This is a genomic window from Stenotrophomonas sp. (assembly GCF_031995405.1).
Lineage (GTDB): Bacteria > Pseudomonadota > Gammaproteobacteria > Xanthomonadales > Xanthomonadaceae > Stenotrophomonas.
The window spans coordinates 1-44,688 of the sequence record NZ_DAMAGC010000013.1 but is presented as its reverse complement, the minus strand read 5'-3'; the positions used below and the strand labels follow the sequence as shown (position 1 = coordinate 44,688).

General features: G+C 68.1%; 40 protein-coding genes. 22 read left to right on the top strand and 18 right to left on the bottom strand.

From position 1 onward, the window contains the following. Positions 1–24: 24 nt before the first annotated feature. Both RTO53_RS03895 and RTO53_RS03890 read right to left on the bottom strand, forming a co-directional pair. Positions 25–249 carry a CstA-like transporter-associated (seleno)protein gene (locus RTO53_RS03895; protein ID WP_256775765.1) on the bottom strand — a complete coding sequence of 75 codons (225 nt, stop codon included), beginning with the start codon at positions 247–249 and terminating at the stop codon, positions 25–27. After that, positions 249–2,330, bottom strand: coding sequence for a carbon starvation CstA family protein (locus RTO53_RS03890; RefSeq protein WP_312236567.1), 2,082 nt, complete (start codon positions 2,328–2,330; stop codon positions 249–251). Before RTO53_RS03890 ends, RTO53_RS03895 begins: the two co-directional genes overlap by 1 nt. A gap of 262 nt (positions 2,331–2,592) precedes the next feature. On the opposite strand from RTO53_RS03890, the gene RTO53_RS03885 reads away from it, so the two are divergent. Beyond that, complete coding sequence (locus RTO53_RS03885; RefSeq protein WP_312236566.1) at positions 2,593–3,444, top strand: pirin family protein; 852 nt, start codon at positions 2,593–2,595, stop codon at positions 3,442–3,444. A gap of 185 nt (positions 3,445–3,629) precedes the next feature. On the opposite strand, the gene RTO53_RS03880 is transcribed toward RTO53_RS03885, so the two are convergent. From RTO53_RS03880 to RTO53_RS03865, 4 genes are all read right to left on the bottom strand, one after another. After that, positions 3,630–4,091 (bottom strand): hypothetical protein, encoded by a 462-nt coding sequence (locus tag RTO53_RS03880; protein ID WP_312236565.1) that lies wholly within the window; start codon positions 4,089–4,091, stop codon positions 3,630–3,632. 232 nt (positions 4,092–4,323) lie between these two features. After that, entirely contained in the window at positions 4,324–5,046 is a 723-nt protein-coding gene (aqpZ, locus tag RTO53_RS03875) for an aquaporin Z (protein ID WP_312236564.1), read from the bottom strand. A 103-nt stretch (positions 5,047–5,149) separates the two neighbouring features. Continuing rightward, positions 5,150–6,013 carry a pirin family protein gene (locus RTO53_RS03870; RefSeq protein ID WP_312236563.1) on the bottom strand — a complete coding sequence of 288 codons (864 nt, stop codon included), beginning with the start codon at positions 6,011–6,013 and terminating at the stop codon, positions 5,150–5,152. Between the two features lie 397 nt (positions 6,014–6,410). After that, positions 6,411–8,474 carry a 3-hydroxyacyl-CoA dehydrogenase NAD-binding domain-containing protein gene (locus RTO53_RS03865; protein ID WP_312236562.1) on the bottom strand — a complete coding sequence of 688 codons (2,064 nt, stop codon included), beginning with the start codon at positions 8,472–8,474 and terminating at the stop codon, positions 6,411–6,413. A gap of 238 nt (positions 8,475–8,712) precedes the next feature. On the opposite strand from RTO53_RS03865, the gene rpoE reads away from it, so the two are divergent. From rpoE to recO, 9 genes are all read left to right on the top strand, one after another. Beyond that, complete coding sequence (gene rpoE, locus RTO53_RS03860) at positions 8,713–9,333, top strand: RNA polymerase sigma factor RpoE (RefSeq protein ID WP_256775837.1); 621 nt, start codon at positions 8,713–8,715, stop codon at positions 9,331–9,333. Between the two features lie 8 nt (positions 9,334–9,341). After that, the gene (locus RTO53_RS03855; RefSeq protein ID WP_312236561.1) at positions 9,342–10,235 is read left to right on the top strand and encodes a sigma-E factor negative regulatory protein; all 894 of its coding nucleotides are present in this window, start codon (positions 9,342–9,344) and stop codon (positions 10,233–10,235) included. Between the two features lie 97 nt (positions 10,236–10,332). Continuing rightward, positions 10,333–11,859 (top strand): DegQ family serine endoprotease, encoded by a 1,527-nt coding sequence (locus tag RTO53_RS03850; RefSeq protein ID WP_312236560.1) that lies wholly within the window; start codon positions 10,333–10,335, stop codon positions 11,857–11,859. Positions 11,860–12,027: 168 nt separating this feature from the next. Continuing rightward, positions 12,028–13,818 (top strand): translation elongation factor 4, encoded by a 1,791-nt coding sequence (gene lepA / locus RTO53_RS03845; protein ID WP_312236575.1) that lies wholly within the window; start codon positions 12,028–12,030, stop codon positions 13,816–13,818. Positions 13,819–13,921: 103 nt separating this feature from the next. Then, a complete protein-coding gene (lepB, locus tag RTO53_RS03840; protein ID WP_256775840.1) occupies positions 13,922–14,716 on the top strand; it encodes a signal peptidase I in 795 nt (264 codons plus the stop codon). Positions 14,717–14,748: 32 nt separating this feature from the next. Next, positions 14,749–15,132, top strand: coding sequence for a DUF4845 domain-containing protein (locus tag RTO53_RS03835; RefSeq protein ID WP_312236559.1), 384 nt, complete (start codon positions 14,749–14,751; stop codon positions 15,130–15,132). Then, positions 15,122–15,802, top strand: coding sequence for a ribonuclease III (rnc, locus tag RTO53_RS03830; protein ID WP_312236558.1), 681 nt, complete (start codon positions 15,122–15,124; stop codon positions 15,800–15,802). Before RTO53_RS03835 ends, rnc begins: the two co-directional genes overlap by 11 nt. Continuing rightward, positions 15,799–16,695 (top strand): GTPase Era, encoded by an 897-nt coding sequence (gene era / locus RTO53_RS03825; protein ID WP_312236557.1) that lies wholly within the window; start codon positions 15,799–15,801, stop codon positions 16,693–16,695. Before rnc ends, era begins: the two co-directional genes overlap by 4 nt. Before the next feature lie 67 nt (positions 16,696–16,762). Continuing rightward, entirely contained in the window at positions 16,763–17,485 is a 723-nt protein-coding gene (gene recO / locus RTO53_RS03820; RefSeq protein WP_312236556.1) for a DNA repair protein RecO, read from the top strand. 165 nt (positions 17,486–17,650) lie between these two features. Here recO and RTO53_RS03815 read toward each other — a convergent pair whose 3' ends face one another. Continuing rightward, positions 17,651–18,376, bottom strand: coding sequence for a response regulator (locus RTO53_RS03815; protein ID WP_312236555.1), 726 nt, complete (start codon positions 18,374–18,376; stop codon positions 17,651–17,653). Between the two features lie 139 nt (positions 18,377–18,515). Here RTO53_RS03815 and rlmD point away from each other — a divergent pair, with 139 nt between their 5' ends. After that, positions 18,516–19,850, top strand: a complete 1,335-nt coding sequence (rlmD, locus tag RTO53_RS03810; RefSeq protein WP_312236554.1) for a 23S rRNA (uracil(1939)-C(5))-methyltransferase RlmD — start codon at positions 18,516–18,518, stop codon at positions 19,848–19,850. A gap of 47 nt (positions 19,851–19,897) precedes the next feature. Here rlmD and RTO53_RS03805 read toward each other — a convergent pair whose 3' ends face one another. Next, positions 19,898–20,509, bottom strand: a complete 612-nt coding sequence (locus RTO53_RS03805) for a hypothetical protein (RefSeq protein WP_312236553.1) — start codon at positions 20,507–20,509, stop codon at positions 19,898–19,900. A gap of 77 nt (positions 20,510–20,586) precedes the next feature. Here RTO53_RS03805 and RTO53_RS03800 point away from each other — a divergent pair, with 77 nt between their 5' ends. From RTO53_RS03800 to RTO53_RS03765, 8 genes are all read left to right on the top strand, one after another. Further along, complete coding sequence (locus RTO53_RS03800; protein ID WP_312236552.1) at positions 20,587–21,090, top strand: CYTH domain-containing protein; 504 nt, start codon at positions 20,587–20,589, stop codon at positions 21,088–21,090. A gap of 43 nt (positions 21,091–21,133) precedes the next feature. Continuing rightward, entirely contained in the window at positions 21,134–21,823 is a 690-nt protein-coding gene (locus RTO53_RS03795) for a DsbA family oxidoreductase (RefSeq protein WP_312236551.1), read from the top strand. A 97-nt stretch (positions 21,824–21,920) separates the two neighbouring features. Then, positions 21,921–22,928 carry a beta-N-acetylhexosaminidase gene (nagZ, locus tag RTO53_RS03790; RefSeq protein WP_312236550.1) on the top strand — a complete coding sequence of 336 codons (1,008 nt, stop codon included), beginning with the start codon at positions 21,921–21,923 and terminating at the stop codon, positions 22,926–22,928. Then, on the top strand, positions 22,928–23,482 hold the full coding sequence (locus RTO53_RS03785) for a hypoxanthine-guanine phosphoribosyltransferase (protein WP_312236549.1): 555 nt from the start codon (positions 22,928–22,930) through the stop codon (positions 23,480–23,482). Before nagZ ends, RTO53_RS03785 begins: the two co-directional genes overlap by 1 nt. Next, positions 23,482–24,228 carry an S-methyl-5'-thioinosine phosphorylase gene (locus tag RTO53_RS03780; RefSeq protein WP_312236548.1) on the top strand — a complete coding sequence of 249 codons (747 nt, stop codon included), beginning with the start codon at positions 23,482–23,484 and terminating at the stop codon, positions 24,226–24,228. The genes RTO53_RS03785 and RTO53_RS03780 overlap by 1 nt, the downstream gene beginning before the upstream one ends. Positions 24,229–24,316: 88 nt before the next feature. Then, positions 24,317–24,526: a cold-shock protein gene (locus tag RTO53_RS03775; protein WP_256775853.1), complete on the top strand. Its 210-nt coding sequence runs from the start codon at positions 24,317–24,319 to the stop codon at positions 24,524–24,526. Between the two features lie 118 nt (positions 24,527–24,644). Further along, entirely contained in the window at positions 24,645–25,889 is a 1,245-nt protein-coding gene (locus RTO53_RS03770) for an NAD(P)/FAD-dependent oxidoreductase (RefSeq protein ID WP_312236547.1), read from the top strand. Positions 25,890–26,054: 165 nt separating this feature from the next. After that, positions 26,055–26,324, top strand: coding sequence for a hypothetical protein (locus RTO53_RS03765; protein ID WP_312236546.1), 270 nt, complete (start codon positions 26,055–26,057; stop codon positions 26,322–26,324). 41 nt (positions 26,325–26,365) lie between these two features. Here RTO53_RS03765 and pdeM read toward each other — a convergent pair whose 3' ends face one another. The 4 genes from pdeM to RTO53_RS03745 are packed head-to-tail and all read right to left on the bottom strand — an operon-like array spanning position 26,366 to position 32,085. Beyond that, a complete protein-coding gene (pdeM, locus tag RTO53_RS03760) occupies positions 26,366–27,025 on the bottom strand; it encodes a ligase-associated DNA damage response endonuclease PdeM (protein ID WP_312236545.1) in 660 nt (219 codons plus the stop codon). After that, entirely contained in the window at positions 27,015–29,480 is a 2,466-nt protein-coding gene (locus tag RTO53_RS03755; RefSeq protein ID WP_312236544.1) for a ligase-associated DNA damage response DEXH box helicase, read from the bottom strand. The genes pdeM and RTO53_RS03755 overlap by 11 nt, the downstream gene beginning before the upstream one ends. After that, positions 29,477–31,081, bottom strand: a complete 1,605-nt coding sequence (locus tag RTO53_RS03750) for an ATP-dependent DNA ligase (RefSeq protein WP_312236543.1) — start codon at positions 31,079–31,081, stop codon at positions 29,477–29,479. The genes RTO53_RS03755 and RTO53_RS03750 overlap by 4 nt, the downstream gene beginning before the upstream one ends. After that, on the bottom strand, positions 31,078–32,085 hold the full coding sequence (locus RTO53_RS03745) for a ligase-associated DNA damage response exonuclease (protein WP_312236542.1): 1,008 nt from the start codon (positions 32,083–32,085) through the stop codon (positions 31,078–31,080). Before RTO53_RS03745 ends, RTO53_RS03750 begins: the two co-directional genes overlap by 4 nt. Positions 32,086–32,195: 110 nt before the next feature. Here RTO53_RS03745 and RTO53_RS03740 point away from each other — a divergent pair, with 110 nt between their 5' ends. Next, positions 32,196–33,827: an isovaleryl-CoA dehydrogenase gene (locus RTO53_RS03740; RefSeq protein WP_312236541.1), complete on the top strand. Its 1,632-nt coding sequence runs from the start codon at positions 32,196–32,198 to the stop codon at positions 33,825–33,827. A gap of 57 nt (positions 33,828–33,884) precedes the next feature. On the opposite strand, the gene RTO53_RS03735 is transcribed toward RTO53_RS03740, so the two are convergent. From RTO53_RS03735 to RTO53_RS03725, 3 genes are all read right to left on the bottom strand, one after another. After that, positions 33,885–34,289 (bottom strand): hypothetical protein, encoded by a 405-nt coding sequence (locus tag RTO53_RS03735; RefSeq protein ID WP_312236540.1) that lies wholly within the window; start codon positions 34,287–34,289, stop codon positions 33,885–33,887. Positions 34,290–34,426: 137 nt separating this feature from the next. Next, the gene (locus tag RTO53_RS03730) at positions 34,427–34,768 is read right to left on the bottom strand and encodes a hypothetical protein (protein ID WP_312236539.1); all 342 of its coding nucleotides are present in this window, start codon (positions 34,766–34,768) and stop codon (positions 34,427–34,429) included. 124 nt (positions 34,769–34,892) lie between these two features. Continuing rightward, positions 34,893–36,068 (bottom strand): thiolase family protein, encoded by a 1,176-nt coding sequence (locus RTO53_RS03725; protein ID WP_312236538.1) that lies wholly within the window; start codon positions 36,066–36,068, stop codon positions 34,893–34,895. Positions 36,069–36,367: 299 nt separating this feature from the next. Here RTO53_RS03725 and RTO53_RS03720 point away from each other — a divergent pair, with 299 nt between their 5' ends. Further along, positions 36,368–39,226 carry a S8 family serine peptidase gene (locus RTO53_RS03720; protein WP_312236537.1) on the top strand — a complete coding sequence of 953 codons (2,859 nt, stop codon included), beginning with the start codon at positions 36,368–36,370 and terminating at the stop codon, positions 39,224–39,226. 105 nt (positions 39,227–39,331) lie between these two features. On the opposite strand, the gene RTO53_RS03715 is transcribed toward RTO53_RS03720, so the two are convergent. Continuing rightward, complete coding sequence (locus RTO53_RS03715) at positions 39,332–40,429, bottom strand: Glu/Leu/Phe/Val dehydrogenase dimerization domain-containing protein (protein ID WP_312236536.1); 1,098 nt, start codon at positions 40,427–40,429, stop codon at positions 39,332–39,334. 325 nt (positions 40,430–40,754) lie between these two features. On the opposite strand from RTO53_RS03715, the gene RTO53_RS03710 reads away from it, so the two are divergent. Beyond that, positions 40,755–41,864 (top strand): HDOD domain-containing protein, encoded by a 1,110-nt coding sequence (locus tag RTO53_RS03710; RefSeq protein ID WP_312236535.1) that lies wholly within the window; start codon positions 40,755–40,757, stop codon positions 41,862–41,864. A gap of 257 nt (positions 41,865–42,121) precedes the next feature. Here RTO53_RS03710 and RTO53_RS03705 read toward each other — a convergent pair whose 3' ends face one another. Together RTO53_RS03705 and RTO53_RS03700 are read right to left on the bottom strand one after the other, a co-directional pair. Then, positions 42,122–43,699, bottom strand: a complete 1,578-nt coding sequence (locus RTO53_RS03705; RefSeq protein WP_312236534.1) for a phospholipase D family protein — start codon at positions 43,697–43,699, stop codon at positions 42,122–42,124. A 57-nt stretch (positions 43,700–43,756) separates the two neighbouring features. Beyond that, positions 43,757–44,467 carry an rRNA pseudouridine synthase gene (locus RTO53_RS03700; RefSeq protein WP_312236533.1) on the bottom strand — a complete coding sequence of 237 codons (711 nt, stop codon included), beginning with the start codon at positions 44,465–44,467 and terminating at the stop codon, positions 43,757–43,759. Between the last annotated feature and the right edge of the window lie 221 nt (positions 44,468–44,688).

Here is a 44,688-nt window from a genome sequence, read left to right as displayed (position 1 = left end):
CCTTGCCTTCACCGCGCATCGCCCTCAACAGCAGCGGCCACCGTTCCTGCCCCCGTAACGCGCCTCCTGGCGCTCGCGGAAGAAGGTCTTGTAGTCCATCGGCACGCGGTCGGGATGATTCTCCAGGACGTGGCGCACGTAGTTGTCGTAGTCGGGGATGCCGCAGCACAGACGTGCGGTCTGCACCAGGCGCCGCCACAGCCGGCGGTGCGCCTGGTACTGACCAACGGGAACCAGTTCGGTACTCATCACAGGTCCGCCATCTGGTGCGGCTGCAGCGCCACGTACGGGGTTTCCTTGTCACTGCGCTGCGGAGTGCGTCGCGCCTGCACGATGGTCTTGATCGCATAGAACAGGATCGAGAACACCACGAACAGGAACAGCACGGTCAGGCTGGTGTTGACGTAGGCGTTGACCACGATCTGGTGCATCTGGTCCAGGCTCTTGGCCGGCGCGGTGATCGTGCCGGTGGCGATCGCGTCCTGGAACTTGTGCGCCTGGGCCAGGAAGCCCTGGGCCGGGTTCTTGTCGAAGATCTTGATCAGGCCCGCGTAGGTGGTGCAGATCAGCAGCCACACCGCCGGCACGCCGGTCACCCAGGCAAAGCGATCACGCTTCATCTTGAACAGCACCACGGTTCCGAGCATCAGCGCGATGCCGGCCAGCATCTGGTTGGAGATGCCGAACAGCGGCCACAAGGTCTGGATGCCGCCGAAGGGATCCTTGACGCCGGTGTACAGCAGGTAGCCCCACAGCGCCACGCAGCCGGCGGTGGCGATGATGTTCGCCGTCCACGACTCGGTCTTCTTCAGCGCCGGCACGAAGTTGCCCAGCAGGTCCTGCAGCATGAAGCGACCGGCACGGGTACCGGCATCGACCGCGGTCAGGATGAACAGTGCTTCGAACAGGATCGCGAAGTGGTACCAGAACGCCATCATCGCGTTGCTGCCGCTGGGAATGGCTTGGTGCAGGATCTGGGCGATACCCACCGCCAGCGTCGGTGCGCCACCGGCACGGTGCAGGATGGTCGGCTCGCCGATCGCCAGCGCGGTGGCTTCCAGCTGCTCGGGCGTGATCGCAAAGCCCCAGGTGGTGGAGATGTAGTGCGCGGCCGATACCGCGTCCGGACCGATCACCGCCGCCGGGCTGTTCATGGCGAAGTAGATGCCCGGATCGATGATCGAGGCGGCCACCAGTGCCATCACCGCGACGAAGGATTCCATCAGCATGCCGCCGTAGCCGATGTAGCGCATGTGGCGCTCATTGGCCAGCAGCTTGGGCGTGGTGCCCGAGGCGATCAGTGCATGGAAGCCGGACACGGCGCCGCAGGCGATGGTGATGAACAGGAACGGGAACATGCCGCCCTTCCACACCGGGCCGTCGCCGCTGGCCGCGAACTGGGTCAGCGCCGGCATCTTCAGTTCCGGCATCACGATCAGGATGCCGATCGCCAGCGCCACGATGGTGCCGATCTTGAGGAAGGTGGACAGATAGTCGCGCGGTGCCAGCAGCAGCCACACCGGCAGCACCGAGGCGACGAAGCCGTAGCCGATCAGCATCCAGGTGATCTGGATGCCGGTGAAGGTGAAGGCCGGGCCCCACACCGGATCGGCGGCGACCTTGCCGCCGAACCAGATCGCGGCCAGCAGCAGGATCAGCCCGACCACCGAGATCTCGCCGATCTTGCCGGGCCGGATGTAGCGCATGTACACGCCCATCATGATCGCGATGGGCATCGTCGCAATCACCGTGAACATGCCCCACGGACTCTCGGCCAGCGCCTTGACCACCACCATCGCCAGCACCGCCAGGATGATGATCATGATCAGGAACGCGCCGAACAGCGCGATGGTGCCGGGCACCTGGCCCATTTCCTCGCGCACCAGGTCACCCAGCGAGCGCCCGTTGCGGCGGCTGGAGATGAACAGGACCATGAAGTCCTGCACCGCCCCCGCCAGCACCACGCCGACCACCAGCCACAGCAGACCGGGCAGGTAGCCCATCTGTGCGGCGAGCACCGGACCGACCAGCGGACCGGCACCGGCGATGGCGGCGAAGTGGTGGCCGAACAGCACGTGCTTGTTGGTCGGGACATAGTCCAGGCCATCGTTGTTGAGCACCGCCGGGGTGGCCCGGGTCGGGTCGAGCTGCATCACCTTGTCGGCGATGAACAGGCTGTAGAAGCGGTAGGCGATCAGGTAGATCGACACCGCGGCGACCACGATCCACAACGCGTTGATCTGTTCGCCACGGCGCAGTGCGACCACGCCCAGACAGAACGCACCGAGCAGCGCGAGCGCTGCCCAGCCGAGCTTGGAAAAACCTTTCATGAGATTGCGTCTCCCTGGAGATCGTCGTAAGAGTCTGCCCTGGCACCGGCGGGGTCAATGCAAAGGCGGTGGCTTGCTGCTAGTACTTTGGTCGTAGGTCGCAACGTGATCGACGCACCGGCACGGCCATGCACCGGTGCCGCGGCCGGTCTGCACGGCGTGCGAACGCTGCCGCTGGAACAATCGGTTGCGGCCGTGGCGGTTGGCCCCCGGGCCGTGCGCGCCCATCTTGTGGGCTGGAGACCTTCTTGCTGGAGTTCAGATGAGCAGCCCGACCCCCGTGCGCGTGCAGCGCACCATCCGTGGCATGGCCACCTCCGACGGTGCCGGCGTACGCCTGACGCGCGTGATCGGCGGCCCGTCGCTGCCCGACCTGGACCCGTTCCTGCTGCTCGACGAATTCGGCACCGACCGTGCCGAGGATTACATCGCCGGCTTCCCCAGCCACCCGCACCGCGGCTTCGAGACCGTCACCTACATGCTCGACGGACGCATGCGGCACAAGGACAACCACGGCAACGAAGGCCTGCTTACTCCGGGCAGCGTGCAGTGGATGACCGCCGGACGCGGGCTGGTGCATTCGGAGATGCCCGAGCAGGAATCCGGGCAGATGCGCGGCTTCCAGCTGTGGGTGAACCTGCCTGCGCGCGACAAGATGACCGAGCCGAAGTACCAGGAATTCGCGCCCGAGCGCATTCCGGTCGCCACCCCGGCCGCGGGCGTGCAGGTGAAGGTGATTGCCGGGCAGGTCGGCGAGGTGACCGGGCCGATCGTGCAGCCGGCGACCGATCCGGTCTACCTGGACATCACCCTGGCCGCAGACGCGCGCTGGGACTACACGCTGCCCGAAGGGCACAACGCGTTCGCCTACGTTTTCGAGGGTGGGTTGACGGTGGGGCAGGGCGAGGATGCGCGTCCCGTGGCGCGTCAGGAACTGGCGGTGCTGGGCGGCGGCGAGCGGCTCCAGCTGCAGGCCGGTGCCGAGGGGGCGCGTTTGATCCTGGTGGCCGGGCGCCCATTGCGTGAACCGGTGGTGCGCCATGGTCCGTTCGTGATGAACACCCGGCAGGAACTGATGCAGGCCTTCGTCGATTTCCAGGAAGGCCGCTTCTGACGGCACCGACACAAGGGTAGAGCCGAGCGATGCTCGGCTGCTTCCCGTTCCGGTGTAGCCATCGCGTGCAGCGGCAGGGCCGCAGCAGGGCAGGATGACACCACGCGCCGAGCCCGCCTCGGCGCTACGGGTGAAGCTGGAATCGTGGGTGAAGCGCGGGGATGGCGACGTCATCCCCATCCTGCTCAGCGCCCTGCGGCAACCGCGGTCGGCGTCAGGTTCATTCCCTGGGTCAGCGTCTGCAGCGACCCCAGCTCCTGCGCATCTCCGGCATACAGGGAAATCTGCGCGTAGCGGTTCTTGTCGAACTTGACCACCGTGATCCGGCGGTTTTCGTAGCCCGGCGGTTGCTGGCCGCCCAGGTCGGGCTGGTACCAGTACAGCGATTCCCCGGCAAACAGACCCTTTTCCTGGCGCAGCGGACGGCTCAGCGGCAGGTCCGGATTGCGCGCACTGAGTATCAGGCTGAGGACTTCACGACCGTCGCCGGTAATGGCCTTGCACAGCAGGAAATCGGTCTGTGCCTGCTGCTGCCATTTCAGGCCGCTGCTGGCGGGAAGGGACGGACATTCGGTCGGCGACTGGGCCGACGCGGCCGCAGCGGACAACGACAGGCTCAGGCACAGGGCAGCGCGCAGGATGTTCATTGGTTCCCCCAAGGTCGGAATGGCCGCACGTTCGCCTGGCGGACGATTCCGGTGGCCGCAGACATCCCTGGCCGACGTTGCGCATTTCCCCATGCGCGCCCCGGAAGCGTCCATCGCCAGGTGACGGCGTGGTGATCTCGACCTTAACGGAATGTGACTGGATCTACAAATAACCGTGTCAAGTGATACAAAACGGCCGGGGGCCGTACAACCGGTCCCCGGCCGTTGCCGGTCAGCGCGGCTCGGCACCGATCCATTTGTAGGCGATGCCCCCGATCAGACCGCCCAGCAGCGGGGCCACCCAGAACAGCCACAGCTGGCCGAGCGCGCCACTGCCGGCAAACACCGCCACGGCGGTGGAACGCGCCGGATTCACCGAGGTGTTGGTCACCGGGATGCTGATCAGGTGGATCAGGGTCAGCGCCAGCCCGATCGCGATGGGGGCGAAGCCGGCCGGGGCGCGGCCGTGGGTGGCGCCCATGATGACCACCAGGAAGAAGGCGGTGAGCACCACTTCGCACAGGAACGCGGCGGCGACGCTGTAGCCGCCGGGCGACAGGGCGGCGTAGCCGTTGCTGGCGAACGCGCCGGCCTGGCTGCCATCGATGGCGAAGCCGGGCGCGCCGGAGGCGATCTGCAGCAGGATGAAGCCGGCCAGCACGCCGCCCAGGACCTGGGCGACGATGTAGGGCAGCAGGTCGCGGCCGGGGAAGCGGCCGCCGGCCCAGAGGCCGACGCTGACCGCCGGATTGAAGTGCGCGCCGGACACGTGGCCGAACGCGTAGGCACCGGTGAGGACGGTCAGGCCGAAGGCCAGGGCGACACCGAGGAAGCCGATGCCGAGAGGATTGCCATCACCGCCGAATTTGGCCGCCAGCACAGCGCTGCCGCAGCCACCCAAGACCAACCAGAATGTGCCGAGGAACTCCGCGGCCAGACGTTTGCCCATGCTCATCGATCGTTCTCCACCAGATGCCCGGGTCGGGCAGGCAGACCGTAGCTGAATCGCGATTCATCGGGGTGAGCGTGGCGTCAAGGTGCCGACGAACGGTGGGCGGTCAATACGTTGGCAGGGGAATGAATTCCTTGTCGTCGCCGGGAATGCTGCCGAAACGGCCGGCTTCCCAGTCGTGTTTGGCCTGTTCGATGCGTTCCTGCGAGCTGGAGACGAAATTCCACCACAGGTGACGGGGGGCATCGAGCGGTTCGCCGCCCATGAGCATCGCCTTGACCGGGGTCTTGGCACGCAGGCGGCCGCGCGCGTTGTGTTCGGGAATGATCAGGTGCTGGGCGGGCACGTCGATGCCGTCCAGTTGCGCCTCGCCTTCGAGGATGTAAAGCGAGCGTTCGACATGTCCGGTGTCCAGGTCGATCTCCGCGTCCGGGTCCAGGTCGATGGCCACGTTGAGGGTGTCGGCGAAGACCTTCACCGGGGATTCTTCGCCATAGGCGCGGCCGGCGATGATGCGCAGCCAGGCGCCGTCACGGCGCTGCTGGGGCAGGGTGGCGGCGGCATGGTGGTAGAAGGCCGGGTCGGTTTCTTCGGCGCTTCTGGGCAGGGCCAGCCAGGTCTGCATGCCGTGGATGGGGTGGTCGTGTTCGCGTTCCGGCGGCGGGGTGCGTTCGGAATGGGCGATGCCGCGGCCGGCGGTCATCCAGTTGACGTCGCCGGGGCGGATGACCTGGTCCGAGCCGAGGGTGTCGCGGTGGCCGATGGCACCAGACCAGAGGAAGGTGACGGTGGCCAGGCCGATGTGCGGGTGCGGGCGGACGTCGATGCCGGTGCCGGGGGCGAGGATGGCCGGGCCCATCTGGTCGACGAAGACGAACGGGCCGACGCTGCGCGCCTGCAGGGTCGGCACGGCGCGGCGCACCTGCAGGCCGCCGATGTCGTGGACGCGGGGAGCAATGATCGTCGTCATGCGGGCTTTCTCGCTGGCGTGGGCAGGGGTGCAGGATGGCATGCAGGCGGGTGGGCTGTACGCCTCATCAGGGCAACAGGTTGTTGCGATGAAACGCGGGTAGTGCCCAGTGCTGGCGGAAGGCGGAAGCGCCACCTGCCCGTTGGCTGGGCGGGGGCGTGTGGGTGCGCGGGACACGCCGTAAACCCATCCCTGGGGGCTCGCACACGCCATCCATGGCGTGTGACGGTCCCGCGCCCCCACACGCCCCCGCCCTCGACAGTTGGCGGGTCGCCATGGAAAAGCATGGTGCACGGAGCACCTTGGCTGCGAACGTTAAATCCGTTTTGGGGAGAAACCACAAACAACAACGCCACCTTTCGGTGGCGTCGTCATTGCATTTCTATCGGCGGGAAACTCAGATCACCGGCTCGCGCAACACGGCATCGTCCCAGCCCGGGCGCGGTGCGAAGCGATCGCCGTGGCGCTGCTGCAGCACCTTCAGGCGTTCCACCAGCGCGTCGGCACCGGTGGCGCGGATGTACTGGATCGGGCCGCCGCGGAAGGGCGCGAAACCGGTGCCGAAGATCACGCCGGCATCGAGCAGGTCGGCATCGGCGACGACGCCCTCGTGCAGGCACGCCACCGCTTCGTTGAGCAGCGGCAGGATCAGGCGGTCTTCGAGGTCGGCCGGGGCGTCGTAGCCGGACGGCACGTCCGGTTTCTGCGCGCGGCCGTTCTCCCACTTGTAGATGCCCTGGCCATCCTTCTTGCCGCGCTTGCCCTGCTCGACGGTCTGCAACGCGGCCGGAATCTGCAGGCCCAGGAACGGGGCCAGTTCCTTGCCCACGCCGGCGGCGACGTCCAGGCCAACGGTGTCGAGCAGTTCGATCGGGCCCATCGGCATGCCGAACTTCACCGCGGCCTTGTCGATCACCGGGCCGGGAATGCCTTCGGCATACGCGGTGGCGGCTTCGAGCATGTACGGGAACAGCACGCGGTTGACCAGGAAGCCGGGGGTGCCGGCCACCGGCACCGGGAACTTGCCCAGCGCCTTGCAGAACGCGGCCAGGCGGCGCTCGGTTTCCGGCGCCATGCCGTCGTGATGGATGATTTCCACTAGCGGCATCTGCGCGACCGGATTGAAGTAGTGCAGGCCGGCGAACTGCGCCGGACGTTCGATGTGGTCGCGCAGTTCGATCAGCGGGATCGAGGAGGTGTTGGTGGTCAGCAGCGCATCGGCCTTCATCTTCGGCTCCAGCGTCTGGTACAGCGAACGCTTGGCCTGCGGGTCTTCGATGATCGCCTCGATCACCAGGTCGGCCAGCGCGACACCTTCGCCGGCAAGGTCGGCCTTGAGGCGGGCGGCCACGGCCGGGCGCTTGCTGTCGTCCTTCACCTTCTTGGCGAACAGCGCCTGGGCGCGTTCCATCGCCGGATCGATGAAGCGCTGCTCGCGATCCTGCAGGGTCACGTTGAAGCCCTTGAAGGCCGACCACGCGGCGATGTCGCCGCCCATCACGCCGGCACCGACCACGTGTACGTGGCGGATGCCGTGGTCCTTGCCACCGAGTGCCTTGAGGCGTTCGGTGAGGAAGAAGATGCGGATCAGGTTGCGCGCGGTCGGGGTGCTGGCCAGCTTCACCACCGCGCGACGCTCGGCATCCAGGCGGGTCTGGATCGGGCTGCCACCGGTGCGCGCCCAGGTGTTGATCAGCGCGTACGGGGCCGGGTAGTGCTCCTTGCGTGCCTTGCGGGCGACCTGCTTGGCCATCTGCGGGGCCAGCAGCTTGCGCGCCAGCCAGGTATTGGTGGCCCAGGCGGTGGCGCGCTGCTTGAACGGGCGGGTGGTACCGGTCAGTGCGAGTGCCACGGCCGTATCCAGCAGCACCGCCGGGGCCACGACCTTGTCGACCAGGCCGATTCCGCGCGCCGCCGAGGCCGACAGGGTGCGCCCGGTCAACATCATGTCCATCGCCGCGGGTGCGCCCACCAGCTGCGGCAGGCGCGAGCTGCCGCCCCAGCCCGGGAAAATGCCCAGCTGGGTCTCCGGCAGGCCGATGCGGGTGGAGGCATCGTTGGACGCCACGCGGTAACGACAGGCCAGCGCCAGCTCGGTGCCGCCGCCCAGGCAATGGCCGTGGATCGCCGCGACGGTCGGACAGGGCAGCTCGGCCAATTTCTGGTAGGTGCTCTGGCCGCGGCGGATGGCGTCGTTGACGGTGCCGCGTCGGTCGAACTCCTGGAACTCCTTCAGGTCGGCACCGGCGATGAACCCGGCCGGCTTGATCGACTGGATCACCACCGCCTTGGGCGGGTCCATCGCGATGCGTTCGATCAGGTCGCCCAGTTCCAGCAACACGTCCTGGGACATCGCGTTGACGCTGCTGTCCTGGCGGTCGAGGCTGAGCACCACGACACCATCATCACGGATCTGCGGGTGCCAATGTGAGAAGCGAAGCCCATCGAAGCCTGAAAGCATGGGGACGTTCCATCCGGTTGTGTATGGAGAAGGGGGCTATGATCCAGAGGTTGTTTCCTCCCCGTCAAATCCCTATAGCTGGAGGAGGGGAAGGCCCGGATCATTGCCGTGAACGGGAACCTTAACGGAACGGTGGTTAAAAGCTGGTGCGGCGTCGTGTGATCGGTCGCTGAACTTTTCCCGGGATTGGCAGTCTCATTGCTCGACGTTGGTCGGGCTGACAGGAGTGCGGCCCCACATGGCCGAGGTTGAAACACCACAGGAGCTGGACCTGGAGCTGGTCCGGCGCGTGCAGCGCGGCGAGAGTGCGGCCTTCGATGTCCTGGTGCGCAAGTACCAGCATCGGATCATTGCACTGATCGGGCGCTACATCGCCGACTGGAGTGAGTGTCAGGACGTCGCCCAGGACACGTTCGTCCGCGCGTATCGCGCGATCGGCAGTTTCCGTGGCGACGCCCAGTTCTATACCTGGTTGCACCGGATTGCCGTGAACACTGCCAAAAACCACCTTGCTGCCCACAACCGCCGCCCACCCACCGATGACATCGACATTGGCGATGCCGAACAGTTCGACAGCGGCACCCGGCTGCGCGACACCGACACGCCCGAACGGGAGTTGATGCGCCAGGAGCTGGAGCAGACAGTGATGAAGGCGGTATCGGCGCTGCCGGAGGAACTGCGATCGGCCATCACCCTGCGCGAGGTGGACGGGCTGAGCTACGAAGACATCGCGCAGAAGATGGGGTGCCCGATCGGCACCGTGCGCTCGCGGATTTTCCGCGCCCGCGAAGCGATCGACACTGAACTTCGGCCACTGCTGGATGTCGGCAGTGCCACCCGCGAGAAGAGCCGCGTATGAGCCACCACATGAACAACCCTGGATCCACCGGCGCTGCGCCGGACAAACTCGATGACCACAATCGCCAGCAGCTGTCGGCGCTGATCGATGGCGCGCTGTCCGCTGACGAAGCGCGCTTCATGCTGCGCCGGCTCGAGCACGACGACGCCCTGGCCGGCTGCCACGAGCGTTGGCAGTTGCTGGGCGACGTGCTGCGTGGCCAGGCCTGCGCGCCGGCACCGCTGGATTTCGCCGAGCGCGTGCGTGGCGCGGTTGCCGCTGAACCGGCGCCGCTGGCGCCCGCAGCCACCGCGCGTTCCCGTGAAACCCGCCGTGGCTGGCGCCGCTGGGGCGGTGGCGCGGCCTTGGCCGCCTCGGTGGCGGCCGTGGCGATGTTCATGACCCGCGAACAACTGCCCAGCCAGGCCCCGCTGGATCCGCCGACCACCACCATCATTGCCAGCCAGGCCGAACTCCCCAAGGCTGCTCCGGCGACCCCCGCAGCACCGGTGGAAGCGGCCGTGGCGATGGCCGCGGCCCCGGCCGCTGCGGTTGCTGCCGCCAGTCGCCGCCAGGACGTGGCCGCAGCACGCCGGGCCAGCGCCACCCGCACCCAGCAGGTTGCCCGCAGCGCCGCCGCGCGCAGCGCCGAGCCGCAGCGCGCGCTGGCCAGCCAGGCGCCGCTGGCCCCGACCCTGCCGCCCGCTGCCGCCCATGCTACGGCGACGCCCCGCCAGCTGCCGTTCGGTGACGTCGCCAGCCTGCAGGCCAAACCGTGGCCGCGCTCCACCCTGGCCCCGGCCGGCGGTGCACTCAATGCCAGTTTCTCCACGCAGGAGCCGCAGGCCGCGTTCTATCCCTTCGAGCCGCGCCTGCAGGAATCCGAACCGAGCGTGCCGACCCCGCGCAGGCACCGCGACTGAGCGCCACCGCGTTTCCCTCCCCGATCTCCCCTGCGCCCGGCCGTTCGGCCGGAACGCTGTCCTTTTCCCTGCTTACTGACCCGGAGGCTCGAGTCTGATGACCCCACGCATGCGTACCCAGGCCATGACCCTGTTGGCCCTGACCCTGCCGCTGATGGCCTGCGCCCAGGCACCGGCCCCGACCGCATCCGCTGTTGCCACCCCTGCCGCAGCACCGCGCGCGCCTGCTCCGCAACTGGTCAGCGGCCTGCCGGACTTCACCAACCTGGTGGAACAGGTGGGTCCTGGCGTGGTCAACGTCGAAACCACCATCGTGCGCAGCAACCGCCAGGCCCGCGGCATGGGCCCGGGGGGCGACGATGAGATGCCCGAGTTCTTCCGCCGCTTCTTCGGCCCCGATTTCCAGATGCCGGGGCAGGGCCCCGGTGGCCAGGACGACAGTCCGCGCATCCAGGGCCGCGGCATGGGCTCGGGCTTCATCATCTCCGCCGACGGCTACGTGCTGACCAACTACCACGTGGTCGCCGATGCCAGCGAAGTGAAGGTCAAGCTTGGCGACCGCCGCGAGTTCACCGCCAAAGTGATCGGCAGCGACCAGCAGTACGACGTGGCGCTGCTCAAGATCGACGGCAGGAACCTGCCGACCGTGCGCGTGGGCGACTCCAACACGCTCAAGCCGGGCCAGTGGGTGGTGGCGATCGGTTCGCCGTTCGGCCTGGACCACTCGGTCACCGCCGGCGTGGTCAGCGCGGTGGGGCGCAGCACCGGCGGCGCGGACCAGCGCTACGTGCCGTTCATCCAGACCGACGTGGCCATCAACCAGGGCAATTCGGGCGGTCCGCTGCTCAATACCCGCGGCGAAGTGGTCGGCATCAACTCGCAGATCTTCTCCGCCTCCGGTGGCTACATGGGCATCAGCTTCGCGATCCCGATCGACCTGGCCATGGGCGCGGTCGAGCAGATCAAGAAGAGCGGCCGGGTCACCCGTGGCCAGCTGGGCGCGATGGTCGGGGCGGTCACCGCCGATGTGGCGCAGGGCTTCAAGCTGCCCGACAGCCGCGGTGCCCTGGTCAACCAGCTTGTCCCCGGCAGTGCTGCCGCCAAGTCCGGGCTGGAAGTGGGCGATGTCATCCGCTCGGTCAATGGCACGCCGATCAATGTTTCCAGCGATCTGCCCCCGTTGATCGGTGCGCTGCCGCCGGGTACCAAGGTGCGCATCAACGTGCTGCGCGATGGCAAGGAGCGCGAGATCACCGCGACCCTGACCGAACTGGCCGAGGATGCCGAGCGCGGCCCGGACCGTCCGGCGGCCGAAGTGGCCAAGCCGGAGACCGGCGCCAACGCCTTGTTGGGGCTGGAGGTAGTCGACCTGACCGCGCCGCAGCGCCAGCAGCTGGGGTTGTCCTCGGGCGAAGGCGTGCGGGTCACCCGGGTAAATGGCCAGTCGGCGCGCGATGCCGGCCTTTCGCCGGGCATGGTGGTGCTGCAGGTCGGGCGTACCCCGGTCGGGAGCGTGGCCGCGCTGAACAAGGCGCTGGCCGGTTACAGCAAGGGCGATGTGGTCATGCTGCTGATCCGCGCCAATGGCAACAGCGCCTTCGTTCCGGTCAAGGCCGGGCAGTAAATCCCCGCCAACGTTACGTCTCCGGGCCCGCTTCGGCGGGCCCGGTCGTTTTCGGGCGCCATTCACGTCATTCGCGCAATGGCCCACGCGGGACCGGGCCGGCCATGCGATAATCCGCAGTCATCCTGACGACGCGACGCGCCGCCGCCACCTATGTCTTCTGATTCGATGCGGTTCATCCGCAACTTCTCCATCATCGCCCACGTCGACCACGGCAAGTCCACGCTGGCCGATCGCATCATCCAGCTTTGCGGCGGCCTCCAGGCCCGCGAAATGGAGGCGCAGGTGCTCGACTCCAACCCGATCGAGCGCGAGCGTGGCATCACCATCAAGGCCCAGTCGGTCTCGCTGCCGTATGTCGCCAAAGACGGCCAGACCTACCACCTGAACTTCATCGACACCCCCGGGCACGTCGACTTCTCCTATGAAGTCAGCCGCTCGCTAGCCGCCTGCGAAGGCGCGCTGCTGGTGGTCGATGCGGCCCAGGGCGTGGAAGCGCAGTCGGTCGCCAACTGCTACACGGCGGTGGAACAGGGTCTGGAAGTGGTGCCGGTGATCAACAAGATCGACCTGCCCACCGCCGACATCGAACGGGCCAAGGCCGAGATCGAGGCGGTGATCGGCATCGATGCCACCGACGCGGTGGCGGTCAGTGCCAAGACCGGCCTGAACGTGGTGGATGTGCTGGAGGCGATCGTGCATCGCATTCCGCCGCCGGTGCCGCGCGATACCGACAAACTGCAGGCGCTGATCATCGACTCGTGGTTCGACAACTACCTGGGCGTGGTCTCGCTGGTGCGCGTGATGCAGGGCCAGATCAAGGCCGGCGACAAGCTGCAGGTGATGTCCACGGGACGCAACCACCAGGTCGACAACGTCGGCGTGTTCACCCCCAAGCGCAAGGTGCTGCCGACGCTGGGTGCCGGTGAAGTGGGCTGGGTGACGGCCAGCATCAAGGACGTGCATGGCGCGCCGGTCGGCGACACGCTGACCCTGGCCGCCGATCCGGCGTCCACCCCGCTGCCGGGCTTCCAGGAAATGCAGCCGCGCGTGTTCGCCGGCCTGTTCCCGGTCGATGCCGAAGACTACCCGGACCTGCGCGAAGCGCTGGACAAGCTGCGCCTGAACGATGCCGCGCTGCGTTTCGAGCCGGAAAGCTCCGAGGCGATGGGCTTCGGCTTCCGCTGCGGCTTCCTCGGCATGCTGCACATGGAAATCGTGCAGGAACGCCTGGAGCGCGAGTACAACCTGGACCTGATCAGCACCGCGCCGACCGTGGTCTATGAGGTGCTCAAGACCGACGGCAGCATCATCAACATGGACAACCCGGCCAAGCTGCCGCCGGTGAACCATGTGCAGGAGATCCGCGAGCCGATCATCCGCGCCAACGTGCTCACCCCCGAGGAGTACATCGGCAACATCATCAAGCTGTGCGAAGAAAAGCGCGGCAGCCAGATCGGCATCAACTACCTGGGCAGCCAGGTGCAGATCAGCTACGAGCTGCCGATGGCCGAAGTGGTGCTGGACTTCTTCGACAAGCTGAAGTCGGTCAGCCGTGGCTACGCCTCGCTGGACTACCACTTCGTGCGCTTCGATGCCGGCCCGTTCGTCCGCGTGGACGTGCTGATCAACGGCGACAAGGTCGACGCGCTGTCGCTGATCGTGCACCGCAGCCACGCCGACCGCCGCGGCCGCGAGCTGTGCGAAAAGATGAAGGAGCTGATCCCCCGGCAGCAGTTCGACGTGGCCATCCAGGCCGCCGTCGGCTCGCAGATCATCTCCCGCACCACGGTCAAGGCCATGCGCAAGAACGTGCTGGCCAAGTGCTATGGTGGCGACGTTTCGCGCAAGAAGAAGTTGCTCGAGAAGCAGAAGGAAGGCAAGAAGCGCATGAAGCAGGTCGGCCGCGTGGAAATCCCGCAGGAAGCCTTCCTGGCCGTGCTGCAGATGGACAAGTAAGGCCGGATGGCGTTCCCGGCGGCGGCAGGCGGCACCGGACGGTGTCGCCGGGCGCGCAGGGATCCACCCCCCGCACCGCTGCAATCGTTCCCAAGGACACTGCATGAAATTGTTTGAGATCCTCCTGGTCGTATTGACGTTGGCCTCGGGCCTGATCCTGCTCGGCGAGAAGCTCTACTTCGCCAAGCGCCGCGCCCAGCGCGCCGGCCTGCTGGACACCGAGCCGGTGATGGTCGACTACGCCCGGGCGTTCTTCCCGGTGCTGGCGATCGTGCTGGTGGTGCGCAGCTTCATCGCCGAGCCGTACAAGATCCCGTCCAGCTCGATGATGCCCAACCTGCTGATCGGCGATTTCATCCTGGTCAACAAGTTCTCCTATGGCCTGCGCCTGCCGTTGAACAACGCCAAGATCGTGCCGCTGGGCGAGCCCAAGCGCGGCGACGTGGTGGTGTTCCACTTCCCGGGCCATTCGGACACCGATCCGGCCAAGGGCGAGAATTTCATCAAGCGGGTGATCGGCATCCCGGGCGACCAGATCGTGTTCCAGGGCAACGGCCTGATCCTCAACGGCGAGCCGCTCAAGTACGACAACAAGGGCCTGTACGCCGGCCATCGCGGCCAGGGCGAGGGCAGCTCGCTGCTGGTCGAGCACCTGCCGGGCCGTACCCACACCGTGCTGGAGACCGACTATCCGCGTGGCGAAGGCCAGTGGACCGTGCCGGCTGGCAAGTACCTGGTGATGGGCGACAATCGCGACAACAGCGATGACGGCCGCTTCTGGGGCCTGCTGCCGGAGGAGAACCTGCGCGGCAAGGCGTTCCTGATCTGGCTGAACTGCTCGGGCTGGTTCTGCAAGGACGGTTTCGAGCCCTCGCGGATCGGCTCGAGCATCAATTGATCCATCACACAAGCGTATCTGGGGAGAACGCAATGAAGACGATGAACACGCAGCGTGGCATGACCCTGACCTCGTTCCTGGTGGTCCTGATCGTGGTGGGTTTCGGCCTGTACGTGGGCATGAAGCTGTTCCCGATGTACCAGGAGTACTACGCGGTCCGCTCGGCGCTCAAGAGCCTGGCCAAGGAGCCGGGCGTGGGCAACATGGAGCCGGCCCGCGTGCAGGACATGTTCTTCAAGCGGCTGTACATCAGCTACTCGGAAAACGTGAAGCCGGCCAACGTGAAATTCGACCGCGTCAGCGGTGGCTGGAACATGAAGGTCAACTATGAGGTCCGCCGCGAACTGATCGGCAACCTCGATGTGGTTGGCAAATTTGATACGAACCAGGAATTGACCCTCAACGGTGTCGACTAAGACTTTCCAACGCGGTGACCCTGTCGGCCACCCCTTCCAGGATCCGGGCCTGCTCCAGCAGGCCCTGACGCATCGCAGTGCCGGCACGCCCAACAATGAGCGGCTGGAGTTCCTCGGCGACAGCATCGTCAACATGATGGTGGCCCAGGCACTGTACCAGCGCTGGCCCAAGGCCGACGAGGGCGCGCTGACCCGTGCCCGCGCCGAGCTGGTACGCGAAGGCGCGCTGGCGGTGATCGCCCGCTCCCTGGCGCTGGGCGACCGGCTCATCCTGGGGCCGGGTGAGATGAAGACCGGCGGGCACCGCCGCGACTCGATCCTGGCCGATGCGCTTGAGGCGGTCGTGGCCGCGATCTACCTGGACGCCGGCTTCCACGCCTGCCAGAGCGTCGTGCTGCCCTGGTTCGGCCCCTCGATGGATGCGCTGCCGGCCACCGGCAAGCCCGAAAAAGACCCCAAGACCCGCCTGCAGGAATGGTTGCAGGCCCGGCAGAAGACATTGCCGCTCTATGAGCTGCTGTCAGAGTCGGGTGATGATCATGCCAAGACCTTCCGGGTACGCTGCGGCGTAGCCGATCCCGCTGTCAGCACCGAAGGCGAAGGTGCCTCGCGACGGCTGGCCGAACAACAGGCGGCTGCGGCCGCCCTCGAGCAACTGGATTCCAAGTGAGCGAAGCAATTCCCCATCATTGTGGCAGCGTGGCGGTCATCGGCCGCCCCAATGTCGGCAAATCCACCCTGACCAACGCCCTGGTGGGCGCCAAGGTCAGCATCGTCTCCAACCGCCCGCAGACCACGCGGCACCGGCTGCTCGGCATCGCCAGCTACCCGGAAGGGCAGCTGGTGCTGGTGGACACGCCCGGCCTGCACCGCGTGCAGAAGCGCGCCATGAACCGGGTGATGAACCGCGCCGCGCGCGGCTCGCTGGAAGGCGTGGACGCGGGCATGCTGGTGATCGAAGCCGGCCGCTGGGACGAGGAGGACACCCTGGCCTTCAACGTGCTCAGCGACTCCGGCATCCCGGTGGTGCTGGTGGTCAACAAGGTCGACCGGCTGAAGGACAAGGCCGCGCTGCTGCCGTTCCTGCAGCAGGTCACCGAAGGCCGCAGCTTCGCTGCCGTGCACCCGATTTCGGCGCAGAAGCGCAACGGCCTGGACGCGCTGGTGCGCGACCTGCTCAAGCTGCTGCCCGAAGCCCCGCCGATGTTCGGCGAGGATGAGATCACCGACCGCAGCCAGCGTTTCCTGGCCGGCGAGCTGGTCCGTGAGCAGCTGATGCGCCAGCTCGGCGAAGAGCTGCCGTACGCCACCACGGTGGAGATCGAGCGCTTCGTCGAAGACGGCAACCTGCTGCGCATCGGCGCGGTGATCTGGGTCGAACGCGAAGGCCAGAAGGCCATCGTGATCGGCAAGGGCGGCACCCGCCTGAAGGACATCGGCGCCAAGTCGCGCATGCAGATGGAACGGCTGTTCGGCGCCAAGGTGTTCCTGGAAACCTGGGTGCGCGTGCGTGAAGGCTGGTCCGACGACGAAGCCGCGCTGAAGGCCTTCGGCTACGAATAAGCCGGGCAGGCGTGCCGTCCACCGACGGCCGCCGGCCTGTCCCCCGCCTGCCGTTGACGGCTGAGCCATGCGCATCGACGACGAACCTGCTTTCGTGCTGCATGCCCGGGCTTGGCGGGAAACCAGCCTGCTGGTGGAAGTGCTGACCGAACAGCATGGTCGGCTCGGCCTGCTCGCGCGTGGCGTCAGCAGCCCGCGCAGCCAGGCGCTGCGCGCGGCCCTGCAGCCGCTGCAATGGATCCGTTTCAGCGCGGTGCAGCGGGGCGAACTGGCCCAGCTGCGGGGCGCCGAGGCACTCGATGCGGCGCCACGACTCGGCGGCGAGACGATGCTGGCCGGCTTCTACATCAACGAACTGATCATGCGGCTGGCGCCCCGCCAGGACCCGCTGCCCGAGCTGTACGACCATTACGGCCTGGTGCGCCAACGGCTGCGCGACGCCGAACCGCTGGCCTGGACGCTGCGACGGTTCGAGCGTGACCTGCTCGAAGCGCTCGGGTTCGGGTTCGATCTGGCCCATGGCAGCGAGGGCGAACCGATCGACCCGGCGGCCCGCTACGAACTGGACCCGCAGGAGGGACCGCGCCGGCTGCTCAGCGAGCGCGGCACCGACCCTCGCCGGGGCACCGCGACCGGCAGCGCACTGCTAGCGCTGGCCGACGACCGCCAGCCAGGAGCCGACGACCTGGCCAGCCTGCGCCGCGGCATGCGCGCGGTGCTGCTGCACCATCTGGGCGGCCGTGGGCTCAAATCCTGGGAAATGCTCGAAGACCTGGCGCGCCGCCGCTGACCGAGCGCCCAGAACCACGCCCGACCGCCCCCGCCCCGGTAGAGCCAGACCATGCCCAGCTACGCGCGGCTCGGTAGAGCCGGGCCATGCCCGGCTGCCTCTGCCTTTGTCCCGGGTAGAGCCGGACCATGCCCGGCTGCCTCTGCCTCTGCCTCGGCCTCGGTCTCAATGCAATAACGATTCCACCGCCGCCTGGAACCGCGTATGCGCGCCACTGGACTGCGGCGCCTGGTGCAGCTGCCGCACTGCGCGGGCCAGCCGCGCCGCGCCGACAAAACCACAGCTGGCCTGGAGCCGGTGCAGCTGCCCGTGCAGCGCGCGCACATCCTGCTGCAGCAGGGCCTGGGCGACCGCATCGCGGACCCCGGGCAGCTCGGCCAGGAACAGCTCGCGCAACGCGATCAGGTGGTGGCGTTGCCCATTCAGCGCGGCCAGGGCGGTGATTTCGTCCCAGTCCTCGCGCTCGGCCTCCGCACCGCCGCCCAGTGTCGACGGCGCGCTGCCGGGGCTGTTGACCAGTGCGCGGCGCACCGCCTTGAGCAGCTGCTCGCCCGTGAGCGGCTTGACCAGCGTTTCGCTGAAGCCGGCATCGCGCAGCCGCGCGTGGATGCTGGTATCGCCGTCGGCGGTATGCGCCAGCGCCGGCGTATCCGGGCGCGAACGGCGCAGTTGCTGAAGCAGTTCGGTGCCGTTGCCATCGGGCAGGTTGACGTCGATCAGCCACAGGTCGTGCTGGCCGCTGCGTGCGCGATCCATGGCCGTGGCCAGCGAATCGGCGGTGTCCACCTCGGCGGGCAGGGTTTCCAGCGCGGCCTTGAAGAAGCCGCGGCTGATGGTGTCGTCCTCGACGAGCAGGAATCGGGGCATCGGATCCCGCGGGGTCATCTGCATTTGGGGCTGCCTCCATGTCAGCTATGCGCCATATTAAACATGCGCGCGCGCGCTGCAAGCGGTTCCAGCGCTGCATTTGGCAGTCCACGCTGCGTATCTGCGACAATACGCACCCTTTTTGCCCGCAGCCTGTTGCCACGTGGCCCGAACCCGCTCCCGCCTCGACCGTACGCCGTTCCAGACCGACATTCTCGACCTCAGCCACGATGGCCGTGGCGTGGCCCGCCGCGAAGGCGAGGGCAGCAAGGTCACCTTCATCACCGGCGCGCTGCCGGGCGAAGTGGTCAGCGCTGAACCGACGGCCCGCAACCGCCATTTCGACGAGGCCCGCACCCTGGAGGTGCTGCAGCCCTCGCCGCAGCGGGTGACGCCGCGCTGCCCGCATTTCGGCGTATGCGCCGGCTGCGTACTGCAGCATCTGGAGGAGTCGCAGCAGATCGTGGCCAAGCAGCGGGTGCTGATGGACAACCTGACCCGGATCGGCCATGTCACCCCCGGCACGGTATTGCCGCCGCTGGTGGGCGACAGTTGGGGCTACCGTCGCAAGGGCCGGTTCTCGGTGCGCCGGGTGGAGAAGAAGGACAAGACCCTGGTTGGCTTCCGCGAGCAGGATCCGCGCTTCGTCGCCGACCTGTCGCAGTGCCTGACCGTGATCCCGGAGATCGGCAGCAAGGTCGGGGTGATGGCCGCGTTCATCGAAACCCTGGACGGCAAGCGCGATATCCCGCAGATCGAATTCATCGCCGGCGATGACGCGATCATGCTCACCATCCGCCACATGCAGCCACTCAGCGATGCCGACCGTGCGGCGTGGACCGCCTTCGGGCAGGAGCACGGCTTCGCCATTTCGCTGCAGCCCGGTGGCGTGGAATCGGTGCACCCGCTGTGGCCGGCGGAGGTGCCGCTGTCGTTCAAGCTGGCGCCGTGGGATGTCGAGCTGGCGTTCCGCCCGTTGGACTTCATCCAGGTCAATGCCAAGCTCAACGTGAAGATGATCGCGCTGGCCCTGGAACTGCTTGATGCCGGCCCAGACGAGCGCGTGCTCGATCTGTTCTGCGGGCTGGGCAACTTCACCCTGCCGCTGGCACGCACCGTACGCGAAGTGGTCGGCGTGGAAGGGGAGGCCGGGCTGGTGGCGCGCGCGAAGGAAAACGCGGCACGCAATGGGTTGGACAATGCACAGTTCTTTGCTGCCGACCTGACCCAGGACCAGCGCCAGACGCCGTGGATGCGTCAGGGCTTCGACAAGCTGCTGCTGGACCCGCCGCGTTCGGGTGCCATTGAAGTGCTGCAGCAGCTGCCGTTGAAACAGTTCAAGCGCATCGTCTATGTAAGCTGCCATCCCGGTTCGCTGGCCCGCGATGCCGGCTACCTGGTCAACGAGCAGGGCTTCACCCTGGTCAGCGCCGGTGCGATGGACATGTTCCCGCACACCGCGCACGTGGAAAGCATCGCGGTATTCGAGAAGCGGTAAGCGCTGGCGCCGGCCGCGGATCGGCGGCCGGTCAGACCAGAGGTGGCCTACCGATCGGCATCGGGAGCAGCGTTCTGCCACTGCCCCTGTGCATCGAACACATAGGTCTGCGGCTCGGTGCCGCGCTCGGTGTCATCGCCTGCGGTGACATCGCAGGTGATCTCGGCCGCACCCATGTCGCGCAGCTCGCAGTCCTCGATCGCAATCACCTGCAGCCGCTGCTGGAAGGCCCGCATCTGCCCGCGCGCCGTCGCGTCCGCGAGGGTGGCCACGCGCGCGTCGAGGCGTTCGCTGAGCAGCTCACGGGCGCGTTCGCGCGGGGGAACCGGCGCCGGCACATCCGCTTTTTCCAGCACCCAGCCCATGCCCTGCGGAAGGAAGCGCAGCATGCGGTAGCGGTTGCGGATGCCCATCTCCATGCCGACCAGGCACTCGAACGCGCCGCTCACCGCAGCGCTGGCAAAACACGGTCCGTGTTCGAACCCGCGCGGGGTGAACATGGCGTGCAGCAGCAGGTCCTGGGTGGATGCGGCGGGCGTCTTCTCCGCCTCGATCATCGCCAGGATCGACGCCTCGATCTGCGCGTGGGTCGGCGCTGTGGCGGCCACTGCGGTCAGCGGCAGCAGCGACAACAACAGGGGAGCGAGCAGCTGATTCATCGAGGGTCCTTCCAGGGCAGCGCGCCAGTATAGAAGCACGGCTCGGCCGCTTCCCCACGATCGCGCATACTGTGCGCATGGGCATTGAAATCGAACGCAAATACCTCGTCACCGGCGATGGCTGGCGCACCGCCGCACACACGGTGATCCCGATGGCGCAGGGCTATCTCAACGACACCGCCTCGCTGGAGAGCGGCGCACAGAAGGCCTCGGTGCGCGTGCGCATCCAGGGCGAGCAGGCCTTCCTCAACATGAAATCGCGGGAGATCGGGCACACCCGCCAGGAGTTCGACTACCCGATCCCCGTGGAGGATGCGCGCGCGTTGCTGGCGCTCTGCGTGGGCGGGCTGATCGACAAGCGGCGGCACCTGGTGCATCACGCCGGCCTGGTCTGGGAAGTGGACGAATTCCTCGGCGAGAACGCCGGGCTGGTAGTGGCCGAAGTCGAGCTGGATCACGCCGACCAGGCCATCGACCTGCCCGAGTGGGCCGGCACCGAGGTCACCGACCAGGTCCGCTACTACAACCTGGCACTGGCCGCGCATCCCTTCGCGCGCTGGTCGGCCGCTGAACGGGGCTGAGCCCCGCCTTGCAAACGCCCCGGGCGGCCCAAAGTCTGGTCGGATGAAAATCGATATCTGGTCCGACGTGGTATGCCCCTGGTGCTGGATCGGCAAGCACCGTTTCCAGCAGGGCCTGGCCCTGCTGGGCGACGACGCCCCGCAGGTGGAGGTGCACTGGTACCCGTTCCTGCTCGACCCCGATGCGGGCACCACGCCGGTGCCGCTGCGGCAGGCCTATGCCGCCAAATTCGGCAGTGCCGAGCGCACCGAACAGATCCTGTCCCAGACCCAGACCGCCGCGCGTGCCGAGGGCCTGCCGATGGACTTCGACCAGGGCCAGGTGCGGGTGACCACGCTGCCGGCGCACCGCGTGCTGTGGCTGGCCGGGCGTGAAGGCGTGCAGGGCCCGGTGGGCGAGGCGCTGTTCCGTGCCCACTTCGTCGAAGGCCGCAACCTCGCCGACGCGCAGACCCTGATCGACGCCGCCGCCGCGGGCGGGATCCCGGCCGAGCGGGTCACCGCGCTGCTGGCCGGCGACGAGGGCCTGGAGGAGATCCAGGCCCAGCTGGCCCAGGCCCAGGCCATGGGCATCCAGTCGGTGCCGACCTTCGTGGTCGATGACCGCTACGCCATCCAGGGCGCCCAGCCGCCGGAGGGCTTCGCGCAGGCATTGCGCGAGATCGCCGCGGCGACGCCCGATGCCGCCGCTGCGGCCGACGGGGCCCACTGCGGCCCGGACGGCTGCGCCTAGGTGAATCCGCGGCGACCGGCAGTCGTGGCCTAGCGCGCGCGGGTTCTGCGACAATGCGGCGGTGCGCCATCATGGCGCCCCGTATTGGAGATCGACCATGCTCGTGATCGGCGTTGCCGGGACCGAACTCACCGCCCAGGAGCGCGATTGGCTGCAGCACGACGCCGTGGCCGGCGTCATCCTGTTCAAGCGCAACTTCGGCTCGCGCCAGCAGGTCGCCGAGCTGTCCGCGGCGATCCGCGCCGCCGCACCACGCCCGCAGCTGATCTGCGTGGACCAGGAAGGCGGCCGCGTGCAGCGCTTCCGCGAGGGTTACAGCGCGCTGCCGCCGCTGCAGGGCTTCGATGCCCTGTACCGGCAGGACCCGCAGGCCGCCCTGGCGCTGGCCACCCAGCACGCCTGGCTGATGGCCAGCGAGGTACGCGCCAGTGGCGTGGACCTGAGCTTCGCCCCGGTGGTCGACCTGGGGCGTGGCAACCTCGCCATCGGCGACCGCGCCTTCAGCGCCGATCCGCAGGTGGTGGCCGCCTTTACCCGCGCCTACATCGACGGCATGCACAGCGTCGGCATGGCCGCCACCCTGAAACACTTCCCCGGCCATGGCACGGTGCGCGAAGACACCCATGTGGACGATGCCTCCGACCCGCGCACGCTGGACGCGCTGCGTGCGCTGGACCTGGTGCCGTTCGCGGCCGGCATCGACGCCGGCGCCGATGCGGTGATGATGGCCCATGTGGTCTACCCGCAGGTCGCGCCGGAACCGGCCGGCTATTCGCCGCGCTGGATCCAGCAGATTCTGCGCGAAGAAATGGGCTTCCGCGGCGTGGTGTTCTCCGATGACATCGGCATGGCCGCCTCGTTCTCGGCCGGCGGGGTCAAGGCGCGCGTGGATGCGCACCTGGATGCCGGCTGCGACGTGGTGCTGGTCTGCCACCCCGAGCTGGTCGAAGAATCGCTGCGCGCGGTCCAGCCGCGCACCCTCAACACCGCTGCGCTGATCGGTCTGATCGGTCGCGGCGCGCTTGGCTGGGACGGCCTGCTGGCCGACACCCGCCATGGCACCACCCAATCCCGTTTGCTTGACACCCTTGGAAGAACCGTCTGATGCCCAACCTCACCATTTCCCAGGCCCTGGCCCAGGCCGACCTGCTGGTCGACCGTCCCACCATCGACACGGCCATCGCCGCCATCGCCGACGCCATCGCGCGCGATTACAAGGGCGAAGTGCCGCTGTTCCTGTCGATCATGCACGGCGCGCTGCCGTTCGCCGGCCAGCTTGCGCTGGAGCTTGGCGCGCGCGGCCAGGACGTGCAGTTCGATTACCTGCATGCCACCCGTTACCGCGGCGAAACCACCGGCGGCGACCTGGTGTGGAAGCACAAGCCGGCCACCGCGCTGTTTGGCCGCCGGGTGCTGCTGGTCGATGACATCCTCGACGAGGGCTACACCCTGCAGGGCGTGCGCACCTGGTGCCTGGAGCAGGGCGCCACCGACGTGCGCATCGCCGCGCTGACGGTCAAGCAGCACGACCGCGCGCTGCCGGACGTCAAGGCCGACTACGCCGGCATCGACCTGCCGGACCGCTACGTGTTCGGGTTCGGCATGGACGTCAACGAAACGCTGCGCTGCGTGCCGGCCATCTACGCGATGAAGGAATGATGGAAGCGATTTCACTGGCCGTCATCGGCGGCACCGGCGTCTACAAACTGGCCCAGCTGGATGATGTCAGCAGCCACCAGGTCGAAACGCGCTACGGCACCCCGTCCGGTCCGATCCGGGTCGGGACGCTGCTGGGCCAACGCGTGGCGTTCCTGGCCCGGCATGGCGAAGGCCATTCGCTGCCGCCGCACAAGATCAACTACCGCGCCAACCTTGCCGCACTGCAACAGATCGGTGCCACCCGCGTGCTCGCCCTCAACACCGTGGGCGGCATCACCGAGCACTGCGGTCCGCGCGTGCTGGCCTGCCCGGACCAGCTGATCGACTACACCTGGGGCCGTATCTCGACGCTGAGTGAAGAGCCCGGCAGCGAGGTCCTGCACGTGGACTTCGGTCATCCGTACACGCCGATGCTGCGCAGCAAGGTATTGGCCGCGGCGAAAGTCACCGGCGTGCGCCTGCACGATGGCGGCTGCTACGGCGCCACGCAGGGCCCGCGACTGGAAACCAATGCGGAAATTGGGCGGATGCGGCGTGACGGCTGTGATCTGGTCGGCATGACCGGCATGCCCGAGGCCAGCCTCGCACGCGAGCTCAGATTGGACTACGCGTGCCTGGCGATCGTGGCCAACTGGGCCGCCGGCTGTGGCGATGGCGATGAAATCACGATGGCCGAGGTACTGGCCAATGTGGACGCGGCGTCGGCCGGATTGCCGGAACTGATTGGCGAATTGGCACGGGGGTGATTGTCATTGCGGAGCAAGCTTTGCATACTCCGCCAGTGCGCTGGTTGAGCGTACACCACCCATTCATTGAAGAAGGTCTCGCATCACCATGCCGAACGGTACCGTCAAGTGGTTCAACGACGCCAAGGGATTTGGCTTTATTTCGCCGGAGGACGGCAGCGCCGACGTCTTCGCGCACTTCTCCGCGATCAACTCCAAGGGCTTCCGCAGTCTGCAGGAAGGCCAGAAGGTCACCTATGACGTGACCCAGGGCCCGAAGGGCGCCCAAGCCTCGAACATCGTGCCGGCGGCCGAGTAATTCATCGCCCTGCGCATTGAAAACCCCGCTTCGGCGGGGTTTTTTTTAGCTGTCGGCGGACGCACCGCTGCGCAACGAGCGGCATCGCGCGTGATGCCGATCACGAACAAGGATAGCCATGTCACCACGACGGACCATCGCGATTGTCGGTTACGGCACAGCGGGACAAGCGCTCGCGGTCCTGCTTTCACGCGACCATCACGACGTGCACGTTTTCGAGCGCGCCGTCGCGCCCGGTCCGGTCGGTGCCGGTTTCCTGCTGCAGCCCACCGGACTGGAGGTGCTGTGGCGGATGGAGCTGCTGCCGCAGGTGCTGCACCACGGCGCGGCCGTGCGTCGCCTGTACGGCGACACCCCGTGCGGGCGAACGGTGATGGAGATGGGTTACGCCACGCTGGACGCGCGCCTGCATGGCGTGGGCATGCAGCGCGGTGCCTTGTTTTCGTTGTTGGCGCAGGCCTGGGAGCATCCGGGCAACCTGCAGGCCGACACCACCATTGTCGAGGTGGATGCCGTGCAGGGAAGGCTGCGCGACGCGCGTGGCCGGTGGCACGGGCCTTACGATCTGGTGATCGCCGCCGACGGTGCCGGCTCCACGCTGCGTACTCACGTGCAGGGCACGCAGCTGGACCGCGAGTACCCGTGGGGCGCGCTGTGGTGCCTGCTGCCGCGTGGCGACTGGGCGCATTACGAGGAACTGCGGCAGCGCTACGTGGCGGCGCGCAAGATGATCGGGCTGTTGCCGGTAGGCACGCGTCCGGGTGATGACGAACAGCGGCTGAGCTTCTTCTGGAGCCTGCCACGTGATCAGTTCGCGCAGTGGGAACGCGACGGCCTGCAGCGCTGGCTGGAAGAGATCGCCACGCTGTGGCCGCAGGCGCATGCGCGGCTGGACGGCGTGCGCGACAGCGCGCAGCTGGCGCGTGCGGGCTACCGCGATGCGGTGATGTCGCGCTGGAGCCGCGAGCGGCTGGTGCTGGCCGGCGATGCCGCGCACGCGATGAGCCCGCAGCTGGGGCAGGGCGTGAACATGGCGCTGATGGACGCGCTGGCGCTGCGCGATGCGCTGCGTGCGCACCGCGACCGCGATGCCGCGCTGCAGGCCTACGTGGCGCAGCGCCGCGCGCACGTAGCGATCTACCACTTCTGGAGCCGCTGGCTGACCCCGTTGTTCCAATCCGATCGCGACACGCTGGCGCGCGCGCGTGATGTGTTGTTCAAGCCGATGGGCAACCTGCCGGTCGGTCGTGGCCACATGCTGCGCGTGCTCAGCGGTACCCAGCGTGGCTGGCTGGGCACGCTGGGGCTGTCGAGCGGTTTCATCGACGCCCTGGCGGCACCGGACGCTGCGCGCCTCTGCTGATCACCCGTGACAGCGGCGCGCAGCGCGTCGATGAAGATGCATTTAACCTCCATTGACGGCGAACTCACCCCGTGTGTGCGACAAGTGACGGGCAGACGCGGCCTGCGTGCGGCGCCTGCGTCTACGGTCCTTGATGGACCGATCGCACCCCCGAAGGAGAGTGACATGCTGTTCGCGGCCGAAGTCCTGGATGCCGAAATCTGCAAGCTGCGTGGATTGTTGCAGATGCTGCACGAGGATCAGCCTGACGTGATGGACGATGTATTCGAGTTCCACGTCACCAGCCTCATCACCCACGCCGCGCCGGAGCAGCACCAACGCATCCGTGCCGCCGCACACGACATGATGGCCGAGATCCTGCGCCAACCGGTGCGGCCCCGGCCGCATACCGCCGACATTCGATTGATGCCGGACGTGCTCGTCCCCGCAATGTAATGCAGCAGCAGGCCACCACCGGCGGTGGTGGCTTCAGTGCGCTAAGCGGTGGGTGCGCGACGGGCGGGCAATGCGATCGCCTCGTCTTCCACGCAGGCCACCAGGTGTTCGCCCGCGGCCAGCACCGGGGCGATACCGGCGGTGAAGCGCGACCATGCCGGCAATACGGTCAGGCGCTCGCGCAGCCAGAATGCGGGCCAACGCCGTTGCATCCCCGGTAGACGCGCGAGCGGATGGATGTGACCGCACAGCACATGCAGTGACGGATGCGGTTGCGGATCATGGCGCAGCAGGAAGGGACCTGCCTGCAGGCGCTCGCCGAGCAGTTCGATGCCCAGGTCGGCCTTGGGCAGCGCGCGGTCGTGATTGCCGGCCAGTGCACCGATCTGCAGCGCGGCATGCTGTTCGCGCCAGCCCTGCCACTGCCGGTACCACGAGGTGCGATGGGCCACGCCATGCAGCACGTCGCCGAGGATCCACAGCGTGTCCACCTCGTGGCGCTGCAGCAGGGTCGACAGCCGCTGCAGGTCTTCGGCGGTGCCGCCGCTGGGCAGGCCGATGCCCGCACGCCGGAACACATCGGCTTTGCCAAGGTGCAGGTCGGCGATCAGCAGGGCCTTGCGCGCCGGCCAGTACAGCGCGCGCGCGCCGAGCAGCAGCAGCGACTCACCGGCAAGGGTGGTCGGCAGTTCAGGTGCCATGACGTGTCTCCAGTTGCTGTGCAGCGCGCTGCACGCGGGTTTTCCAGTCTTCGTTGCTGAGCTGGCCGCGCAGGCGCTCGGCCCACAGCGGGAACGACAGGGGCCCGAGGCTGGACGGTGACTGCAGGCTCAGTGTGCGCGTCTGGCAGCGTTGCAGCGTGCTGGCCAGGCTCTCCAGGTCCAGCTGTGCATGCAGCACTTCGCGTTCGGCCAGGCCCAGCAGGATGTGATCGGGATCGTGCTGGCGCAGCACGTCGTACAGCAGCCCACTGGACGCCTGCAGTTGGCGCAGGCTGCGCGGCGTGCGCCCGGGCAGCGCCGGCACCAGCATGCCCGAGACCCGCGCGATGTCGCGGAACTGTCGGCGTGCCAGCTCGGCGAGGTTGAGGCTGTCGCGCAGGTCCTCGAACAGGTGCGCCGGCTGCAGCAGTTCGCGCACGCGCTGGGCATCCAGTTCGATCGCGCGTGCTGGCGACAGCACGAAGCCGTAATCGTTGGCGGCGTAACCGAAGGTATTGGGCTGTTGCCGGGCCAGGCGCATCGCCATCAGCGCGGCCAGTCCTTCATTGGTCTGGCGGCCGGCGAAGGGGTACACGAACACGAACTGGCCTTCGCGCCGGCGCACCGTTTCCACCAGCAACCGCGACGGTGCAGGCAGCACCGACAAGCGCGACTGCAACGCCAGCAGCGGCGCCAACCACTGCATCTCCGGCGATTGCGCCGGGGCGTCGAACACGGCCTCCATTTCATGCCCCAACGCATCGGACAGCGGCAAGCGGCCGCCCTGCCAGCGTGGCACCAGGCCGTCGCCGCCCTTGGCCAGGCGTACATACGCGGTGAGGTTTTCCAGCCGCACCAGTTCCAGCAGGCGCCCGGCGAACTGGAAGCGATCGCCCGGCCGCAGCCTTCCCAGGAACTGTTCTTCCACCGCGCCCAGCCGGCCGCCGCGCAGGAACTGCACCATGACGCTGCCATCGCTGGTGATGGTGCCGATGGACAGGCGATGGCGCAGCGCGACGCGACGGTCGTGCACGCGGTACACGCCATCGTCGTCGCGCACCACTTTGTGGAAGTCCGGATATTGCGCCAGCGCGCGACCGCCCTGCACGATGAAGTCGAGCACGCCCTGCCAGTGCGCGTCATCCAGCGCGGCGAACGCGTGCGTCCGCCGGACCTGTTCGAACAGCGCATCGGCCTGGAAACCACCGCCGAGCGCGCAGCTCACGCAGTGCTGGGCCAATACGTCCAGCGACAGCCGCGGGGGGCGCCGTGCTTCGATCACCCCGGCGGCGAGCGCGCGTCGTGCCGCCGCATACTCCACCAGCTCCAGCGCATGCGAGGGAACGCAGACGATATGGCCCGATTCGCCGGGACGGTGGCGGGCGCGGCCGGCGCGCTGCAGCAGCCGCGCGATGCCTTTCGGGCTGCCGATCTGCAGCACCTGGTCCACCGCTGGAAAGTCCACGCCCAGGTCCAGGCTGGAGGTGGCCACCACGCAGCGCAAGCGCCCGTCACGCAGGCCCTGTTCGACTTCACGACGCAACGCCGGGTCCAGCGAGCCGTGGTGCAGCGCGAGCGTGGCTGGATCTTCCGGCCACACCGCCGACAGCGCCTGGTGCCACAACTCGGCCTGCGCGCGGGTGTTGGTAAACAGCAGGCTGGTGCCCACCGACAGCAGTTTTTCCAGTACCCGTTGCAGCTGCGACAGCCCGAGGTGGCCGGCCCAGGGGAAGCGTTCCCCGTGCGCGGGCAGCAATGTCTCAAGGCTGACCGGACGCGGTCGTGCGCCGGCCACCAGCGGTGCATCGGGTACATCGGGCAGCAGCACCTCGCGGGCCTCGTCCAGGTTGCCCAGCGTTGCCGACAGCCCCCACAGCTGCAGGGCGGGCAACGCATCGCGCAGCCGCCGCAGGTTCAACTGCAGCAACACGCCGCGCTTGTTGCCCAGCAGTTCGTGCCATTCATCGACCACCACGCAGCGCAGCTGGCGCATCTTCGCCATGCCATCGGGATAACTGAGCAGCAGGGCCAGCGATTCGGGCGTGGTGACCAACACATCCACGCGCCCCTCGCGCGCCAGCCGTTTGTCCCGCGCGCTGGCGTCACCGGTGCGCAGGCCTACCTGCCAGTCCAGGCCGAGGCCCGCCAGCGGCTCGCGCAATGCGCGTGCGGTATCGCTGGCGAGCGCGCGCAGCGGGGTGATCCACAGCACCTGCAGCACCGGCACCGGCTTGCGTGCGCGCCCGGCAACGGTGACAGGCAGTGGATCGGCCAGCGCCTGCAGCAGCGGCCCGCCGAACATCGCCAGGGTCTTGCCGCTGCCGGTGGGCGTGTGCAGCAGGCCCGAGGCGCCGGAGAGGTAGTGGCGCCACATCGCCTTCTGGAACGGCAACGGCGCCCAGCCGCGGCTGGCGAACCACGCGGCCAGTTTCGCCGTCGCCTCGCGTCGGGTCACCGCGCCAGGGCCTGCAGCTGCGCCAGGGTATCGGCCTCGCTGGCCGGCTTGTCCTGCCTCCAGCGCAGGATGCGCGGGAAGCGTACCGCGATGCCGGACTTGTGCCGGCTGCTGCGGTTGACCGCTTCGAAACCCAGTTCGAACACCTGCTCGCCGCGCACGCTGCGCACCGGGCCGAAGCGTTCGACGGTGTTGGCGCGGATCCAGCGGTCCAGCGCCAGGATTTCCTTGTCATCCAGGCCCGAATAGGCCTTGGCCACCGGCACCAGCCTGTCGCCGTCCCACACCCCGAAGGTGTAGTCGGTGTACAGCGTGCTGCGCCGGCCGTGGCCGGCCTGCGCGTAGATCATCACCGCGTCGATGGTCAACGGATCGATCTTCCACTTCCACCAATCGCCGCGCCGTCTACCGCTCTGGTAGATCGAGTCGTGGCGTTTGAGCATCAATCCTTCCACGCCGCGCTCGCGGGCCAGCGCGCGCTGTGCGGCCGCGGCCGGCCAGTCGGCGACGGATACCGACGGCGAAAGCACGATGCGCGGGTCGTCCAGCGCGATGAGCAGCGCGGCAAGCCGCGCGCGGCGCGCGTGCAGCGGTTGCGTGCGCAGGTCCTGTCCGTCGGCTTCGAGCAGGTCGTAGGCCAGCACCCGCACTGGCGTGTCGCGCAGGGTCTTCGGCCCCGGCTTGCGGCGCTGGATGCGCGTCTGCAGCGCGGTGAACGGCAACGGCTGATCGTCGCCCTCGCGCCAGGCGAGCAGTTCGCCATCGATCACGCAGCCATCGGGCAGCGCCATCGCCGCCGCTTCAATCTCCGGGAAGCGGCCATCCAGGCGCTCTTCGCCGCGCGACCACAGGGCGGCCTCGCCCTTGCGTCGCAGCAGCTGCAGGCGGATGCCGTCCCATTTCCATTCCAGGGTCCAGTCCTCGATCGGGCCAAGGCTGTCGGCCTCGGCCTCCAGCGGCGAGGCGAGGAAGAACGGATACGGTTGCTGGCGATCCTCCGGACGTTCTTCGGGCGACAGCAGGGCCGCCAGCAGGCCGGGCGAGGGCACCCATTCGCCGAGCATGCGCTGGGCGATGCGGGCGATGTCGATGCCCGACAATTCGGCCAGTGCCTGCTGCACCACGCGCTGTGACACGCCCACCCGCAGCGCGCCGGTCAGCAGTTTGTTGAACACCAGTCGTTCGCCCGCGGGCAGTTGCCGCCAGCCCGCCACCACTGCCGCGCGTCGCACCGCTTCGTCCTGGTTGGCCACGGTGAGCAGGTGCGCTTCGATCCATTCGGCCAGGGGCCGGTCGCTGCCGGATTCGGTCGGATCATCCAGCAGCAGCGTGAGGGTCTCGGCGAGGTCGCCGACCTGGTCGTAGCTGTCGTCCACCAGCCACGCCGGCAACCCGGACTCCTCGCCGATCCAGGCGCGCAGTTCGCCGCTGGCCGCGATCTTCCGCCGAGCGCCGCCGACCTTGCCGCCACTGAGCAGGTACAGCGCCCAGGCCGCATCGTGCGGGCGCGCGTCGCGGAAATACGCAACCAGCGCGGCGCGCTTGTCCAGCGTGGCGGTGCTGCGGTCCAGGCGCTGGTAAAGCGCGGCGAATGCCTTCATTCCTCGCTCCCGAAATCGGTCCGGAACGCTTCGGCGGCCACCCCACGCTCGCGCAGGAATGGGATCAGCGCATCGGTGTTGCCGTGGGTGGCGATCACCCGACGCGCGCCGGTCTGTTCGATGGTCTGCAACAGCGCGGGCCAGTCGGCATGGTCGGACACCACGAAGCCGCGATCGTAGTTGCGCCGCCGCCGGTTGCCGCGCAACCGCATCCAGCCTGAGGCGAAGCCCAGCTGATGCTTGCCGAAGCGGCGCAGCCACGGCGTACCCGCCGCGGACGGCGGCGCCAGGATGAGCTTGCCGGCCGCGTCGGGTTCGCGGCCCTGTTCGGCCACGGTATGCGTCTCCAGCATGGCGATGCCGGCCTGCCGGTAGACCGCCACGCCGTTGGCGATGGCCCCGTGCAGCCACGCGGGCTGGTCGTCCAGCGGCAGCAGTTCGGCCAGCACCCGCTGCGCCTTGCCCAGCGCGTAGCAGAGCAGGATCGCCGCCTCGCCGCGCGTGGCGCATTCGCGCCGCCACGCCACGATCTCCGCCGCCACCTCGGCGGTGTCCTGCCAGCGGTAGATCGGCAGGGCGAACGTGGCCTCGGTGATGAACACATCGCACGGCACCACCTCGAACGGCGCGCAGGTGGGATCGGGCTGGCGCTTGTAGTCGCCCGAGGCGACCCAGACCTGCGTGCCATCGTCGATGCGCACCTGCGCCGACCCCAGCACATGCCCGGCCGAGTGCAGCGACACCTCGACATCGCCCAGCCGGAACGCACGGCCGTAGTCGTAGGCCTGCAGCGGTACGTCGCCCAGCCGCCAGCGCAGGATCGGCACGCTGTCGGTGCTGCAGTAGTACTGGCCCATGCCGCTGCGCGCGTGGTCGCCGTGGCCATGGGTGATCACCGCGCGCGGGACCGGCCGCCACGGATCGATGTGGAAATCCCCGGCCGGGCAGTACAGGCCTTCCGGTCGCAGCACCACCAGATCGTTGTTCGTCGTCGTCAGGCTCATGCATCGCACTGTGCCGCCGCACTCGTGCAGGAGGTGAGAATCCGCCTGAACGGCGGCCTGCACCCCGATGCGGCAGAATCGGGGCAACCCCAGGCCAGGAGGCCGCTGCGATGACGTCCGTATTGCCCGCGTTCGAAACCCACGAGGTGTTCAACCAGCCACCGCCGTTCAGTGGCCGCAATCTGTGGGCCGACGACGTGGCCCTGGTGGCGGCGGTGGAGCGCGAAGGTGGCGGTGCGTTCAGTGCGCGGCTGGCCCAGTACGGCGTGCTGGCTGGCGACCTGCTGTACCAGCTGGGTTTCGATGCCAACCGTGATCGTCCACGGCTGCGCACCCACGACGCGCAGGGTCATCGCATCGATACGGTCGAATTCCATCCTGCGTACCATCGGCTGATGGACGCGGCCAAGAGCCACGGCGTGGCCGGGCTGTCCTGGTATGACGGCAGCGCCGGTGCGCACGTTGCGCGTGCGGCACTGAGTTACCTGCACCACCAGGCCGAAGCCGGCACCAGCTGCCCGCTGACCATGACCCACGCCGCGGTCGCGGTGCTGCGCCAGGACCCCGCGTTGGCCGAGTGGGCCGACAAGGCGGCCGCCCCGCACTACGATCCGCGCGACGTGCCGATCGCCGACAAACACGGCATCACCCTGGGCATGGGCATGACCGAGAAACAGGGTGGGTCGGACGTGCGCGGCAATACGACGCGCGCCGAACCGCAGGCCGACGGCAGCTATCGGCTGGTCGGGCACAAGTGGTTCTTCTCCGCACCGATGTCCGACGGTTTTCTGGTACTGGCGCAGGCGCCGGGGGGACTGAGCTGTTTCCTGATGCCGCGACGCCTGCAGGACGGCAACCGCAATGCGTTCCGGCTGATGCGGCTGAAAGACAAACTGGGCGATTGGTCCAACGCCTCCAGCGAGGTGGAACTGTGTGGCGCCTGGGCACAACGGGTCGGCGAGGAAGGCCGTGGCGTGGCCACCATCATCGGCATGGTGATGATGACCCGGCTGGATTGCATGCTGGGTGCCGCGGCGGAAATGCGCATGGCACTGGCGCAGGCCCTGCACCACACGCGCCATCGCGACAGCTTCGGCAGGCGCCTGTGCGAGCACCCGCTGATGGCCAACGTACTGGCCGACCTGGCGATCGAATCGGAGGCGGCCACGACCTTTGCGATGCGCGTGGCGCGCGCGGTGGATCGCGCCGGCAGCAGTGCCGAAGAGGCGGCGTTCGCGCGTATTTCCACCGCGGTGGGCAAGTACTGGGTGTGCAAGCGCGCGGCGGTGTTCGTCAACGAGGCGCAGGAATGCCTGGGCGGCGCCGGCTACGTGGAAGAATCGATCCTGCCCCGGTTGTACCGGCAGGCGCCGTTGAACTCGATCTGGGAAGGCAGCGGCAACATCCAGTGCCTGGACGTGCTGCGGGCGCTGTCGCGCGAGGCACAGGCGCTGCCAGTACTGGAGGCCGAGCTGGGCGGCGTGCTCGGCCGCGAGCCGGGCTACGATGCGGCGCTGCAGGCCCTGCGTGCCGCCCTCGCCGGAACCCCCTCGGAAGCGCAGGCGCGCAGCATCACCGAGCGCCTGGCGCTGTTGCTGCAGGCGGCCACGCTGCTGCGCGCGGACAGCCCCAACGCGGCGGCCTTCATCCGCTCGCGACTCGGCGGCGAGCACGCGATGGCCTTCGGTACCCTGCCGGTGGATCTGGATTTCGCCGCCGTGCTGGCCCGGGCGCTGCCCTGAGCAAACGAAAAACGCCCCTTCAAGGAAGGGGCGTCGGCGTCACGCGTGCGCGTTGACTCAGTGCTTGGCTTCGTTGGCGTTCTTCTTGGCCTCATCGGCCACATCGCGCGCCTTGTCGGCAACCTTCTCGGCGGCGTCGGCAGTAGCACCACTGGCGTGGGCGGCGGCATCCTTGGCCGCGTCCTTTGCTTCGCCAGCGGCCTGGGACGTGGCGGCGGCGGCGCGGTCCAGCGCCTGCTGGGTGTCGGCGGCGGCATGCTCGGACGCAGCGGCGGCTTCATCGGCGGCATTGCGGGTAGAAGCGGCAGCCTTGTCGACGGCTTCGCGGGCGGCAGCGTTGGCGCTGTCGGCGGCCTGCGCGGCGTCCTGGCGGGCCTTCTCGGCTTCGGGGCCCTTGCAGGCAGCCAGGCCGAGCAGCAGGGAGGCAGCCAGCAGGGTGGTGGTTAACGGGCGGATCGTCATGGCGCTCTCCAATACGGGGATCGTAGGGAGGCCAGCCTATTCATCCCCGCGTGAAGGCCGGGTCGCCACACCGCGGAAAAAGAAAAAGCCGCTGGCGAACCAGCGGCTTCTTCAGACTTGCTTGAAGAAAGAAGTTATTACTTCTTGGCTTCTTCAGCAGCGTCCTTGGCCTTCTCGGCGGTGGCTTCACCGGCCTTGGCAGCGTCGGCAGCGGTGCCGGCAGCAGCGTCGGTGGCAGCGCCAGCAGCCTGGGCAGCGGCATCGGCCGAAGCGTCAGCAGCGGTGGTGGCGGTGTCGGCGGCAGCCTGGGCAGCGTCGGCGGTCTGGGCGCCAGCAGCAGCGGCCTGGTCGGCAGCGACCTGGGCGTCGGCGGCAGCTTCGTTGGCCGAAGCAGCAGCGTCAGCAGCCTGTTCCTGCTTGGAGCAGGCGGTCAGAGCCAGGCCCAGGGCCATCGCGATCAGCAGCTTGTTGATGCTCATTTGTGTGAATCCTCGTCGTTAGATTAGGCAACGCGCTATTGCGCGCCCGGCAACATGATGACAAGCCACGTTTGGCTGTCAAGCGATCGCGCATTCATTTTTGAGAAATGCGCGTTAATTTCAATCAAATCAATTCGATGGCAATTGCCGTTGCTTCCCCGCCGCCAATGCAGAGGGTGGCGATGCCGCGCTTTCCGCCGCGCTTGCGCAAGGCGTTCACCAGGGTGACCACCAGACGCGCACCCGAAGCGCCGATCGGATGCCCCAGTGCGCAGGCGCCGCCGTTGACGTTGACCTTCTCGTGCGGGATGCCCAGTTCGCGGATCGGCGCCATGGCCACCACGGCAAAGGCCTCGTTGATCTCGAACAGGTCGACCTGGTCCAGGCCCCAGCCGGTTTTTTCCAGCAGCTTCTGGATCGCGCCGATCGGGGCGGTGGTGAACCACTCCGGTGCCTGCGAGTGGGTGGCATGGCCGACGATCCGGGCCAGCGGCTGTACACCGCGGGCGCGGGCGTCTTCTTCGGTCAGCAGCACCACGGCGGCAGCGCCGTCGGAGATGCTGGAGGAGCTGGCGGCGGTGACCGTTCCGTCCTTCTTGAAGGCCGGTCGCAGGGTCGGAATCTTGGCGATATCCGAGCGGCCCGGCTGCTCGTCCTGGTCGAAGGCGACCTCGCCCTTGCGGGTGGATACCGTCACCGCGACGATTTCGTCGGCGAACGCGCCGCTGGCCTGCGCGGCCTGCGCACGGCGCACCGATTCGATCGCGAACGCATCCTGTTCCTCGCGGCTGACCTGGTACTTGTCCACCGCGCATTCGGCAAACTCACCCATGGCCTTGCCGTCATACGCGTTGACCAGCCCGTCGTGCGCCATGTGGTCGATTGCCTGGAAATTGCCGAAGCGCGTGCCGGTGCGCGAGTTGGGGATCAGGTGCGGGGCGTTGGACATCGACTCCATGCCGCCGGCCACCACGATGCTGGCCGAGCCGGCCTTGATCAGGTCATGCCCGAGCATGATCGCCTTCATGCCCGAACCGCACACCTTGTTGAGCGTGGTGGCGCCGGTGGAGACCGGGATGCCGGCGGCGATCGCAGCCTGGCGGGCCGGCGCCTGGCCGAGGTTGGCCGGCAGTACGCAGCCCATGATCACTTCAGAAACATCCGCGGCCGGTACCCCGGACTGCTGCAGCGCCGCGGCAATCGCGGTGGCGCCCAGGGTGGGGGTGGGCACGCCGTTGAACTGGCCCAGGAAGGAACCGATGGCGGTGCGTTTGGCAGCGGCGATGACGATATTGGACATGGCAATCTCGTTGGTGCGTGAGCGATATACGAAATGGGGGCGCGGGCATCAGAACCCGATGCGCTTCCCGGCAGACTGCGTGGGGTGGCCCAGTATAGGGGGTCGCGGTTTTCCACCGGTGTCGGCAGGCCACAGTGGCCCGGGCGCTTGCAGGACTGGGACGTACGCCATTGGCGGTGCCGTGTTTTCCCGGCACACTGCGCAGCACCGGCCGGCTACGCAGGCATGGCACTTGCCGCCGGTCAGGTCCAGGAGGACCGACCGGGCGGGAGATTTCACACGTCAATGGGGATGCAAGGATGAACAAGGCAGTATTGGGGCGGTCTCTGCTGGTTACCGCGATGGCTGCGGCGCTGGGCGCCTGCGGTGGCGGTGGTGGCGGCAACAACGTGCGGGTCGATCCACCACCGACGACACCGCCGCCGCCCACCACGCCACCGCCGACTACCCCGACGCCGCCGAAGCCGCTTGAGCCGGCGTTCGACGCGCATCTCACCATCACCCAGGCCGGCGCGGCGCGCACCGCCGGGCTCGATGGCACCGGTGTGCGCATCGGCGTGGTCGATTCGGGCGTGATGCGCAACCATCCGGCGCTGGCCGGGCGGGTACTGGCCAACTACAGCTATGTCGATCCGCGCACCAACAACCTCAACATCGATGACGTGGTCGGTCATGGCACCGCCGTGGCCGAGCTGGCCGCCGGCAAGGCGGTGGGTTCCTGGCAGGGCGGCATCGCCCCAGGCGCGCAGATCATCTCGGCGCGGATCATCGCCGATACCCGCCCGACCGATGACGGCAGCGGCAACGGCAACGAAGTCACCGGCGCGCTGGGGCTGGCCGGGGTCCACCAGGACCTGATCACCCAGGGCGTGAAGGTGATGAACAACTCCTGGGGCGGTCTGTACTGGACCAACACGTCCGCGACCGCGCCGATCGCACAGGAATACCGTCCCTTCATCCTGAGCAACGGCGGGCTGGTGGTGTTCGCCACCGGCAACGAAAGCAAGCCCAATCCGTCCAGCATGGCCGCGCTGCCCAGCCAGGCCGGCCCAGCCGGCACGTTGCCGGCGGCCGATCTGGAGCGCGGCTGGCTGAGCGTGACCGCGGTGGATTCGACCGACCCGAGCAAGCTGGCGTCCTACGCCAACGCCTGCGGCGTGGCCGCGCGCTACTGCCTGGCCGCCCCGGGCGCGGCGGTCTACGTCGATCCGGCCTACACCACCGGCACCCCGAAATACCTGTGGAACTACGGCACGTCCTTCGCCGCGCCGCTGGTGTCCGGTGCCGCTGCGCTGGTGTGGCAGAAATACCCGTATTTCAGCAACGACCTGGTCCGCCAGACGCTGCTGGGCACCGCCACCGATCTCGGTGCGGCGGGCGTGGACAGCACCTTCGGTTACGGGTTGCTCAACATCGCCAAGGCGATCAACGGGCCCGGGCGGTTCGATTGGGGCAACACCACCGTGGACGTCAACCAGACCGGGCTGAACTCGGTGTGGAGCAACAACATCACCGGCAGCGGTGGGCTGGTCAAGCAGGGTGCCGGCGCGCTGGGTCTGTCGGGCACCAACACCTACACCGGCGACACCCGGATCGAGCGCGGCACGCTGGCCCTTCGCGAGGGGGCCTCGATCACCTCCAACGTGGTGGTGGTGGCGCAGAGCGGCAGCCCCAATCTGGCCGCGCTGCAGTTCCTGTCGGGCAACGCGCGGGTCAAGGGCAACGTCGACAACGGTGCGTCGGTGATCGTGCGCGAAGCCAACGTCACGCCCACCATCGAAGGCAATTACGTACAGCGTTCCACCGGCCAGTTGATGATCGCGCTGGGTTCCAATCCGCTCAACATCACCGGTACCGCGACGCTGGCCGGCACTGTGTACGTTGATGCCATCCTCAGCGGCTATGTCCCGCAGGATGGCCGCACGCAGCGCGTGCTGCATGCCGACCAGGGCGTCATCGGGACCTTTGCCGGTGTCACCCACAACCTGAGCCAGTCGACGACGCTGCTGCAGATGTCGCTGACCCACGCGAGCAACGATGTCACCCTGACCACCGACCGCATCAGTGTCACCTCGGCGAGCGTCAACGCCGGCCTGGGCGGCAGCGCACTGGCGTCGGCGGCCCGGGTGGAATCGGCCTTCGAAGTGCTGGATGGCGGCGGTCTGGCCGGCAGTGCCTTTGCCGACGGCGCCGGCGAGCTGCAGCGCGTGCAGGGCAACCAGGCGTTGCAGGCCAGCTTGGACAGCCTGTCCGGCAAGGCGCATGCGCTGGCCACGGCCGCCACCTTCGACAGCATCGACCTCAACCGTCGGGCGCTGTCGGCGCGCTTCGGCGAGCTGCAGGGCGCGCCGCGCCTGCGCGGCACCTGGCAAAGCCAGCTGGGCGAGGTCGGGCAGGGCAGCTTCTCGGCCAGTGGCGCCGATACGCGCGGCTGGATGATGGGCCAGGACATGGCCCTCGGTAGCAATGGTGTGATGGGCTTCGCCTTCGGTGAAACCCGCACCCACAACAACCGCGACTGGGGCAGTGATCGTGGCCGCGACCGCCAGTCGCAGGCGCAGCTGTACGCCGGCTGGAACGCCGGTCGTGCCTACGCGCTGGGACAGGTGGGCGCGGGTCAGTTCACGCGCGAGATCGACCGCCAGCTGCTGCTGGGGGCCGGTCAGTACGGGGTCAATGCCCGATACGGTGGCAGTTTCAGTGCGGCCAGCGTGGAAACCGGCTATCGCTTTGGCGATGGCCGCGCGTCGCTGACGCCGTACCTGGGCGCGGATTACTCGCGCGTGGACAACGACCGCTTCACCGAGCAGGGTGGCCTGGGCTTCGGCCTGCGCACCGAAGGCAACCTGAGCACGCGCACCCAGGCACTGGCCGGCGTGCGTGCCGAACGTCAGTGGGGCAACTGGTCGCTGCGTGGCTATGCCGAATGGCAGCAGTTGCTGTCCAGTGATGGCCTGACCCAGGACGCCAGCTTTGTCGGCGTGGAGGCATGGGCGCCGCTGGCCGGCCTGCAACCGGCGCGCTCGGGCGGCCTGTTCGGGCTGTCGGTGGAATCCTGGCTGAGCCGCAATACACGCATGTCGTTCGGCTACGACCAGCGCTTCGGTCCGCGCGGCGACCTCAGCCAGGTCGCGCTGCGCTACTCGACGGCGTTCTGATCCACCGCGTTCCGGTGCCGGCCCGGGCCGGCATGCGGTTGTATGAAACGAAGAAGGGCGCGATTGCATCGCGCCCTTCTTCGCCACTGGGGATGTCCCGCGCGATCAGTTGCCGCGCAGCGTGCCCAGTCGCGGCCGGGTGCGGCCCAGCGGCATCTTCAGCTTGCCGATCGACTGGATGCGGGTTTCGGCGATCTGGTCGGCCGCGCGCTGCGGGGCGATGTTCTCGCTCTGGGACAAGGCGAAGATCCGGCCGAGGTTGTGGTAGATGCTGCGGATCAGGCGCATCGCGCGCTCACGGTTGTAGCCGTCGATCTCCAGCGAAACGTTCATGACACCGCCGGCGTTGACCGCATAATCCGGCGCGTACAGGATGCCGCGCGCATGCAGTTCATCGCCCACCTCCAGGCTGGACAGCTGGTTGTTGGCGGTGCCGCAGACGATCCGGCACTTCAGCCGCGGCAGGGTCTGCGGGTTGATCGCGCCTTCCAGCGCGCACGGGGCGAACACATCGGCGTTGACGTCGTAGATGTCGTCCGGCTTGACCGCCTCGGCGCCGTACTCGGTGACCGCGCGGTCGACCAGTGCGCTGTTTAGATCGGTCACGTACAGCTTGGCGCCGCGGTCGCGCAGCAACTTCACCAGTTCCATGCCGATGTGGCCCAGGCCCTGCACGGCGATGCTGGCCTTGCCGACTTCCTCATGCCCCAGCTTGTGCTGCATCGACGCCATCAGGGCCTGCAGGGCACCGTAGGCGGTGAACGGTGCGGGGTCGCCGGAGCCGCCGTGGACCTGGTGCACGCCGGTCACGTACTCGCTCTCCAGGTAGATGTTTTCCATGTCGTTGACATCGGTGCCGACGTCCTCGGCGGTGATGTAGCGGCCGCCCAGCGAATCGACGTAACGGCCGAAGGCGCGGAACAGCACCTCGCTCTTGTCCTGGCGCGGGTCGCCGATGATCACCGCCTTGCCGCCGCCCACGTTCAACCCGGCCAGCGCGTTCTTGTAGGTCATGGTGCGGCTCAGGCGCAGCGCGTCGGCCAGTGCCTCGTCGGTACTGGCGTAGGGGCGCATGCGCACGCCGCCCAGGGCCGGGCCCAGGGTGGTGTTGTGGACGGCGATGATCGCCCTCAGGCCGGCATCGCGGTTGTGGCAGAACACCACCTGTTCGTGACCGGAAGTTTCGAGGGTTTCAAATAACATGGCGACTCCGATGGTGCGAACGGTGGCGAACGGCGGCGAACGAACCAGCAAAAGGTGGGTTGCAAAACAAAAAAAGCGACTTCGTCTGATCGGGTGACGGGTCGCGCGGCGCCATTCTAGTGCATTCCGCCGGAGGGTGTTGTCAGGGTTCAGGATGGCCGCCTGACAGGCGTCGCACCCGGTCTCGGTGGGGCGGGGTCATTAAAGTTGCTGAAGATCAGGCCGATGCCGTGGCAACGGTGCGCAGTACCAGCAATGCCAGGACGGACGACGTGGGTGCAGTGGCGACAACACAGAAGCGGTACCGGCCAGGGCGGCGGCGCCGATGACCACGCTGGTGATGGTGGGGGCAGGGCTGTTGGGCGCAGGTGCGCTTGCGCTGGGCATCGTGCGCTGGCGCGCCGCGCGCGCTCCGGAGACTGGCACCGGTCGGCAGCCCGCAACGGGCGACCGCGCGGCGAACGCCGCGGCGGCGCCGGCGTGCGGCGCGCTGCCGGTCACGGCGCTGCTGCAGTCCGGTCTGCATGCGCTGGCCCTGGTCTCGCGCAGCGGTGACGCGGATGCGACGCCGGGGCCGGGCGATCCGGCGCTGCATGCGGCGGTGGTGGCCGCCCTGGAACAGCGTGACTGGTCGGCCCGGCATCTGCCCCGGCGGCCGCAACTGCTGCCGCAGCTGATCCAGACGGTGAACGACGACGACGCTTCGGCGCGCGCGATGGCCGCCATCATCGGGCAGGACCCGGTGCTGACCGGCAACCTGCTGCGCATCGCCAACAGTCCGGTCTATCGCCTGCAGGCCAAGCCGGTGGACAGCCTGCAGCGGGCCGTGACGCTGGTGGGGACCGAGGGCATCCGCCAGATCATCAGCGCGGTGCTGGTGCAGCCGGTGATGCAGCTGCATTGCGAGGCCTTCCCGCAGTTCGGCACGGTGATCTGGGAACACGCGCTGCTGGCCTCGCGCGCGGCCGCCGATCACGCGCGGCTGGTGACCCACGAAGACGCGTTCGCCGCGCAGTGGCTGGGCCTGACCCAGGGGCTGGGCGCAGCGCTGGTGATGCGGCATCTGCTCGATGCCTGCGCCGGCCAGGACGGGGCGGCGCCCTCACGCGCGCTGGCCGCGCAGTTGCTGGATGCCTGGACCCTGCCGGTGGCCAGCCGCATCGCGGCGGCATGGGAATTGCCGCCGTCGGTGCATGAAACGTTGCTGCGCGGCGGGGATGACGCACAGGCCGGGTTGTCGGCCAGCCTGCGCTTCGCACGGGCGGCGGCGGCGGCCAGCCTGCTGTGCCGGCACGGCAGCATCGGCCAGGCCCAGGCGCTGGCGATCCTGGAGCAGCAGCACGCCACCCCGGCGCACGCGCTGCAGTGGATCTGGCGGCGCCTGCACGGGCGCGCGGTGGAGACGTTGGACGCCGACGAGCCGATCGAGGCCTGAGTCGTCTTGTCGGTAGCGGATGCGGGTCGTGCATGGGCTGACAGCCGGGGACCTGCCATGCGCCGCCCCCTGCCATGCGCCAGCGCCTGCCACGCATGGCGTGGCACTACCCGGCGTTGTTGCCGATGGCGTGACGGGGGGGGGGCGGGCGTACGTGGATCAACGTGCACATGGCGCCGCTTGGTGGCGCGCGATGGCCCCGGGACTGTCACCACGGGGTAGAGCCACGCCATGCGTGGCTGCCATTCAATGCCCGCTTACAGCTGTGATTCCAGCGGCAACCAGCTGATCGCCTGCGCACTGGCACGCAGCCAGACCGAGGTGTCCGGTTCGTGGTCGATCAGCACCGGCGGTTGTGCTGCGCGGTCCAGCCACCGCACCCGGCCCTGCGCATCCAGGGTGACCCAGTAGCTCTGCTTCGGATCGGCCAGGCGCAGGTATTCCGCGCGCAACTGCGCGGCCAACACCGCATCATCGAACAGCACGCCCATCTCGGTGTTGAGGTAGGCCGAGCGCGGGTCCAGGTTGAACGAGCCGACGAAGCCGCGCCGGTCGTCGAGCATGAACGCCTTAGTGTGCAGGCTGGCGCCGCTGCTGCCGAACAGCCCGCCGTTGCCAGCCGGGGTATGCGCCTTGAGCTCGTACAGGTGCACGCCGTTGCGCAGCAGTGGCGCGCGGTAGTGCATGTATCCGCCATGCACGGCGGCCACGTCGTTGGCGGCCAGCGAGTTGGTGACCACCCCGACCGTGGCGCCGCGCTGGACCATCGCGGCCATGCCTTCGGTGCCTTCCTCACCCGGCACGAAATAGGGCGAAATCAGCAACGCCTTGTGCTCGGTGGCCTGCAGTTCGCGCACCAGCCGGGTCACCAGCCAGTTGGCCTGGTCGTCGCGGCGGTGCTTCATCGGCGGATCGGAGGCGATCTCCACGTTCGCCGACCAGTGCAGGTCGACCGTATCGCGATAGTACGCGTGCGCCGATTGCGATTGCTCGACCCGGCGCAGGTAAGGCTGCGCGGCGGCGAGCCTGGCCTCGTGCGCCGATTCGCGGACCAGCAGGCGCAGCTGCGCGGGGGTGTAGAACGCCAGTGCGGCGATCGGTACCGCCGTTTCGCTGTTCCAGTACGCATCGAAGATGTCATTGGCCTGGGACACGGCCTTGCCGGCGACGAGCAGGTCGAGGTCGCGGAAGTTCACATCCGCGCGCGCACTGAAATACTCCTCACCGATGTTGCGGCCGCCGACGATCGCCACGCGGCCGTCGGCGATCCAGGCCTTGTTGTGCATGCGATGGTTGACGCTGAAGAAGCGCTGCACCATCTCCACCAGCCGCCACAGGCCGTTGCGGTTGCGGAACGGGTTGTACAGGCGGATCTCGATGTTGGGGTGCTCGTCGAGCGCCATCATCAGCGCGTCCTTGTCCTGCGCGTTCATGTCATCGAGCAGGATGCGCACGCGCACGCCGCGTTCGGCGGCCTGGTACAACTCCTGCGCCATCAGGTGCCCGACCATGTCGTCGTGCCAGATGTAGTACTGCAGGTCCAGGCTGCGCTCGGCATGGCGGGTGATCACCGCGCGGGCGGCATAGGCGTCCAGGCCATCGGCCAGGAAGGCCACGCCGGACTGGCCGGGATGCTCGGCCTGCAGCCGCACCAGTTCGCGATCGATGACGGTCTGGCTGGGCTGCAGCGGCAGCACGGTGCTGTGCGGGCCCATCGCCTTGGGGGTGAGATGGTCGGCGAGCAGCAGGCCGCTGAGCACCAGCAGCTCCAGCACGGCCAGTACGATTCCCAGCCAGCGCAGCATCCGGCGCCAGAGCGGCTTTTTTTCAGTCATGCGCCGATGCTAAGCGGGCGCGGCGTGCACCGCGAGTGCAGGGCCGCGCGACACGGCTCAGAAGCGTTCGTCCGGCGCCAGGTAGCGCCACTGGCCCGGGGCGAGTTTGCCCATGGCGACGCGGCCGCTGCGCAGGGGTCGGACGGTGATCACTTCCAGCCCGACCTGGCGGCACATGTCGCGCAGCTGGCCCGGCTGTACCGGTTTGATGGCGAAGCGCAGGCGGGTTTCGTTCTGCCAGCTGACCTTGCACGGGGGCAGGGGCCAGTTGCGGAAGCTCAGGCCGTGGGCGAGGCGCTTCATGCCGTAGGGAACGAGTTCGCCGCTGACTTCGACCAGGTATTCCTGTTCGAGCGTGGCGCCGCGGTCCTTGAGGTGGGAGACGACGCGGCCGTCCTGGCTGACCACGACCAGACCGCTGTCTTCGTCGGCCAGGGGCATGACCAGGTGCAGGGCGTGGAAATGGCGCTGCAGGAGGGTGACGCCGGTGGCATCGAGTTCGCTGCGGCTGTCGGGGGTGACCAGGGCGCTGAGTTCGTTGGCAGGCATGCCGGCGGGCTTGTGCAGCAGCATGCTGACGGTTTCGGTGCGGGTGGCTTCGGCGTTTTCGCGCAGGACGATGGTTTCGTCGGTGACCAGGGTCTGGGGTTGTTCGACGACGTTGCCGTCCACGGTCACCCAGCCGCCTTCGATGTAGCGCTGGGCGTCGCCACGGGAGCAGCCGATCAGGCTGGTGAGGCGTTTGTCGAGTCGGATCGGGTCGGTCATCGGGCTGGCAACGAAAAGCGGGGAGCGGGCGGGGAGTGTACTGGGTGGGGGGTGGGGTGGGGTTTATCCGGGGCCGGAGCTGGAGCCGGAGCCGGAGCGGAGCTGGAGCCGGAGCTAGAGCCTCGGCGCTGCGGGTGGGGTGGCGTGGGCTGGCGTGGGTAGGTTGGCGGGACACGCCGCAAGTACGTCCGTGTAGGCTCCCAAGCCGCATCCATGCGGCT

What these genes read in the sequence shown, in the direction of transcription:
- RTO53_RS03895 (WP_256775765.1), bottom strand. Translation starts at nt 249, where the DNA reads ATGAGTACCGAACTGGTTCCCGTTGGTCAGTACCAGGCGCACCGCCGG.
- RTO53_RS03890 (WP_312236567.1), bottom strand. Translation starts at nt 2,330, where the DNA reads ATGAAAGGTTTTTCCAAGCTCGGCTGGGCAGCGCTCGCGCTGCTCGGT.
- RTO53_RS03885 (WP_312236566.1), top strand. Translation starts at nt 2,593, where the DNA reads ATGAGCAGCCCGACCCCCGTGCGCGTGCAGCGCACCATCCGTGGCATG.
- RTO53_RS03880 (WP_312236565.1), bottom strand. Translation starts at nt 4,091, where the DNA reads ATGAACATCCTGCGCGCTGCCCTGTGCCTGAGCCTGTCGTTGTCCGCT.
- aqpZ (WP_312236564.1), bottom strand. Translation starts at nt 5,046, where the DNA reads ATGAGCATGGGCAAACGTCTGGCCGCGGAGTTCCTCGGCACATTCTGG.
- RTO53_RS03870 (WP_312236563.1), bottom strand. Translation starts at nt 6,013, where the DNA reads ATGACGACGATCATTGCTCCCCGCGTCCACGACATCGGCGGCCTGCAG.
- RTO53_RS03865 (WP_312236562.1), bottom strand. Translation starts at nt 8,474, where the DNA reads ATGCTTTCAGGCTTCGATGGGCTTCGCTTCTCACATTGGCACCCGCAG.
- rpoE (WP_256775837.1), top strand. Translation starts at nt 8,713, where the DNA reads ATGGCCGAGGTTGAAACACCACAGGAGCTGGACCTGGAGCTGGTCCGG.
- RTO53_RS03855 (WP_312236561.1), top strand. Translation starts at nt 9,342, where the DNA reads ATGAACAACCCTGGATCCACCGGCGCTGCGCCGGACAAACTCGATGAC.
- RTO53_RS03850 (WP_312236560.1), top strand. Translation starts at nt 10,333, where the DNA reads ATGACCCCACGCATGCGTACCCAGGCCATGACCCTGTTGGCCCTGACC.
- lepA (WP_312236575.1), top strand. Translation starts at nt 12,028, where the DNA reads ATGCGGTTCATCCGCAACTTCTCCATCATCGCCCACGTCGACCACGGC.
- lepB (WP_256775840.1), top strand. Translation starts at nt 13,922, where the DNA reads ATGAAATTGTTTGAGATCCTCCTGGTCGTATTGACGTTGGCCTCGGGC.
- RTO53_RS03835 (WP_312236559.1), top strand. Translation starts at nt 14,749, where the DNA reads ATGAAGACGATGAACACGCAGCGTGGCATGACCCTGACCTCGTTCCTG.
- recO (WP_312236556.1), top strand. Translation starts at nt 16,763, where the DNA reads ATGCGCATCGACGACGAACCTGCTTTCGTGCTGCATGCCCGGGCTTGG.
- RTO53_RS03815 (WP_312236555.1), bottom strand. Translation starts at nt 18,376, where the DNA reads ATGCAGATGACCCCGCGGGATCCGATGCCCCGATTCCTGCTCGTCGAG.
- RTO53_RS03805 (WP_312236553.1), bottom strand. Translation starts at nt 20,509, where the DNA reads ATGAATCAGCTGCTCGCTCCCCTGTTGTTGTCGCTGCTGCCGCTGACC.
- RTO53_RS03800 (WP_312236552.1), top strand. Translation starts at nt 20,587, where the DNA reads ATGGGCATTGAAATCGAACGCAAATACCTCGTCACCGGCGATGGCTGG.
- RTO53_RS03795 (WP_312236551.1), top strand. Translation starts at nt 21,134, where the DNA reads ATGAAAATCGATATCTGGTCCGACGTGGTATGCCCCTGGTGCTGGATC.
- nagZ (WP_312236550.1), top strand. Translation starts at nt 21,921, where the DNA reads ATGCTCGTGATCGGCGTTGCCGGGACCGAACTCACCGCCCAGGAGCGC.
- RTO53_RS03785 (WP_312236549.1), top strand. Translation starts at nt 22,928, where the DNA reads ATGCCCAACCTCACCATTTCCCAGGCCCTGGCCCAGGCCGACCTGCTG.
- RTO53_RS03780 (WP_312236548.1), top strand. Translation starts at nt 23,482, where the DNA reads ATGGAAGCGATTTCACTGGCCGTCATCGGCGGCACCGGCGTCTACAAA.
- RTO53_RS03775 (WP_256775853.1), top strand. Translation starts at nt 24,317, where the DNA reads ATGCCGAACGGTACCGTCAAGTGGTTCAACGACGCCAAGGGATTTGGC.
- RTO53_RS03770 (WP_312236547.1), top strand. Translation starts at nt 24,645, where the DNA reads ATGTCACCACGACGGACCATCGCGATTGTCGGTTACGGCACAGCGGGA.
- RTO53_RS03765 (WP_312236546.1), top strand. Translation starts at nt 26,055, where the DNA reads ATGCTGTTCGCGGCCGAAGTCCTGGATGCCGAAATCTGCAAGCTGCGT.
- pdeM (WP_312236545.1), bottom strand. Translation starts at nt 27,025, where the DNA reads ATGGCACCTGAACTGCCGACCACCCTTGCCGGTGAGTCGCTGCTGCTG.
- RTO53_RS03750 (WP_312236543.1), bottom strand. Translation starts at nt 31,081, where the DNA reads ATGAAGGCATTCGCCGCGCTTTACCAGCGCCTGGACCGCAGCACCGCC.
- RTO53_RS03745 (WP_312236542.1), bottom strand. Translation starts at nt 32,085, where the DNA reads ATGAGCCTGACGACGACGAACAACGATCTGGTGGTGCTGCGACCGGAA.
- RTO53_RS03740 (WP_312236541.1), top strand. Translation starts at nt 32,196, where the DNA reads ATGACGTCCGTATTGCCCGCGTTCGAAACCCACGAGGTGTTCAACCAG.
- RTO53_RS03735 (WP_312236540.1), bottom strand. Translation starts at nt 34,289, where the DNA reads ATGACGATCCGCCCGTTAACCACCACCCTGCTGGCTGCCTCCCTGCTG.
- RTO53_RS03730 (WP_312236539.1), bottom strand. Translation starts at nt 34,768, where the DNA reads ATGAGCATCAACAAGCTGCTGATCGCGATGGCCCTGGGCCTGGCTCTG.
- RTO53_RS03725 (WP_312236538.1), bottom strand. Translation starts at nt 36,068, where the DNA reads ATGTCCAATATCGTCATCGCCGCTGCCAAACGCACCGCCATCGGTTCC.
- RTO53_RS03720 (WP_312236537.1), top strand. Translation starts at nt 36,368, where the DNA reads ATGAACAAGGCAGTATTGGGGCGGTCTCTGCTGGTTACCGCGATGGCT.
- RTO53_RS03715 (WP_312236536.1), bottom strand. Translation starts at nt 40,429, where the DNA reads ATGTTATTTGAAACCCTCGAAACTTCCGGTCACGAACAGGTGGTGTTC.
- RTO53_RS03710 (WP_312236535.1), top strand. Translation starts at nt 40,755, where the DNA reads ATGACCACGCTGGTGATGGTGGGGGCAGGGCTGTTGGGCGCAGGTGCG.
- RTO53_RS03705 (WP_312236534.1), bottom strand. Translation starts at nt 43,699, where the DNA reads ATGACTGAAAAAAAGCCGCTCTGGCGCCGGATGCTGCGCTGGCTGGGA.
- RTO53_RS03700 (WP_312236533.1), bottom strand. Translation starts at nt 44,467, where the DNA reads ATGACCGACCCGATCCGACTCGACAAACGCCTCACCAGCCTGATCGGC.